This is a genomic window from Streptococcus pseudopneumoniae (assembly GCF_001072375.1).
In the GTDB taxonomy this organism is placed as follows: domain Bacteria; phylum Bacillota; class Bacilli; order Lactobacillales; family Streptococcaceae; genus Streptococcus; species Streptococcus pseudopneumoniae_L.
Genome location: NZ_JVKV01000099.1, coordinates 57,672 through 113,307, shown reverse-complemented (window position 1 = coordinate 113,307; position 55,636 = coordinate 57,672). Strand labels below are relative to the sequence as shown.

The window sequence follows — 55,636 nt, the reverse complement described above, 5'->3', positions numbered from 1 at the left end:
CCCGTCCACGAATATCTGATAGTATATCATCAGACTGTGCACTAGTATCACTTGTAGTTTGTTTAGGTGCGTTTTCTGGTGCAATGCCATTCATTTTATAAGCATTTTCAACTGTAAAAGTACTTCCTGGTGTATAAGGAAGAATTGTTTCTGCCATACTTCTAAAAATGTGAGCAGCACCATTCGAAGTCGAACCTGCTAAATAGTGATTTTCATCAGTAGTAGGGAAACCAAGCCAATGGCTAATCACTAAATCAGGTGTATAGCCAATCACCCATTGATCACTCGTATATTCTGGATTGAAGGCAGCCTCTGTCGTTCCGGTTTTTCCAGCCATAACGTAATCATCTGGAGACGAACTTATCCCTGTACCATTTGTAAAGGTTCCGAGCATCATACTTGTCATTTTATCAGCTACCGATTTGTCAACTACTCGTTTTTGAGTGTTTTTATGAGTAGCAATCACTTCACCACTAGCATTTTCAATACGAGTGATAAAGTGAGCGTCTGGCATGAGTCCTTCATTTGCAAACACTGCGTAGGCTTGGGCCATCTGAAGAGGGTTAGTTTCTACGCCACCACCTAAAGCCACTCCAAGCACACGATCTACATCACTCATGTTTAGACCAAACTTTTCACCCGCTTCAAAGGCTTTATCTATTCCAAGCTCTTTAACAGTAGCTACTGCAGGTAAATTTAAAGATTTAGCCAAAGCTTGATACATGGGTACTTCTCGTGATGTCTTGATTCCTGCGTAGTTGTCTACTTTATAATCACCATATTGCATGGTATGATTATCCAACTCCTTATTAAGAGACCAGCCTGCCTCAACCGCTGGTGTGTACACTATCAAGGGTTTAATAGTAGACCCTGGACTTCTTTTGGATTGGGTTGCATAGTTAAAATTTCTGAAACCTGCTTTATCATCCCCGGCCACTCGACCAACAACTCCTCGAACTCCACCTGTTTTTGGTTCTAATGCGACACTACCAGACTCTGCATGTGTTCCATCTTCAGCTGTCGGAAAGAGAGAAGTATTTTGGTAGATAACCTGCATATTTGCTTGGTAATTTTGATCTAGCTCCGTATAAATTCGATAACCGTTATTAACGATTTCTTCCTCTGTTAGATTATACTTTTCAATAGCTTCATTAACAACTGCATCAAAATAGGAAGGATAACGGTAGTCTGATATTTTCCCTTCATAACTATCTTTCAACTGAGAAGCCATATCAACACTTGATGCTTCTGCTTCCTTATTTTTGTCAAGGTAGCCTGCAGCCACCATATTTTGCAAGACAGTATCTCTTCGGTTAGTTGAATGCTCAATAGAATTCAGAGGATTGTACAATTCTGGGCCTTTAAGCATACCTGCTAAAGTGGCGGCTTCATCAAGAGTTAATCCCGATGCCGAAACACCAAAGTACTTTTTACTGGCATCTTCAACACCCCAAACCCCATTACCGAAGTAGGCATTGTTCAAATACATGGTTAGAATTTCTTTTTTACTGTATTTTTTGGTTAATTCTAAAGCAAGAAAGAATTCTTTGGCCTTTCTCTGCACAGTTTGATCTTGTGAAAGATAAGCATTTTTCGCCAACTGTTGAGTAATTGTAGATCCACCACCCGAACGACCAGCTGTTAGAATAGCTAGAAAAAAACGACCATAGTTAATTCCACTATTTTTATAGAAGCTTCTATCTTCTGTCGCAATAACAGCATTCTGCAAATCTTCACTAATTTCCGAGAGCTCAACGTAAGTTCCTTTTTGGCCTGACAAGGCACCAGCCTCATTCTCTTCTCTGTCAAAAATCACCGTTCGTGTTTTCAAAGCATTCTGCAAGTCTGTAACATTTGTCGATTTAGCCAAGGCAAATAGATAAACCCCAACAAACAAGCTTGCACTTAGTCCAAGAATTAGAAAGATTTTGGTCAGATGATAGCGACGCCAAAATTTTCGAATGGGTCCGACTTGCCCAGCTTTCTTTCGCCCACCTCTTGACCTTCTTAAATTAGTCGAGGTATTTTCTTCATTATTAACTTCGTCGATTTCTATTTTTTCCATTTCAGATTCTTCTTTTTTAAACAAAGAAAGAAACTTTTCAAATAATGTATCTAATTTCATGCGTTTATTTTATCATCTTCCCCTTAGGAAGACAAGAATTTAGCTAGTTTCCCTATCCAAATAATCTATTTTTTGTTACAATATCTGTATGAAATTTACCTTTGTTATCCCTGACTCTCTTCCTGAAATGACTGTCAAAGTCTTCTTGGAGGAGCAACTACTCATTCCGAGAAAAATACGGCATTTCTTGAGAATAAAAAAGCACATTCTCATCAATCAAGAAGAAGTCCACTGGCATCAAACTGTCAAATTCGGAGATGAATGTCAACTGATTTTCGATGAGGAGGATTATCCTACAAAAGAAATTGTTTGGGGAAATCCTAATCTTGTCCAAGAAGTCTACCAAGACCAACATTTGATTATCGTGAACAAACCCGAAGGTATGAAAACTCACGGGAATCAACCAGAAGAAATTGCACTTCTCAATCATGTCAGCGCCTATGTAGGCCAGACTTGCTATGTTGTCCATCGGCTAGATAAGGAAACGAGCGGTCTCATCCTCTTTGCTAAAAATCCATTTATACTGCCCATTCTCAATCGATTATTGGAGAAAAAAGAGATTTCCCGCGAGTACTGGGCTCTGGTTGAAGGAAAAGTAGGTTCTAAAGAACTTATCTTCCGAGATAAAATAGGTCGCGATCGTCACGATCGTAGAAAACGGGTGGTGGATTTCAAAAATGGTCAATATGCTGAAACTCATGTAACTCGATTGAAGCAATTTCAAAACAAGACCTCTCTGGTCCGATGTAGATTAAAAACAGGTCGAACACATCAGATTCGGGTTCATCTATCTCACCATGGACATCCAATCCTTGGAGATCCTCTCTACAATCCACATTCCAAAGCTAGCAGACTAATGTTACACGCATTTAAACTATCCTTTGTCCATCCTCTGACTTTAAACCAATTAAGCTTTACTGCACTATCAGGCACATTTGAAAGAGAATTAAACCAAAATGGATGACATTATCATCCATTTTTTCTTATAGATACAAAAAAAGCAAGACCAGTTGGCCTTGCTTTTATCAACTCAAGAATTATTTAGCGATTTTAGCAAAGTATTCAAGAGTACGTACAAGTTGTGCAGTGTATGACATTTCGTTGTCGTACCATGAAACAACTTTAACCAATTGTTTACCGTCAACGTCAAGAACTTTAGTTTGAGTTGCGTCAAACAATGATCCGTAAGACATACCTACAACATCTGAAGATACGATTGGATCTTCTGTGTAACCGTATGATTCATTGGCTACTGCTTTCATAGCTGCATTCACTTCATCAACAGTAACGTTCTTTTCAAGAACAACTACCAATTCAGTTACTGAACCAGTTGGTGTAGGAACGCGTTGTGCAGCTCCGTCAAGTTTACCGTTCAATTCTGGGATTACAAGACCGATAGCTTTAGCAGCACCAGTTGAGTTAGGTACGATGTTAGCAGCACCAGCGCGAGCACGACGGAGGTCACCTTTACGGTGTGGTCCATCAAGGATCATTTGGTCACCAGTGTAAGCGTGGATAGTAGTCATCAATCCTTCTACAACACCAAAGTTGTCTTGAAGAGCTTTAGCCATTGGAGCCAAGCAGTTTGTAGTACATGAAGCACCTGAGATAACTGTTTCAGTACCGTCAAGAACGTCGTGGTTAGTGTTAAATACAACTGTTTTAACATCTGATCCACCAGGAGCAGTGATAACAACTTTTTTAGCTCCACCTGGGTGCAAGTGTTTTTCAGCAGCTGCTTTAGTAGCAAAGAAACCAGTTGCTTCAAGAACGATTTCTACACCGTCGTTAGCCCAGTCAATTTGTTCTGGATCACGTTCAGCAGAAACTTTAACGAATTTACCGTTAACTTCAAATCCACCTTCTTTAACTTCCACAGTTCCGTCGAAACGACCTTGAGTTGTGTCATATTTCAACAAGTGTGCAAGCATAACTGGATCTGTAAGGTCGTTGATGCGAGTAACTTCAACACCTTCTACGTTTTGGATACGGCGGAAAGCAAGACGACCGATACGTCCGAAACCGTTAATACCAACTTTAACTACCATTAGTGATTTCCTCCTTATGAAAATCATGAAAATTTTATTGTGAAAAGAGTAACTTGAATCACTACAAATCACCTTTCAACATACCTATTATATAACTATTTGAGTTTAATTGCAAGCGCTGGCCTTGTTTTTCTGATAAGCTTTGGCAATATTTTCATTTCTTTACTTAGCCTTGCAGCCTACTCCAATTCTATGCATTTCTTAATAAAAACATATTCTCTAAGCATAAAAAACCGAGGTTTACCCTCGGTTTTGGCTGATAATTAATTATTTACGGCGTCCTGGTCTTTCTTTGTAACCATAGTAAGCATCTTCGATGATTTCTTGCATATGGTCAACCATTGGAAGACGTGGGTTTGCAGGTGAACATTGGTCTTCATAAGCAAGGAAGGCCAACTCACGTGAATGTTCTTTCCATTCTTTTTCGTCAACACCTTGTGCTTTGAAGTTCATTTCGATACCTACGCGCTCACCGAGTTCGTAAACAGCTTTTGCAAAAGATTCAACCCCTTCTTCTGGTGTAGAAGCTGGAAGTCCAAGCATACGAGCGATATCTTGATATTTCTCGTCTGCACGGTAGTAGTTGTACTTAGGCCATGTTGCTGTCTTAGCTGGACGTGTACCGTTGTAGCGAATGACGTATGGAAGCAAGATAGCATTTGTACGACCGTGGATTGTGTGGAATTGCGCACCAATCTTATGGGCCATTGAGTGAGAAATACCTAGGAAGGCATTGGCAAAGGCCATACCAGCGATTGTTGAAGCGTTATGCATTTTCTCACGTGAATGGAAGTCTGCGTTCTTAACTGAGCTTTCAAGGTTTTCAAATACAAGCTTGATGGCTTGAAGTGCAAGTCCGTCAGTGTAGTCGCTAGCCATTTGTGATACGTATGCTTCAGTTGCGTGAGTCAATACGTCCATACCAGTATCAGCAGCTACAAATCCAGGAACTGTCAATACCAAAGCAGGGTCTACGATTGCCACAGTTGGTGTCAATGAATAGTCAGCGATTGGGTATTTACGGTTGTTTGCTTTATCAGAGATAACGGCAAATGGAGTTACTTCAGATCCTGTACCAGATGTAGTTGGGATAGCGATGAATTTAGTCTTCTTACCAAGCAATGGGAATTTGAAAGCACGTTTACGGATATCCATGAATTTTTGTACAAGGTCACGGAAGTCCACTTCTGGTTGCTCATAGAAGAGCCACATTACTTTAGCAGCATCCATTGGTGAACCACCACCAAGAGCGATGATTGTATCTGGTTTGAAAGCACGCATGATCTCAGTACCACGTTCAACTGTAGTGATATCTGGATCTGGTTCTACATCAGCAAAGATTTGGTAAACAACCTTATTGCGACGAAGGTCAAGTTGTTCGATGATACGATCAAGGAAGCCAAGCTCTACCATAGCGTGGTCAGTAACGATCATGACACGCTCAACGTCACGACATTTTTGAAGGTATTGAATTGAATCACGTTCAAAGTATGTTTTTGAAGGAAGTTTCATCCATTGCATGTTATTTCTCCGTCTTCCGACTTTTTTGATATTCAAGAGGTTAATGGCGCTAACGTTATCCCCAACTGAGTTACGTCCGTAAGAACCACATCCGAGTGTCAATGATGGCAAGAAGGCATTATAAACATCCCCGATACCACCGAAAGTAGAAGGTGAGTTACAGATAACACGAATAGCTTTAACAGCTTTACCAAATTCTTTAGTCAATTCTTCATCAGCTGTATGGATGGCTGCTGAGTGTCCAAGACCGTTAAATTCAACCATTTGACGAGCTTTAGCAATACCATCTTCACGGCTTTCAGATTTCAAAACTGCGATAACTGGTGACAATTTTTCACGAGTCAATGGCTCGTTTTCACCAACTTCTTTACATTCTGCAGCAAGAATGTTTGTTCCTTCTGGAACAGTAAATCCTGCTTGTTCTGCAATCCAAGTTGCTGGTTTACCAACGATGTCAGCGTTCAATTTTGCACCAGCACAGTTTTTGCTATTTGCTTTCACGCCGAAGCAGAACTCTTCAAGAAGAGCTTTTTCTTTTTTGTTTACAAAGTAAGTGTGATAAGATTTGAACTCTGCTACAAATTCATCGTAAATTTCTTTATCAATGATAACAGCTTGTTCAGATGCACAGACCATACCATTGTCAAATGATTTAGACATTACGATATCGTGAGCAGCTTGGCGGATGTTAGCTGATTTTTCAACATAAGCTGGAACGTTTCCGGCACCTACCCCAAGAGCTGGTTTACCACATGAGTATGCCGCTTTAACCATGGCATTACCACCTGTTGCAAGGATTGTTGCAATACCTTCGTGGTTCATCAATGCACTAGTTGCTTCCATAGACGGTTCAGTAATCCACTGTACACAGTTTTCAGGAGCACCTGCTTTAATCGCTGCATCACGAACGATTTGAGCTGCGTGAGCTGATGATTCTTGAGCTGATGGGTGGAAGGCAAAGACAATAGGATTACGAGTCTTCAATGAAATCAACGCTTTAAAGATTGCTGTTGAAGTTGGGTTAGTTGTTGGAGTGATACCACAAACAACACCAACTGGTTCAGCGATAAGAGTCAATCCTGTTACATCATCTTCTTCGATAACACCAACTGTTTTAGTGTGGCGCATGTTATTTACCACGTGCTCACAAGCAAATAGGTTTTTAGTTGCTTTATCTTCAAATACTCCACGTCCTGTTTCTTCAAAGGCATGTAAAGCCAATTCTCCGTGAGCATCAAGTGCAGCAACTGAAGCTTTTGCTACGATATAATCGACTTGATCTTGATCAAGTTTACGCATTTCTTCAAGGGCAACTAAAGCTTTTTGCACCAAACCATCGACATGCTTTTCAGCAGCGAGTTTCTTTTCTTCTGGTGTTACAGTTTTTTTATCAGCCATATTTTCCTCCATAGCTTTCAAGGATTGCAAGTCCTTTGTTAATTTTTTCACAAGATTATTATAACTCTTTTTTAAACATTTGTAAACAGTTTCATGAGCATTTCACGAACTTTTTTTGTTTGTTTGTGAAAATGATCTCAAACACCCTTTTGCAGATGCTTTTGAGGCACTAGTTTGTGAATATTTTTAAAAAAATTTATTTTTCACAAACTTAGTTGTAAAAAGGGGTTGGAAATGTCTTTTGTTTCCATGTAAGCGTTTTCTAGAGTTTTGGAAGAATACCTCCTTCTAGGAGGAGGTTATTGTGCTTGTTGAAATAAACCTTGTTTGAAGTCCCCTTCATAGACTACTTCTTGTTCGGTAGTCAGCTTTCCTTTTCCTTCAGCTTGGCCATTTACAAAGTCTCCCTCATATACCCAACCTGCTTTAGCTTGGTAGGTACCTTTACCATTGAAGGCACCATTGCTAAATTCTCCAGTATAGGTATCACCGTTTGAGAAGGTAACAGTGCCCTGACCATTCATCTTACCACGAACTAGGCTCCCGTCATAAATAATAGCATCGTTATCAAGCTTAAGAACGCCCTGTTTTGGAAGATTGGTCAGAAATACGAGACCTGCACAGACAACAATGACGATCACTGTCGCAATTTCTAAACGGGGACGTGTTAAATAGACACTATATTTTTCATAGAGTTTTTTTAAATTTTCCATGTTCACTCTCATTTTCTAAGCGACTTAACCAAGCCTGGCAACCAGTTAAAACTCGGTCATAAGTTTCTTCAAAATCACCTGTATACCAGGGATCTGGAACGCTTTCAGATGCAAAAGGCTGTATCTTATATTGTTGATCCTGTGGACACATCTGATGCAAATCAGCGAGATTAGACTCATCCATCCCAATGATATAGTCAAAATACTCAAAATCTTTTTTAGAAATTTGTTGGGAAGTTTTCGAAGTATCATAAGGAACGCCATGACTTCGAAAGATGCCTTGCGTCCCTTTGTGGATTGGATTACCGTGTTCCCAGGAAGAAGTCGCTCGACTTTGAATCTCACATTTATCGGTCAGGGATTTCATTACAAATTCCGCCATAGGACTACGACAAATATTGCCAAGACAGACAAAGACAACATTTTTCATCATTGTTCCTCTCATTTATAGAAAAACGGGAATGCATTCCACCCCGTTTTATTCTTCAATAGCACTGCCTTCTTCGATAACTGCACCTTCAGGTGTGACAGCTTCTTTGACTGGCAAAACTGTTCTAATTGCACCTAATTCGAAAGTCAAGTATACTCCGTCTACATCAAGTACAATCGTTTTGTTTTCAGTATCAACTTCGTCGACTGTACCGTAGAGACCACCGATAGTGATTACTTCGTAGCCTTTTTGAAGTTTGTTGAGGCTCTCCATACGTTTTTCAGCTTGTTTTTTTTGAGAACGTTGCATGAAGAACATCAAGCCGAACATCAAAACAAGCATAATCAAGAATGTTAAATTCCCACCCATTATTTTTTCTCCTTTGTAATTCAGATAAAACTACTATATCAAATTTCACTTGTTTTTACAAGATTGCACCTTGATTTTAGGTCAATAAAAAACCAGAGCAAATGCCCTGATTTTTCTTATTTCAAGTTGTTTACAAGTTCTACTAAGTTTTCAACTGTAAATCCATATTCTGCTAAAACTTTTGGTGCTGGGGCAGATGCTCCAAAGGTATCAATACCAAGAACTGCTCCATCAAGACCAACGTATTTATACCAGTTTTGAGTTGCTCCCATTTCAACTGCTACACGGCGACGAACTGCATTTGGTAAGATTTCTTCTTTGTAGGCTGCATCTTGTGCGTCAAATACATCTGTAGATGGCATGCTGACTACGCGAACTTTGCCACCTTGACTTGCCAATTCTTTAGCAGCTGCAACAGCAAGATTCACTTCTGAACCTGTTGCAATCAAGATAGTGTCGAAGTCTGCTGCATTTTCATAAACGACATAAGCACCTTTCGCAACCTTGTCAAAGTCTGTTCCTTCTTCAACAGTCAAGTTTTGACGAGTCAAGACAAGGGCAGTTGGTGTTTTCTCACTCTTCACTGCGAGATACCAAGCTGCTTGAGTTTCACGCGCATCTGCTGGACGGAAAACGTTGAGGTTTGGAATCGCACGAAGGCCTGCCAAGTGCTCAATCGGTTCATGAGTTGGCCCATCTTCACCAACTGCGATTGAATCGTGAGTAAAGACATAGGTTACAGGAAGACCTTGTAGGGCTGACAAACGAACTGCCGCTTTAAGGTAATCTGAGAATACGAAGAATGTTCCGCCATAAACTCGAAGCCCACCGTGAAGAGCCATTCCGTTCAAAACAGTTCCCATTGCAAATTCACGAACACCAAATTGGATGTTACGATTTAAGCGATTTGCATCATCTTGAAGTCCATCCGTTTTGATGTAAGTCATATTTGAATGAGCAAGGTCAGCTGATCCACCGAGGAAGGTTGGCAATTTAGCAGCTACTACATTCAAAGCATCCTGACTTGAGTTACGAGTAGCTTGAGAGAAGCCATTTTCTAAAGCTGGGAAGTCTTCTGGAGTCACCTCAACTGGATCGCGTCCTTCGATGATTGCTTCCACTTCTGCAGCAAGTTCTGGGTGAGCTTCTTTATAATCTGCGACTAGTTTTATCCATGCTTCATATGCTGATGCTCCACGGTCTGCAACATTTTCTTTGAAATCAGCATAAACTTCCGCTGGGATTTCAAATGGTTCGTAGTCCCAACCAAGGGCTTGGCGAGTTGCAGCAGTTTCGTCTGTACCAAGAGGAGCACCGTGTACCGCATTAGTCCCTTGTTTGTTTGGAGAACCATAACCAATAACAGTTTTCACTTCGATCAAAGATGGTTTGCCTGAAGCCTTAGCTTCTTCAATAGCAGCATGAATAGCTTCTAAGTCTGTTCCATCTTCTACCAAGGCTGTATGCCAACCGTAGGCATTGTAACGATCGCGAACACTTTCTGTGAATGAATCTTTTGTCTCACCATCCAAGTTGATATCATTTGAATCATAAAGAACAACCAACTTGTCAAGCTTTTGCAAGCCTGCATAAGAAGCAGCTTCGCTTGAGACACCTTCCATCAAGTCACCATCTCCACAGATAACGTAAGTGTAGTGGTCAAAGATGTTATAACCTTCACGGTTGTACTTAGCTGCAAGGAAACGGTCTGCTTGTGCAAAACCTGTCGCAGTCGCAATCCCTTGTCCTAGAGGACCTGTTGTTGCATCAACCCCTGCAGTATGCCCAAATTCTGGGTGACCTGGAGTTTTAGAGCCCCACTGACGGAAGTTCTTTACTTCATCCATGCTCACATCTTCAAATCCAGAAAGGTGAAGAAGGGCATAGAGAAGCATTGATCCGTGACCAGCTGAAAGAATGAAACGGTCGCGGTTAATCCAGTTTGGTTGAGCTGGATTGATACGAAGTTCTTTAGTGAATAGGCTGTAGGCCATCGGTGCAGCTCCCATAACCACCCCTGGGTGACCTGAGTTCGCTTTATTGATAGCGTCAATACCTAGAAAACGAATCGCATTAACAGATAGATTTGACATAGAATTTCCTTTCTCTTTGAGGTGATAGGTCTATCACGCATCTTATTTTACTATTATATGAAAAAATATCTAGAATAGCAATAAAACAATTTACTATAAAATGAATCAATGGATTATACTAATTTCTAGTTGCTTGATAGTAAGGTAATAGTTTTTCAAAAGCTTTATCTAATTCATCTAAAAACTTGTCTAGAATTTGTACGTCTGTCACTGGAACATCTACCTTCACTAAAACTTTTCGGACTTCCTGATGGAATAGTTTTTCTCTTAAAATTTGGCGATTTTCCTCAGTAGCCTCCATCTTTTGACTTTCTCCATCTGAGTAGACTAGATAGTAAATCCCTTCTACCACTGGAACTTCTAAGACCTTGGCTTGTTTGTCTAATGTTCGCTCATCCTTCTTACGTTCAATAAAACTCACTTCTAGTGAAACTCCAAAATCAGAAGGGCTTCCATACAAACGAAGGGCCAACATAGGCTCCGTCACTTCCCCTTCACGCTGTAAATAGGCCCAGAAATGTGGTCGCAAACGTTGGGATTGATTCATCCACTGACTCGTTCCTTGCAGTATCCATTCTGGATGCCTTGATTGAAAAGCTTTGCCCAGTTCTGTAAAAGTCTTTCTAGCTTCCTGTCCCTTACTCCTCAAATAAAGCATTTTCTCTGCATCTTGTCCTGCCTTCTCTGGTTTTTGATACTGTAAGCCAGAGTATGCAAGGTAGTCTCTCATTGTATTCAACATAGGCTCAATCTCCCTTAGCTAGCAAAAAATCAGGGATACCCTGATTTTGCTTTGACTATTCTGTATCCACGACAACGTAACGATTTGGCTCATCACCTTCTGAATAACTAGTGACACCTTCCATACGTGAGATGATACGATGGATAATTTTACGTTCGCTACTAGACATTGGATCAGTCACCTGGCTTCGCCCCTCTTCTAGGACACGTGTAGCTAACTTCTGTGCATAGCTTTGCAAGACTTCTGCACGGTGCTCTACATAGTCATTAACATTGATGGTAATATAGAAGGTTCTTGAATAGCGGTTATAGAGATAATTCTGTGCTAAGAGTTGGAGAGATTTCAAGACCTTCCCGTGGTAACCGATAATACGACCTGGTTCATTAGTATCAATTTGCATATTGATAGAACGGCGATTTGAAGTGCTTGAGATTGCTCCCTCAACATCCATATCATCAATAATACCTTGAACATAGTTGGTCACTTCTTCAACAACCTGGTCAATATCGTAGGTCGGCTCAATCTTCAAGCCTAGATTTTCTAAATCATCATTCTGCTCGAATTCTTCCTGCTCTTTAGATTCTTCTGGCAGTAAATCTTTTAGAATGGCAATATGACCAGTTTCCTCTAAAATTGTACTAGCTTCTTTCTCATTTTTAAGAATTTCGGCCTTAACTTCTTCAGAGATCCCTTGTCCTTCTTCCTCGATTTTTTTGATTGCTTCAACAACATGACCTAAGTCTACTGTTGCCTCACTAACAGTCTTAACGGGTTCGTTCTTAGCATTAACTTCCTTTGGAACTCCCTTAACTGCTTGCTGATTTGCCTTCACAACAGTTGTCTCACTAATTGCTTCGATATCAACTTGCGCTGGTTTCTTCCCAAAAAGGCCAAAGAAACCTTTTTTCTCCCTCGAGACAACCTTGATATGCGCCTTCATTCTAGGAATCCCCAATTCCTTCAATCCCGTTTGGATCGCTTCTTCAACCGTTGAACCTGTAAATAATACCATTACAAGATTCCTCCTTACTTTTACTTTTTCTTTTTCTGTGCTTTCTTCAGAGCTTTTCTCTTCTTACCTTCTAAATCCTTCTGAGCCTGTACTCCCGCCTCACGCTCTGCAATAATCTTAAATGGATTGTTGAGCAGATAGGTTTGTAGCACCTGATAAGCATTGGATACCGCCCAGTATAAGGCAACCCCACTTGGTGAATACATAGCAAAGAAGAAAATCATGACTGGCATTGCATACATCATTCCTGTCATGGCACCATTTTTCTCAACCATGGCCTTATTGGATAACCAAGTGCTAAGGAAAGTAAAGATAGTTGCCAAAATTGGCAAAACAAAAGTCGTATCTACACCACCAAGGTTAATCCATAAGAAATGACCTGTTTTTAAAAATTCTACTCTACTCAAAGCTTGGAACAAGGCCAACAAGACTGGCATCTGGATTAAGATTGGCCAAAGAGAAGCTGACTGCTTCACACCATGTTGCTTGAACAACTGACGCATTTCTTGATCCAGCTTAGTACGGCTCTCCATATCCCGTCCCGGATAACGTTCTCGCAACTCCTTAACAAGTGGTTGTACTTCTTGCATCTTTCTGGATGCCACCATTTGTATTTGAAAAACTGGTAGAAGAATCGTTCTAATCAGAAGGGTAAATAATATAATCCCCAGACCAATACTTGTGTCAAATGATAAAAAGCGAATGGTTTCAGCAAAAAAATAAACAAATTTACTCCAAAAATCTGTTGATTCCGCTGTAATCTCACTCGGCGTACCACTAGCTGTGCAGGCGCTCATCACAAACAAAGCAAGCACCATTAAGCTAGTCAACTGTAATTTCTTTTTCACTCCCAATTCCTTCCTGGTAAATCTTTGATAACTTTAATACGTGAAGCAGATTTTTTTCCATTTCCGCATAGTCCAAGATTTCAACACCTTTTCGAGCAATCACAACAAAATCTACATTTTCAACCAGCTGATTTTTATGTTCAATCAGAATATGTCGAATTCTTCTTTTGATCTGATTTCTCATGACAGCGTTTCCCAATTTTTTGCTGACAGACAGACCAACTCGAAAATGCTGCTCATTATTTTCTAATCGATAAATAACAAATTTACGATTAGCAAAACTCTTCCCTTCTTTAAATATTGCATTAAAATCTTTCTCTTTTTTTACACGAAAGCGTTTTTTCAAAATTTAACTCCATCTATTAAAACTACTACTATTATACCATAATTTTTCAAAAAGCCAATCATAGCAAGGTTTTAGCCTATGTTTAGCTAATGAAAAGACTTTTTTTCACTCTAAAATCATCATCTTTTTTCAAAAATTTCTCAAATTTGGGCATACAAGTCTGCTTATTTCTGATCAGAAAAAACAAAAGTCACCCTTTGGAGTGACTTTTTTAGGAGATTATTATGAAAAAGTTAGGATTTCTATTAAATAAAGTTAGGAGGTCTTTATTTAATGATTATAGTATACCTGTCTATCCTTAAACCCAACTTAAACAGATTCCATTTCTTTTTAATTTTTAAAACTATGGATTGGAGCTGGAATTTGCCCTCCACGAGCAATGAAATCAACAGACGATGCACCGTTGACTTTCATGACTGGAGCTGTTCCTAAAAGCCCACCAAACTCAATCATATCGCCTTCTTTTCCTTTTGGAATAATACGTACAGCTGTTGTTTTCATATTGATGACCCCGATAGCAGCTTCATCCGCAATCATTGCCGCAATCGTTTCTGCAGGTGTATCTTCAGGAATGGCAATCATATCCAAACCAACTGAACAGATAGCCGTCATAGCTTCTAGTTTTTCCAAATTAAGAGAGCCATTTTGCACAGCAGCAATCATTCCCTCATCCTCAGAAACAGGGATAAAGGCACCAGACAAACCACCCACTTGATTGCAGGCCATAACTCCGCCCTTCTTAACTTGGTCGTTCAAGAGAGCCAAGGCAGCAGTCGTTCCATGAGTCCCAACTGTCTCTAGCCCCATTTCTTCAAGAACACGAGCTACAGAATCACCCACTGCCGGAGTTGGAGCTAAACTCAAATCTACAATCCCAAAATCAACTCCGAGGCGCTCACTAGCCATTTGACCAACCAATTGACCAATACGGGTAATCTTGAAGGCTGTTTTTTTAACAGTTTCAGCAACAACATCAAAGCTCTGACCTCGAACCTTTTCCAAGGCACGTTTGACAACACCCGGTCCTGAAACACCTACATTGATGATGACATCTGCTTCACCTACACCATGAAAAGCGCCTGCCATAAAAGGATTGTCCTCTACCGCGTTGGCAAATACAACTAATTTAGCCGCACCCATATCAGATAGAGAAGCTGTCTCCTTGATAATACGCCCCATATCCGCTACTGCAGTCATATTGATACCCGATTTGGTAGAACCGATATTTACCGATGAACAAACCTTATCTGTTTCTGCCAAAGCACGAGGAATCGAATTGATGAGAATCTCATCACCTTTTTGGTAACCCTTTTGTACCAAGGCAGAAAAACCACCAATGAAGTCAACACCAATTTCCTTAGCAGCTCTGTCCAAAGCTTTGGCTAATGGGACATAGTCCTTCGCATCTGTAGCAGCACCAATCAAGGAAATTGGAGTTACGGACACACGTTTATTTACAATGGGAATTCCTAACTCAGCCGCAATTTCATCTCCAACAGCCACTAAATTAGCCGCCTTGGTTGTAATCTTTTGATAAATTTTCTCCGCAGCACGATGAATATCAGGATCAATACAGTCCAAAAGGGAAATCCCCATGGTAATGGTTCTAATGTCAAAGTTTTGCTCCTCAATCATAGCGATTGTTTCGGTAACTTGTCTAATATCCATGACCCCTCCTAGATGTTGTACATAGCATCAAAAATAGCTGCACTTTGAATATTGATTTTGACATTCAAAGTCTGACCAAAAACCTCAAATTCGTTTCTAAGATAAGTAAAATCTTGTTTTTCATCACTAGATACCACAGCCATCATTGTAAAGAATTCATCCAAGACTGTTTGTGAGATATCATCAATATTTAAGCCTAATTCAGCAATTTTTGTCGCAACACCTGCAACAATTCCAGATTTATCTTTACCAACAACAGTAATAATAGCTTTCATGATTAAACTCCGTTTCTAACACAGAACAATATCCATTTCGGCCAAAAACAAAATAAAAAAGGGGGGATAGAGTAACTAAATCACTTAATAGTGAACAATTATCCAAGTTGAAACCCTAAAAAATCTCTTAGTTGATCTTGTACCAGACCAATATTTTTTTACCAAGTCGCTAGTTTAGAACTTGAAACTGATAGTATATTGGCTCATAACCTCTTTATAGAATATTTCTGAAAAAATGAACATTGTTGATTTTCTTTTTCAATAGTATAGCATATTTCTTAATAAAATACTCAAAAACGCCTGCTTACGAAATTGTTCTTAAGAAAAAAACAATTTCGTAAACAAGCGTCTACCTTATCATCTTATGATGAGTGTTCCCGCTAGGACATAAGTCCTAGCGGTAGACCAGAGCTAGACTAAGAGCACAAGACTCCATCATCATAACACTCAACAAAATTGATGATTTTATACTAATTCGATGATCGCCATTGGCGCTGCATCACCACGACGTGGTTCAGTTTTAAGGATACGAGTGTATCCACCGTTACGCTCAGCATAACGAGGTGCGATTTCTGAGAACAATTTTTGAAGTGCTGTAGTAGAAGTGTACTTATCAGTTGCTTCATCATAGTTTTCAGATGCGATTTCATTACGTACGAAAGCAGCTGCTTGACGACGTGCATGCAAATCACCACGTTTACCTAGAGTAATCATTTTTTCAACAGTTTTACGGATTTCTTTAGCACGAGCTTCAGTTGTCACGATTGATTCGTTGATCAAAAGGTCAGTTGTCAAATCGCGAAGCATTGCTTTACGTTGTGAGCTAGTGCGTCCTAGTTTACGGTAAGCCATTTATTCCTCCTTTATTTATCTTTTAATCCAAGACCCAAATCAATGAGTTTGACTTTCACTTCTTCCAAACTCTTGCGTCCAAGATTTCTTACTTTCATCATCTCTGCTTCAGATTTTTCTGTCAAATCATGCACAGTGTTGATACCGGCACGTTTCAAACAGTTGTATGAACGCACAGACAAGTCAAGTTCCTCAATCGTACGTTCCAAGATACGGTCGTCCGATTCAGTATCAGCTTCTTTCATCACTTCTGCTGACTTAGCAATCTCTGTAAGATTTGTAAACAAATCAAGGTGCTCAGTCAAGATACGCGCTGAAAGCCCTAAAGCATCTTCTGGAATAATTGTTCCATTAGTCAAGATTTCAAGGGTTAATTTGTCGAAACCATCATTGCTACCTACACGAGCAGGTTCAACTTGATAGTTGACTTTTGTAACTGGTGTATAAATAGAATCTACAGCAAGTGTTCCAACTGGTGCATTATCTTTTTTGTTTTCATCAGCAGGTACATATCCACGACCACTGTTAACAGTCATTGTCGCCTTTAGAGAAGAACCTTCACCGATTGTAAAGAGATAATGATCTGGATTTACAATTTCAATGTCGCTATCTGTCAAGATATCTCCAGCTGTAATTTCAGCAGGACCTTGCACATCTAGTTCAATGATCTTTTCGTCTTTAACGTAAGATTTTACTGCAATACCTTTGATGTTCAGAATGATTTGCATCACGTCTTCGCGAACACCCGGAACTGTATCAAATTCATGCAATACACCTTCGATATTGATAGATGTTACAGCAGCCCCTGGAAGAGAAGCTAGAAGTACACGACGAAGAGAGTTACCAAGTGTTGTACCGTAACCACGTTCAAGCGGTTCGATTACAAACTTGCCATAATCTTTATTTTCATCAATTTTTGTTATATTTGGTTTTTCAAACTCGATCATTTAGTTACTCCCTCTTAAACGAAAAGCAGTGTAAGGTTATGATTATACACGGCGACGTTTTGGAGGACGAGCACCATTGTGTGGCACTGGAGTCACATCACGAATTGCTGTTACTTCAAGACCAGCGGCAGCAAGAGCACGAATAGCTGACTCACGACCAGAACCTGGACCTTTAACAGTAACTTCAACTGACTTAAGACCGTGTTCTTGTGCAGATTTAGCAGCAGCTTCTGAAGCCATTTGAGCAGCAAATGGTGTAGATTTACGAGAACCTTTGAAACCAAGAGCACCAGCTGATGACCAAGCAATTGCATTACCATGCACATCAGTAATCATAACAATAGTGTTATTAAATGTAGCGTGAATATGAGCAATACCAGATTCGATATTCTTTTTCACACGACGTTTACGTGTTGGTTTAGCCAAGACTTTTACCTCCTATATTATTTTTTCTTACCAGCAATCGCAACAGCTTTACCTTTACGAGTGCGAGCGTTGTTTTTAGTGTTTTGTCCACGGACAGGAAGTCCACGACGGTGACGGATACCACGGTATGAACCGATTTCCATCAAACGTTTGATGTTCAAGTTAACTTCACGACGAAGGTCACCTTCAACTTTGATTGCATCCACTTCACGACGGATAGCATCTTCTTGATCTGATGTAAGATCGCGAACACGTACATCTTCTGAAATTCCAGCAGCTGCCAAGATTTTCTTAGATGTTGGAAGTCCGATACCGTACACATAAGTCAATGAAATTACTACGCGTTTGTCATTTGGAATGTCAACTCCAGCAATACGAGCCATGTTTTCTCCTTTCTATCTTATCCTTGACGTTGTTTGTGTTTTGGATTTGCTGGGCAAATTACCATAACACGACCATTACGACGAATTACTTTACAGTATTCGCAAATTGGTTTGACCGATGGTCTTACTTTCATTTCTTATCCCTCCAAGTTTTTCGATTATTTAAAGCGGTAAGTGATACGTCCACGTGTCAAGTCATATGGACTCATTTCGACAGTAACACGATCTCCCGCTAAAATACGAATATAGTTTTTACGAATTTTACCAGAAACTGTTGCTAAAATCTGATGTCCATTTTCAAGTTCAACCGTAAACATTGCATTCGGCATGGTATCAACTACTTTGCCTTCAACTTCAATCACATCGTCTTTTGCCACGCAAAAGTACCTCCATAAATTTCGATTTGATGCCTCTAGACACAGAGACAACAATTATAAGTCAGACTAACTCAGTATAACATTTGTAGAGACATTTTGCAAGCATGAAAAACGCTTTTATTTCAATTTTGTCAATACTTTTTCGATATCTGCAAATACATCATTGATATCTTGATTACCTTCGATATCATGTACCAAACCTTTAGCACGATAGTGAGCAATAATCGGTTCACCTTGGGCAATATTGACATCCAAACGACGTTTCACTGTCTCTGGTTTGTCATCTTCACGTTGATAGTAGTCTTCTTCTTTGTAATCAACTGGTGGGTTGAAAACTTTGTGGAAAGTTTCGCCAGTTTCACGGTGAATGATACGACCGCTCAAACGTTCGAGTAGACATGATGGATCTACTTCAATATTGATTACACCCTCAAGTTCAAGACCAAGGTCTACCAAAATTTGATCCAAAGCGTGGGCTTGTTCAATGGTACGAGGGAATCCGTCTAAGAGGAATCCTTTTTCCTTAATGTCATCTTGAGCCAAACGTTCTTTAACGATTCCGTTTGTAACTTCATCTGGAACCAACTCGCCTTTGTCGATATAAGACTTAGCTAAGACACCCATTTCAGTTTGGTTAGCCATTGCCGCACGGAACATATCACCTGTTGAGATATGAGCAACATGGAATTGTTCCACAATTCTAGCTGCTTGTGTACCCTTACCTGCACCAGGTAAGCCCATAATCAAAAGATTCATGATTCAAACTCCTTTTTTATTTTTAAATAGAAGCAAAAATTCATTTCGACTCCTATTTAAAAACAAAATAGAAGAGAGGAGATAAAAATCTGACAAGGTCTTTGATTTTTAAACTCCACTCTCTGAGCAATAGTGAATTTTCTTTTCTATTACAATTATTCTGTTGTATTCATGAAACCAACATACTTACGTTTCAATAAATAACCTTCCAATTGTTTAATTCCTTCAATACCTGTTGAGATAATGATCAAAAGACTTGTCCCCCCAAAAGCAACGACTTCTGAAAGACCGAATAAATCCTTAGCTACAATAGGTAAAATAGAAATGACACCTAGGAAGAGGGAACCGACTGTTGCGAGACGACGAAGAAGTTTTGACATATACTCTTCTGTCCCTTTACCAGGACGGACTCCGTGGATATAAGCACCGCTCTTTTGCAAATTTTCTGCTGCCTTCTCTGGATTAATCTGTACAAATGTATAGAAGAATGTAAAGAGGATAATCAACAGAGCGTACAAAGCGATACCTGTAGGGGCTGTTGTAGATAGCAACTCCTGAGCACTACGTACCCAGGCCCAATCAAGACCAGATGCACTTACAAATTGTAAAATTGCCGCTGGTGCTGCTGTAATTGAGCTAGCAAAGATAACTGGAATAACTCCTGCAGGGTTAATCTTCAATGGAAGATAGGAACTTGATGGTGCTCCTTGTGCTACCTTAGTATACTGAATTGGTATCTTATATTCAGCTTGTTGAACATAAGTTGTAAAGTAAACAATCAATAAGACTGCTACAATTAAGATAGCAACAAAAATGAGGGATGAAGTCAAGCGACTGCTTGGTACATTGACAAAGTAGTCAACATAAATTCCCTTGATCATATCAGGAATTGAAGCAACAATCCCCGCAAAGATAATCATAGAAACACCATTTCCATAACCCTTATCAGTAATTTGCTCTCCCAACCAAGTTACAATCATACTACCCGCTGTTAGGATTGCTCCAATCACAAGGAAAACTTGTGGTGTTAAAGGAACAGTCAAAAGTTTGGCTCCAGATAAAGCATTAAAACCAGCAGTAATTCCGATAGATTGCACGAATGCAAGAACAAGGGCAATATATCGAGTTGCCTGGTTCAACTTTCTACGACCAACTTCCCCTTGTTTGCCCCACTCTACAAACTTCGGTAATAAATCCATTTGTAAGAGTTGGACAACGATAGAAGCAGTAATGTATGGACTAACACCAAGTGCAAAAACTGAAAAGTTTTTCATGGCATTACCAGACACCAAACTTAACATATTTAGAAAAGATAGACCACTCAAAGCATTCAAGCTATTGGCATTCACCCATGGAACCGTAATGCTAGTCCCGATACGGAAGACAAAGACGATAAAAATTGTAAAAAGAATTTTTGATCGAACTTGCTTGACTTTGAAGGCTTCTCTCAATAATTTAAAAAACATAGGTCACCTCTCTTAGATGACTTCTACTGAACCACCTTTAGCAGTGATAGCTTCTTCAGCTGATTTAGAGAATTTAGCTGCTTTTACAGACAATTTCTTAGTCAACTCACCGTTACCAAGAATCTTGATACCTGATTTTTCAGCTTTAACAATTCCTGATTCGATAAGAACAACTGGAGTTACTTCTGCACCATCTTCAAAGACGTTCAATTGGTCAAGGTTAACAATTGCGTATTCTTTAGCGTTGATGTTAGTGAATCCACGTTTTGGAAGACGACGGAACAATGGAGTTTGTCCACCTTCAAAACCAAGACGTACTCCGCCACCGCTACGAGCTTTTTGACCTTTTTGACCACGACCAGATGTTTTACCGTTACCTGATGAAGTACCACGACCAACACGGTTACGAGTTTTACGAGAACCTTCTGCAGGTTTCAATTCATGAAGTTTCATTATATATTTTCTCCTCTTTTGTAAAATGCTAGCGCCGATAAGAGAGAAAAGGTTGTCTCTCCTATCAACTCGCCTATACGTTTGTCATCAAAGATGACTATATCTAGTTTTAGGGGATGGTATACTGCACATCCCCTAAAATTTAATTAGTTTACTTCTTCAACTGTTACCAAGTGAGATACTGCAGTGATCATACCACGTACTGCTGGGTTATCTTCTTTAATAACAGAGCTGTTCAATTTGCCAAGTCCAAGTGCTACAACAGTTTTACGTTGTGATGGAATGCGTCCGATTGGAGACTTAGTCAAAGTAATTTTAATTTGAGCCATTTTATCCCCTTTCTTATGCCAAATCAGAAACTGAGATACCACGAAGGGCAGCAACTTCTTCAGCGCGTTTCAATTGTTTCAAACCTTCAACAGTTGCACGAACAATGTTGATTGGAGTGTTAGAGCCAAGTGATTTAGATGTAACATCAGCTACACCTGCCAACTCGATAACGGCACGAACAGCACCACCAGCGGCAACCCCAGAACCTTCTACAGCAGGTTTCAACAATACTTTAGCTCCACCGAATTCTGAAATAACTTCGTGTGGGATTGTTGTTCCAACCATAGGAACTTCGATCAAGTTTTTCTTAGCATCTTCTACTGCTTTGCGGATTGCTTCTGGAACTTCTTGAGCTTTACCAGTACCAAATCCTACGCGACCATTGTGGTCACCAACGACTACAAGAGCTGCAAAACGAAGACGACGTCCACCTTTAACAACTTTAGTAACACGGTTAACAGCAACTACGCGTTCTTCTAATTCAACTGCATTGTCTTTAAATGCCATTTTCTAGTGTCCTCCTATTAGAATTTCAATCCGTTTTCACGAGCTGCATCAGCCAAAGCTTTCACACGTCCGTGATATAGATATCCACCGCGGTCGAACACCACTTCTGAAATACCTTTAGCGTTTGCACGTTCTGCAACGAGTTTACCGACAGCAACGGCTTGTTCAGTTTTTGTTCCTTTTGAAACTTCTTTGTCAAGAGTTGAAGCACTTGCGAGCGTTACACCCGCTACGTCATCAATAACTTGAGCGTAGATGCCTGTATTAGAACGGAATACGTTCAAACGTGGGCGATCAGCAGTTCCAGAGAGTTTTCCGCGAACGCGACGGTGGCGTTTTTGGCGGAGTTTGTTTTTATCTGGTTTAGAAATCACAGTTTTCACCTCTTTAGTTTTAAATCGTGTGCTATGCACAAAGTTGGAAATGATATTGGTGGCTGAAAATCAACCACTCAATATTATTTACCTGTTTTACCTTCTTTAAGACGAACATATTCGCCAACGTAACGGATACCTTTACCTTTGTATGGTTCTGGTGAACGAAGGCTACGTACGTAAGCAGCTGTTTGACCAACTACTTCTTTCGAAATTCCGCTAACAACGATTGTTGTTGGGTTTGGAAGTTCAAAAGTAATTCCTTCTGGAGCTTCAACTTCGTCTGGATGTGATTTACCAACAGCCAAAACAAGTTTTGATCCTTGAAGTTGTGCACGGTAACCAACCCCACGCATTTCAAGCTGTTTCTTGAATCCTTCTGATACACCAATAACCATGTTGTTCAAAAGAGCACGAGTAGTTCCGTGGATAGTTTTCATTTCTTTTGAATCGTTTGGACGGTGAAGAGTTACTTCAGTACCTTCCACACGAATTTCAATATCTTTTGAGAACTCACGAGTAAGTTCTCCTTTAGGTCCTTTTACAGTTACAACGTTGTCATTGTTAGTGATTTCAACACCAGCAGGCAACACGATAACTTTATTACCAATACGTGACATGTTTTTATTCTCCTGTTAAATTGTCAGGCCATAACGGCCAGTTTTCACGGGGTTAAAGATACTTATTTAGTTCAAGAGCTGAACCGAACACGCTCTAAGAACTTTGTATCTTGATTTGAGTTCGAGCTAAGAATTTGGTGAAAAAGATAAGTTTGTCTTGGAGCATCGCTCCTGCTACAAACTTCCTATTTTCACTGCATTCTTTTAACGCTCTCACATCATCAATTACCAAACGTAAGCGATAACTTCCCCACCAACGTTCTTTTGGCGAGCTTCTTTATCAGTAAGCAAACCTTCTGAAGTTGAAAGGATAGCAATTCCAAGACCGTTAAGTACTTTTGGAAGATCTTCACGTTTTTTATAGACACGAAGTCCTGGTTTAGAAACACGTTTCAAGTTAGTGATAACTTTTTCACCGTTTGGTCCGTATTTAAGGAATACACGGATGATGCCTTGTTTGTCATCTTCGATGATTTCTACGTTCTTAACAAAACCTTCGCGTTTAAGGATTTCTGCAATCCCTTTTTTGATGTTTGATGCAGGTACTTCAAGTACTTCATGTTTTGCTTGGTTAGCGTTACGAATACGAGTTAGGAAGTCTGCGATTGGGTCAGTCATAACCATTTTATTTTCTCCTCTTACTAGTAGTTTGCAAGTTGCACTTGCTAGTTAATGATTGAGCTGGGCTCAGATAGTATTGACACATTCAAACAAGATAATCTCATTTGAACACGAGCTACAACCTGGGCAAAAAAGATAGATTTGTCTTGGAGCATCGCTCCTGCACCAAATCTCCTATTTTTGCTGGGGTTGTTACGCTCTTTGTATCATGATATTACCAAGATGCTTTTGTTACACCAGGGATTTGACCTTTATATGCCAATTCACGGAAGCAAACACGGCAAAGTTTAAACTTGCGGTAAACTGAGTGTGGACGTCCACAACGTTCACAGCGAGTGTATGCTTGAGTAGAGAACTTCGCTGGGCGTTTGTTCTTAGCAATCATAGATTTTTTAGCCATTAGTTATACCTCCTATATTATTTTGCAAAAGGCATTCCAAGGCCTGTAAGCAATGCACGTGACTCTTCGTCAGTGTTAGCAGTTGTTACGATAACGATGTCAAGACCACGAGTTTTGTCAACGTCATCGAAGTTGATTTCTGGGAAAATCAATTGTTCTTTCACACCAAGTGTGTAGTTTCCGCGTCCATCAAATGATTTTGTTGGAACACCGTGGAAGTCACGCACACGTGGAAGTGAAACTGAAACCAATTTATCCAAGAATTCGTACATACGTTCACCACGAAGGGTAACTTTTGCACCGATCGCAACACCTTCACGAAGACGGAAGCCGGCGATTGATTTTTTAGCTTTAGTGATAAGTGGTTTTTGACCTGAGATAAGCGCCAATTCTTCAGCAGCTTTTTCAAGGCTTTTAGCGTTTGATACAGCTTCACCAACACCCATGTTCAAAACGATCTTATCTACTTTAGGAACAGCCATCACTGATGAGTAGTTGAATTGTTCTGTCAACGCAGGAACTACTTCATTAAGATATTTTTCTTTTAAACGATTTGCCATTATACTTCTCCTTTCCTTCGTGATTAATCAAGCACTTCGCCTGATTTTTTGTTGTAGCGAACTTTTTTACCGTCTACAAATTTGTAACCAACACGACCAGCTACACCATTTTTGTCCAAAACTTGAACGTTTGATACGTGGATAGCTGCTTCCTTCTCGATGATACCACCTTGAGGAAGTTCGTTAGTTGGACGTTGGTGTTTCTTAACGATGTTAACACCTTCAACGATAACTTTGTTTACTTTTGGAAGGGCAGTAAGGACAACAGCTTCTGTTCCCTTATCTTTACCAGCGATTACGCGAACTTTGTCGCCTTTTTTTACAAACATTTTTTTCTCCTTTTATTCTTACGCCCAATGGGCACCCTGGCTAAGCCAGGGGACTGTGTTTGTTTGTTTTTGCTCTGTGAAAATTAAAGTACTTCTGGAGCAAGTGACACGATCTTCATGAAGCCACCTTCACGCAATTCACGTGCAACTGGGCCAAAGATACGTGTTCCGCGAGGAGTTTTATCTTCACGGATGATAACTGCTGCGTTTTCATCAAATTTGATGTATGAACCATCAGCACGACGAGCACCTGATTTAGTACGAACGATAACTGCTTTAACAACGTCACCTTTTTTAACCGCACCACCAGGAGTAGCTTGTTTTACAGATGCCACAATAACATCACCGATATTCGCAAATTTACGTTTAGAACCACCAAGAACTTTGATAGTCAAGATTTCGCGTGCACCGCTGTTGTCTGCGACTTTCAAACGAGTTTCTGTTTGAATCATTTCAGTTTTCTCCTTTCAGGTTTGATTAGATGATAACCGCTTCTTCAACGACTTCTACAAGACGGAAACGTTTTGTAGCTGAAAGCGGACGAGTTTCCATGATACGTACGATATCGCCTTCTTTGGCAACATTGTTTTCATCATGTGCTTTGTATTTTTTAGAGTAGTTAATACGTTTACCATAGACTGGGTGGTTACGTTTTGTTTCAACTACAACTGTGATTGTCTTGTCCATTTTGTCAGATACAACACGTCCAACAAGAACTTTACGATTATTGCGTTCCATTGAAATTTCTCCTTCCCTAGTCTATTATTTCGCTTCAGATTGAACTGTTTTGATACGAGCGATTTGTTTTTTAACTTCTTTCAAGCGAGCTGTTTGTTCTAATTGACCAGTAGCAGCTTGGAAACGAAGTTCAAACAATTCTTTTTTCAATTCGTTTTCGCGCTTCGCGAGTTCTTCTTGAGAAAGACCACGAAGTTCTTTAACAAATTCTTTTACTTCATTAAGTTTCATGCCTTCTCCTTATTCTGCTTCACGTTTTACGAATTTACATTTAACTGGCAATTTGTGGCTTGCAAGACGAAGCGCTTCGCGAGCGATCTCTTCAGATACACCTGCAACTTCAAACATTACTTTACCACGTTTAACTGGTGCTACCCAACCTTCAGGTGCCCCTTTACCAGATCCCATACGAACACCGATAGCCTTAGCTGTGTATGATTTGTGTGGGAAGATTTTAATCCAAACTTTACCACCACGTTTCATGTAACGAGTCATGGCGATACGAGCAGCTTCGATTTGGCGGTTAGTGATCCAGTGGCTAGTCGTAGCTTGAAGACCGTATTCACCGAATGCTACTTCTTTTCCACCTTTAGCTTCACCGCGCATTTTACCACGGAATTCACGACGGTGTTTAACACGTTTAGGTACTAACATTGGTTATTTACCTCCTTTAGTGTTTTTACGAGCTGGAAGAACTTCACCACGGTAGATCCATACTTTAACACCAAGTTTACCGTATGTAGTGTCTGCTTCTTCCCAAGCATAATCGATATCTGCACGAAGTGTGTGAAGTGGAACAGTTCCTTCAGAGTATCCTTCAGCACGGGCGATATCTGCACCGTTCAAACGACCTGATACTTGAGTTTTGATTCCTTTAGCTCCAGCACGCATTGCACGTTGGATTGCTTGTTTTTGTGCACGACGGAAAGCAACACGTTGCTCCAATTGACGAGCAATTCCTTCACCAACAAGGTGAGCATCCAAATCAGGTTGTTTGATTTCGATGATGTTGATGTGTACTTGTTTTCCAGTCAATTTGTTAAGTTTAGCACGAAGTGCATCAACGTTAGCACCACCTTTACCGATAACCATACCTGGTTTAGCAGTGTGAAGTGAAACGTTAACTTTGTTTACTGCGCGTTCGATTTCAATAGTTGAAACAGCTGCGTCAGCAAGTTCTTTTTGAACGAATTTACGGATTGCAAGATCTTCATGAAGGTAATCCGCGTATTCTTTTTCAGCATACCATTTGGCATCCCAATCACGGATGATGCCGACACGCATACCAATTGGATGTACTTTTTGACCCACGATTTTACCTCCTTATTTTTCTGCAACAGCTACAGTGATGTGAGCTGTACGTTTGTTGATTGGTGAAGCTGAACCTTTCGCACGTGGACGGAAACGTTTCATAGTTGGTCCTTCGTTTGCGAATGCTTCAGATACTACCAAGTTAGCTTTATCCAAACCAAAGTTGTTTTCAGCGTTAGCTACAGCTGAGTTCAAAACTTTCAAGATGATTTCAGCAGCTTTGTTTGGAGTGAATGTCAAAATTGCGATTGCATCGGCTACGCTTTTACCACGGATGTTGTCAAGAACAAGACGTGATTTACGAGGTGAAACACGTACTGTGCGAGCCATTGCTTTAGCTGAAGTAATTTCTGCCATTTATGTTCTCCTTATTTTCTACGTGTCTTCTTGTCGTCTGCGGCGTGACCTTTGTAAGTACGAGTTGGTGCGAATTCACCAAGTTTGTGACCTACCATGTCTTCTTGGATGTAAACAGGTACGTGTTTACGTCCATCATAAACTGCGATAGTGTAACCAATGAAACTTGGGAAGATCGTTGAACGACGTGACCAAGTTTTGATAACTTTTTTCTTTTCGTCGTTAGCTTGAGCTTCAACTTTTTTCATCAAATGCTCATCGACGAAAGGTCCTTTTTTAAGACTGCGTCCCATTTTTATATTTTCTCCTTTAAATTTTGTACCACAGCGGCTTGCGCTCACAAGGAGCGCTACCGAGCTGGCGGAATTTCTAGTTGCTTAAGCGACTAGTTTTAAATTATTTCTCGTTGCGACGACGAACGATAAGTTTGTCAGATTTCGCTTTCTTGTTACGAGTTTTAAGACCAAGAGCAGGTTTGCCCCATGGAGTAGATGGTGCTTTACGACCAACTGGTGCTTTACCTTCACCACCACCGTGTGGGTGGTCGTTAGGGTTCATTACAGAACCACGAACTGTTGGACGGATACCTTTCCAACGGCTACGTCCCGCTTTACCAAGGTTTACAAGTCCATGTTGTTCATTTCCGACAACACCAACTGTAGCACGACAAGTTCCAAGAATCATACGAACTTCGCCTGATTGAAGACGAACAAGAACGTATTTACCTTCTTGTCCCAATACTTGAGCAGAAGCTCCAGCAGCACGAACCAATTCACCACCACGACCTGGTTTCAACTCAATGTTGTGAACCAAAGTACCAACTGGGATGTTAGCAAGTGGAAGAGCGTTACCTACTTTGATATCTGCTTCAGGACCTGAAACGATACGTTGACCAACTTCAAGACCTTTTGGAGCGATGATGTATGCTTTCACACCGTCAGTGTAGTGCACAAGAGCGATGTTTGCAGAACGGTTTGGATCGTACTCGATAGTTTTAACAACTGCTTCAACGTTATCTTTGTTACGTTTAAAGTCAACCAAACGGTAGAAACGTTTGTGTCCACCACCTTGGTGACGAACAGTGATACGACCGTTGTTGTTACGACCAGCCTTGTTCTTCAAAGCAACAAGCAAAGTTTTTTCTGGTGTGCTTGTTGTGATTTCAGCGAAATCCAAAGAAGTCATATTACGGCGACCGTTTGTTGTTGGTTTATAAACACGAATTCCCACGATATTTCCTCCTTAGATTATTCAGCTTCAGCAGCAAACAACTCGATTGCTTTTGAATCAGCTGTAAGTGTGATGATAGCTTTTTTAGTTTTGTTAGTAAAACCAGTGTAACGTCCAACACGTTTAGCTTTAGGTTTTACGTTGATTGTGTTAACATTTGCAACTTTAACACCTTCGAAAGCAGCTTCAACAGCTTGCTTGATCAAAAGTTTGTGCGCACGAGTGTCAACTTCAAATACATATTTTCCTGCTTCAAGTTGAGCCATTGAGCTTTCAGTGATTACAGGTTTTTTGATAACATCATACAAATTCATTATGCAAGAACCTCCTCGATTTTAGAGATAGCTGCTTGAGTAACAAGAAGTTTGTCACTATTTGCGATGTCAAGAACACTTGCAGTTGTAGCAGTCGCAACTTTCACGTTTGGAAGGTTACGAGCTGAAAGAGCTGCGAATTCGTTTCCTTCTTCAAGAATAACAAGGACTTTAGAATCGATGCTCAAAGCTGCAAGAACTTTTGCAAATTCAGCAGTTTTTGGAGCTGTAAATTCAAGAGAATCAACGGCTACAAATTTGTTTTCAGCAACTTTTTCTGAGTAAACAGATTTTAGTGCAAGGCGACGAACTTTTTGAGGAAGTTTGTACGCATAGCTACGTGGAGTTGGTCCGAAGACGATTCCACCACCACGCCATTGTGGAGAGCGGATAGAACCTTGACGAGCACGTCCAGTTCCTTTTTGACGCCATGGTTTGCGTCCGCCACCTGAAACGGCTGAACGGTTTTTAACAGCGTGAGTTCCTTGACGAAGGCTAGCACGTTGGCTGATGATGACATCAAACACAACAGATTGGTTTGGTTCGATACCAAAGATTGCATCGTTAAGAACAACTTCGCCCGCTTGTTTACCAGTTTGGTCGAATAATGTTACATTTGCCATTTTGACTGTATTCCCCTTTCCTTATTATTTACCAGCTTTAACTGCTGATTTGATAGTGATAAGAGATTTCTTAGCACCTGGTACGTTACCTTTGATAAGGATAACGTTCTTTTCTGGAACAACTTGTACAACTTCAAGGTTTTGAATTGTTACACGGTCGCCACCCATACGTCCTGCAAGGTTTTTACCTTTGAATACGCGGTTAGGTGCAACAGGTCCCATAGAACCTGGACGACGGTGGTAACGAGAACCGTGAGCCATAGGTCCACGTGATTGTCCATGGCGTTTGATAACACCTTGGAAACCTTTACCTTTAGAAGTGCCAGTTACGTCAACAACGTCTCCAGCTGCGAATGTTTCAACTGTGATTTCAGCACCAACTTCCAAGCCTTCAACGTTTTTGAATTCACGAATGAAGCGCTTAGGAGCCGTGTTAGCTTTTGCTACATGTCCTTTAGCAGGTTTGTTGCTCAATACTTCGCGTTTGTCATCGAAACCAACTTGGATAGCGTTGTATCCGTCTGTTTCAACAGTTTTAACTTGAAGAACAACGTTTGGAGTTGCTTCAATAACTGTTACAGGGATCAATTCGCCAGCTTCAGTGAAGATTTGAGTCATTCCCACTTTTTTCCCTAAGATTCCTTTTGTCATGAGAAAATAGTTCCTTTTCTATATTTTTTATTCAAAAAGTTTTTAACGAGCGTTTTTTATGCTCAAGTTATCAAGCTTTAAATTAAAGTTTGATTTCTACGTTTACACCACTTGGAAGATCCAATTTCATCAAAGCGTCAACTGTTTTTTGAGTTGGGTTAACGATGTCGATCAAACGTTTGTGTGTACGCATTTCAAATTGTTCGCGAGAGTCTTTGTATTTGTGAGTCGCACGAATGATTGTGTAGAGGCTACGCTCAGTTGGAAGTGGGATTGGACCCGCAACTTGTGCACCTGTACGAGTAGCTGATTCTACGATTTTTGCAGCCGCTGTGTCAAGCGTACGGTGTTCGTAAGCTTTCAAACGGATACGGATTTTTTTGTTTGCCATCTTTTTCTCCTTTTCGTCTATTTAAGATAATAGGCTAGCTCCACAAGAAAACCGACGCGCGTTGCGTGGCAATGCAACCGAGCGTGTCGCAACCTCTTGCATCAAAGCTAAAGCTGTAATTTACAGCACCATAATAGAATAACACAAAGCCCCTGTGATTGCAAGGGATTTGACAGGTTTTTTTAAATTTTTTAGATGAAACTGTTTTCTTATTCCATTTTAATAAATTTTCATATTTAAGTGCTAGATTATCTGCCTTTTCTTCTATATAATGTTAGTTTTAATTTGAAATTTATCATCTGATTGATCTACCAAGATATCAGCTCTTGACTCGGTTTCTTTATAGTATTGTAGATACTGCTCTCGTCTCATCTGCTGACTAGCCAATATAATGGATGCATCGCCATTTCTCACAGTCGTATCTCGAGCTAGACGTCTCTTTAATTCGGTCTCCTCATCTGTGTAGAAACAAATGGTTTTGTCAAAGATTTCCTTAGGAAGAAAACCCACAGACATCCCTTCGACTATCAGAATTGGTTTTGCTCCAGATAAGATCTCGCTACCTTTCCAAGGTTCTTCGATTGTCAAGACATCCATACCCGCCTGCAAAGCGAGGATATCTCTTTGTAAACTCGCCAGCTCATGCGCTACCGGCAAACATGCTGTCACCTTTTGGTCTGGTGTCTCTTTAGGTACCACTAAATGTCGTCCCGAAGTAATATAGGGATCTGTCTCTAGTAAATTTACCTTTTCAGCATCCAATACTTGGTACAATTCTTGAGCAAAAGTTGATTTTCCTGAAGCTCCATGGCCGTAGATACCCAGTGTTTTTACTTTTCCCAACTCTATTTCTGATACTAGTCTTTCTATTAACTCTTTTTTCTTCATTCTCTCTTCACCTGTTCATAGCTTTCTTTTCCATCGTTAAGCTTGTCCCAAATGACTACCTTTCCACTTTGGAGAGACTTTTGCACATCGATAATCCGTTGGTTGGAAGAGCCACGGAACTGAAGCATGAGATTACGCTTACTTTTATCATAGCGACCATCTACCAGGATATCAATCAGGGATAAAAGTTCTAGTTTATCAGGCGTCTCCAACATCATTTCTTCCCAGGTGTATCCTGTCCAAGACCAGATGTCTTTTTCTGGCAATTCTTTCCGAATGCGTTTTACAAGGGGCAAAAGAATACCTGTATTGAGGAATGGCTCTCCTCCCAGCAAAGTCAATCCTTGAACATAGGGCTGGGCTAAGTCTGCCATGATTTGTTCTTCCAACTCTGGAGTATAAGGAATTCCTGCATTAAAGGACCAGGTCGCTACATTGTAACAGCCCTCACAGTGAAACATGCAGCCGGCTACATAGAGAGAATTGCGCACCCCTTCTCCATCCACAAAGTTAAAAGCCTTATAGTCAATGATACGCCCTTGACTAAGCTCCTCACTCTTCCACTCGCCTGGTTTTGGTGTATTCCATGTCATGCTTTCTACTCCAACTCTATCCAATAGCGCTCCGTTCCATTTCGAACATCCTCTAACTGCCCTCCATTAGCTAAGATAACAGCTCGGCTGGCAGGATTTTCTGTGCTACAAGTCACAAGCGCTCGTTTGATATTCTTTTCTTTAGCAATTTTTAGACCTTGATGGAGAGCTTCCTTAGCATAACCTTTACCTCTTTCAGATGGGCGAATAGAATATCCTATATTCCCTGCATAATTCAGCAGTCCCTCATTCAGTCTCAATCGTAAATTTAAAAAACCTAAAGCATGGCCTGATTCATCAAACAATACGAACTGAATTGATGGGACGCGATTTTCAGGCAAGTTTATTCCCATTTCTTTATTAAGGTTAGTTTCTAGCCAATTCTCATAATCAAAGTTCTCAGCATCCCAAAATCCGCCATCATGGGCTGACTGACTCTGTTCAAACTCTACCATCATCTCTAAAACTGTTTCTTTATCTGCCAATGTCGGTCTGCGTAGTATCATCTTTACCTCCAACTAAGAGAAAAGCGAGAGCGGACTCTCACTTTTTCTTATTCTTATTTAAAAATTGCTCTCTTAGGCTAGACACTCGGTCTTTTTTATTGCCTCCACCTTTTGAATGTTTCTCGTGGAACCGTTGAACCAAGGCCTTCCCCTTATCGTCTAATTGATATTTTCCCATTCTATCTCTTTCTAATTTCTTACTTCATGTCCAGCTGTTTTAATGGTTGAGCCATTCATATGTTTGACACGCGCAGCAATTTCCTTGTGACGTCCATTAACCATCGGACGCGCCTGTGGGTTCCCGAGATAGCCACAAGTTCGTTTAACAACATCTACTGTTTTAGGATCATTATTCCCACAGTTAGGACAAGCAAATCCTCTCTCTGTCGGCTCAAAATCTCCTTCAAAATCACACTTGTAACAGCGGTCAATTGGAGTATTGGTTCCGAGATAACCTACACGGTCATAAGCATAATCCCAAACAGCTTCCAAGGCCTTTGGATTTTGTTGAAGAACTGGATACTCACAGTAGTGGATAAAGCCACCTGACGCACCCGCTTCTGGATAAACCTTCTCAAAATCCAATTTTTCAAAAGGAGTTGGATTTTTACGCACATCATAATGGAAGGAATTTGTGTAGTACTCTTTATCCGTTATATCTGGAATAGAACCAAATTTCTCTGTATCCAAGCGACAGAAGCGGTCTGTTAAACTTTCAGATGGTGTTGAATAAATAGAGAAGTGATAGCCATATTGGTCTGACCACTCTTCTACTCGATGTTTCATATCTCGAATAATATCAAGGGTGAATTCTTTGGCTTCTGGATTGGTTTCCCAATTGTTACCAAAGAAGACTGTCGCTACTTCATAAAGTCCAATGTAGCCAAGCGAAACAGTAGCACGACGGTTCTTAAAGAGAACGTCAACACTTTCTTCCTTCCCAAGACGACGTCCGAAGGCACCGTATTGATAAAGAATTGGTGCATTAGCTGGAGTGGCTTCCTTGGTTCTTTCCACACGATAAACTAGAGCATCTTCAGCAATATTCATGCGCTCGTTGAAGATTTCCCAGAACTTGTTCAGGTCGCCTTCAGACTCGAGGGCAATACGAGGCAGATTTACCGTCACGACCCCTAGATTCATACGGCCAGAGTTAACTTCAACTCCATTTTCATCCTTCCATCCTTGAAGGAATGAACGACATCCCATCGGAACCTTGAAAGAACCTGTCAACTCAATAATCTTATCATAAGACAAGACATCTGGATACATGCGCTTAGTTGCACACTCAAGGGCCAACTGCTTGATATCGTAGTTAGGTGAGCCTTCCTCCAAGTTAAGTCCTCTTTTAAGAGTGAAGATGAGTTTAGGGAAGATAGCTGTGCGGTGTTCTGAACCTAACCCCTTGATTCTAATGTTCAGTATTGCCTTTTGAATTTCTCGTTCAAAACGATTGGTTCCTAGACCGAAACCAAGGGAAGTAAATGGCGTTTGACCATTTGAAGTGAAGAGAGTATTGATTTCATACTCTAGAGATTGCATGGCATCATAGATATCTTTTTGGGTTTTCTTCCAGGCGTACTCCTCACGCTTGTCAGGTAGTACCCATTCCTCTGCATCTTTGAGGTGTTTTTGGTAATTTTTTTCTGCATAAGGAGCCAAGACTTCATCGATACGGTCTGCTGAACAGCCTCCATACTGACTTGATGCAACGTTGGCGATGATTTGCGATATCTGAGCAGTCGCAGTCTGAATAGACTTAGGACTCTCTACCTCAGCATTCCCAATCTTAAAACCATTTTTCAACATGCCCTTGAAATCAATCAGACAGCAGTTGGTCATAGGCGTGTAGGGGCTGTAATCCAAATCGTGATAGTGGATATCCCCTTTTTGGTGGGCATTAGCCACATGCTTAGGAAGCATTTGAAGACCGATTGATTTCCCAACAATCCCCGCTGTCAAATCACGCTGGGTATTAAAAACATCACTATCTTTATTAGCATTCTCATTGACAACTGCCTGGTCTTTGTTGAGAAGTTTATGGATACTGAAGTTGATATCTGTTGCTTTTGAGCGCTCAAAATCCCTTTGAGTCCGATAGGTGATATACTCCTCAGCCAGAGCATATTCTTTAGCTTCCAACAATTCGTGCTCTACGATGTTTTGGATTTCGTAAATCTTAACTCCCTGTGGAAAGCGACTATGAATTTCTTTGACAATACGCTCAGTCAGAGCATTAAGGCGCTTTTCGACTAAGGGTGTCACATCCATAACCTTGTCTGCCGCCTTGTGGAGAGCCTTGTCAATCTTGTCCACATCAAATACAACACGTCTCCCATCTCGTTTCTCGACGAAGAGAGTTGGCAAAATTGTAATTTTTTCTTCTAGTGCAATCATATGCATGCTCTTTTCTAAAATGTTCTTTCTAAAAAGTATTATACCACTCTAAAAAGAAAAATCAATATCTTGTGTTAAAAAATAAAATTTTTTTAAAATTACACAAGATATTGATTGTTTTATTTTAATTTGTAAAGTTTAAAGTCTTTGAATTCACTTTGAACTGGTTGATATCTTTCTGCTAGAAGCTGTTCTACTTCCGTCCAGAGGGCTGTTTTTGTATTGACCACAATCACTTTAGGCTGGTTATCACGTAGATCATTTACCAGTTTGGTATGATTTTCAGATAAAACTGTATGTAATTTCGGTGTTAGTAACTGACTAGCTGCTAATCGTTCGCTGGCCTGATAAGCACTAGCCGAATTGTCCCATACATAAATGCTGTCTGTTGCTTGCGTTTGCCCCTTGACAATAGTTTCGATACGAGCGCGTTCTTGATATTGTTCCGAGTGAAGGACATAGCGCGCTACTAGAGGGGCCAAGAATAGGTAAGCAAGGGCCAAGATAGGCAGGTAAACATTTCCTTTGAGGAAGATTGCCCATACTGAAGGGGCTTCGCTATATCTTCTACTACGACTCCCTCCCTCGGCATTATTGGCACGAATTCGAGTCAATAACAAAATGGACATGAAAGGAAGCAACTCAGCTAGACGACTTCCATGGATTGGTTCAGTAGAGAAAATTTCCAAGCCTAGTGATAGTACAAGAGCAATCGCAGCAAATATAGATAGGACGTATTGCTTGCTTGGTTTAGACTGGAAAAAGCCTGCAAACACCAGGGTCAATCCTCCAAGACCGATTGCTAATAATCCATAAAAGAGGAGATTGTCTAGCAGACCTGGGTTGGACATAAAATTCAAACTATCAATTGGATAGAGAATTTGACTAATAGCACTTCCGAAGCTCCCTTTATAAACTGTGTAGTAACCGATTGGATAAAAGAAGAGTGAAAATCCTAGACAAACCGCAAGAAATTGATAAAAGCCACGAGCCAAGTAACCTCGTCCGATATTAAAGGCTAGTAAGGCTAAAAACAAGACAAGAGTATATAGAACTGTGACTAGAGACGCCAAGAAGAAGGCAAGCGCCAAACTCATCCCGATACGCAAGAAACCTTTGTCATGATTAGATTCTGCCAAATAGGTTGTAGCTAGATTTAGAGCGTAGAATAAGAATGGAAGGGCAAGAATTGTGGCATAGCCACCACCAAAGCTAAGACCTCCCGCAAGAAGGTAAAAAATCGTCAATACTTGTCGAGACTGCTCGTCCTCTTTCGTCAAGTCATAGGTTGAACGGAAAAGAAAAATTCCAGCGCCCACTAAAGCAAGCCAATTAAAGGTCGCAAATAAAAGGCTACCTTTAGCTAGATACTGTAGGAAATAATAGAGGAGACCACTCGTTCCAAAATAGTCTGTGTAGATTTCTCCTCCTTGGTGCATTGCCCATCCAATATAGAAATCCTGAGCCTGCTCTGGACTGGTCAATCCTAGCACAAAAGGAAGAACTACAGATACAAGTACCGCTAAAGTGCTCCAAATTAAGATTTTAAACAATGGTAAGCGAGCAGATTGTCGTGCTTCAAACTCTTCTCGCTCCTCTCCTCCAGCTGAATTTTCTTGATTTCCAGTCCAAGTTGGAGTTGGTTCATCGTCTAATCTGCCATATACATTCATTCATTCTCTCCTAGTTTTTGATTTGTTCTAGTATATCAAAAAGTCTAGTTCTTGTCAGCCTGCTGAGGGCATTTGTTCAGCTTTTTACAGAGATTAGCGAAGCGTTCAATCTCATAAAAACGGTGATAAGACGCCTTTTTATAGGCGTCTAAAAAATTTTTTTCTTCTACTGTTATCATCTCTTCTCCTTTTCTCTTTATTCGAAAAAAGAGAAGCAATCTATCAAAAAAACTGAATTCCCTAAAAGAGAATTCAGCATTTTGTTTTTAGTCAGCTTTCTTTTCTAAATTTTTTGAGATGCTTCGATTTTTACCTTCCAGATACACCATCAAAATAGAAATATCTGCTGGATTAACCCCAGAAATACGGCTAGCTTGGCCGATAGTTTCCGGATTGATGAGTTTGAACTTCTGGCGAGCCTCAGTCGCGATAGAGTCAATGTCATCCCAGTCGATGTTGGCTGGAATGCGTTTTTCTTCCATGCGTTTCATCTTGGCAACCTGATCCATGGCTTTTGAGATATAGCCTTCGTACTTGATTTCTGTTTCAATCAATTCGATAATCTTGTCATCTAACTCTTCAGCAGCAGGTCCGATGAAGGCAACCACATCTTGGTAAGAGACTTCTGGACGACGGAGGAACTCTTTGGCTGTGACTGCATCTGTCAATGGTTTGAAGCCCATTGCTTCAACCTTAGCATTGGTTTCCTTGACTGGCTTTAGTTTGATGCTATCCAAACGCTTCATCTCATTGTCAAATTGATTTTTCTTAATTTCAAAACGAGCCCAGCGTTCATCGTCAACAAGTCCAATCTCGCGTCCAATCTCGGTCAAACGCATATCCGCATTGTCATGGCGGAGAATGAGACGGTATTCAGCACGACTGGTCAAGAGACGATAGGGTTCAATGGTGCCCTTGGTCACCAAGTCGTCAATCATGACCCCAATATAGCCGTCGCTACGCTTCAAAATCAACTCAGGTTTGCCTTGGATTTTCAGAGCGGCGTTGATACCAGCGATAATCCCTTGACCTGCTGCCTCTTCATATCCTGATGTTCCATTGGTCTGACCAGCTGTGAAAAGCCCAGAGATTTTCTTGGTCTCTAGAGTTGCACGCAACTGATGAGGCAAGATCATGTCGTACTCGATCGCATAACCAGTTCGCATCATTTCTGCATTTTCCAGACCTTTGATGGAATGAACCAAGTCACGCTGGACATCCTCAGGCAGACTGGTTGAGAGACCTTGCACATATACTTCCTCTGTATTGCGCCCTTCTGGCTCAAGGAAGAGTTGGTGGCGTTCCTTGTCCGCAAAGCGAACAATCTTATCCTCAATCGACGGACAGTAACGAGGTCCCACTCCCTTAACCACACCTGTAAACATAGGTGCGCGGTGGAGGTTATTCTGGATAATCTCATGGCTAGTACCATTGGTATAGGTCAACCAGCACGGTACTTGGTCTTTGACATAATCTTCATCACGTGAAGTGTATGAGAAGTGATTTGGCGCTTCGTCTCCTGGCTGAATCTCTGTCACATCGTAGTTGATAGAAGAAGCCTTGACACGTGGAGGCGTCCCTGTCTTGAAACGACCGATTTCGAGGCCCAATTCCTTGAGATTGTCAGCTAGGTTAATAGAAGCCAAGCTGTGGTTAGGACCTGATGAGTACTTGAGGTCTCCGATGATAATTTCCCCACGGAGGGCTGTCCCTGTAGTCACGATAACAGCCTTAGCAGCATACTCTTGATGGGTCGCTGTACGAACACCGACAATCTTGCCGTCTTCAACCAAAATCTCATCAATCATGGTCTGACGAAGAGTCAGATTTTCTTGATTTTCAACCGTCTTGCGCATCTCCTTAGAGTAAAGCTCCTTGTCAGCCTGCGCACGAAGAGCTCGAACTGCTGGACCTTTCCCAGTGTTAAGCATCTTCATCTGGATATAAGTCTTGTCAATGGTCTTGGCCATTTCCCCACCGAGAGCGTCGACTTCACGCACAACAATTCCCTTGGCAGAACCACCGATAGAGGGATTACATGGCATGAAAGCCAACATTTCAATGTTGATGGTCGCAAGCAAGACCTTGCAACCCATACGGCTAGCTGCTAGGGATGCTTCTACCCCAGCGTGTCCCGCACCGATAACTATAATATCGTATTCTTCTATAAAATTATAAGTCATTTCTTAACCTTTCAAAAATTTCTCGTAAATAAGGAACTAACTTCTCCTCCTCTAGAGCTTGAGCCATAGTAACCCATTTAAAGTGCGTATGCTCTTGAGGATCTAATCTGATAATTGGCTTCTCCCCAACCCACTCTGCTTTATAAACTAAGCGAGTAAAGACAGTATCCTTAGAGGTATCCAGTTGACTATCTTCGTGAAGAAGCTTGAGCGAACTGCTGTCTAGCCCAACTCCCGCTTCTTCAACACATTCTCTAAGAGCTCCATCTCGCGGAAGTTCACCCTTTTCAACCCCGCCACCAGGAATATCCCAGTAAGTTGGATAAACGTTGGGTTGTCCTCTTTTAATTTCCGAACGCTGAATGAGCAAATAATCATCACCACTATGAACAAGTACATGGGCAATAAGCTTAACCATCCTTTTCTCTCCTATTCCTCAAGATGAATGTGTCTTAGTTGGCCTTCCCAATCTGGTAAAGCTGTTTTTAAAAATGCCGGAACTAGCTGAATATTCTGGAGCTGGTCCAAATCAATCCATTCACAGGGCTGCCTTTTCTCATCTTCCTGCATGGTCAACGGAGCATCCTCAAGCAAATCCACTAGATAATGAAACTCGATATTGTGATAATAGACACCGTCTTGTTCAAAACGATTTTCAACTACAAAAGCTAGTTGCCCAGCTTGAGCTTTGACACCCAGTTCTTCCCTCACTTCACGGACTACCGCGTCTTCCGTTCTTTCATTGACTTGGATGGCACCGCCGATAGTGTAATACTTGCCCTTATCTTTGGTGACTAGAAGTTTGCCATTTTGGAGAATCAAGGCTGTCGCCCGAACTCCAAAAACCGTATTTTCTACTTTTGTCCGAAAGTCTTGTTGAATCATCTTTTTTCCTTTCCTCTAAACGACACAAAAACAGTCAAAACTCGTAAGAAGTGCAGGACAAAAAAGCCTGCAACATCCATGAGCTTTGACCATCATTTCTATTGCTTTTATTATTGTAGCAAATTGAGAACATTTGTCAATCTAAATGTACTGACAAACCTTGCCATCGCGGTAGGCATTGTCAATCAAACCACCACCGAGACATTCTTCACCATCGTAAAAGACAACTGCCTGTCCTGGTGTAATGGCGCGTTGCGGTTCTGCGAAAATGACCTCTGCCTTGTCTCCTTTGACATGTACAGTCACCTTCGAGTCCGGCTGACGGTAGCGGAATTTAGCCGTACATTCGAGCGTAAATTCCTCTGGCATGTCACGAGTAAAGTGGACTTGACTCGCCTCTAGGCTAGTTGACATGAGCGAATCATGGTAGAAACCTTGACCGACATAAAGGATATTCTTGCTCAGGTCTTTTCCGACAACGAACCAAGGGGCATTGTCACCACCATGTTGACCACCGATACCGAGTCCCCCACGCTGACCAATCGTATAATACATCAGACCAGCATGTTCGCCCATATCACGTCCATCCACAGTCATCATGCGACCAGGCTGAGCTGGCAGGTAGTTGCTGAGAAATTCTTTAAAGTTCTTTTCTCCGATAAAGCAAATCCCTGTCGAGTCTTTCTTCTTAGCAGTCGCAAGGCCTGCTTCTTCTGCTAGTCTGCGAACTTCAGGTTTTTCCAAATGTCCCAAAGGGAACATAGTCTTTTGGAGTTGTTCTTGTGAAAGTTGGCTGAGGAAGTAGGTCTGATCCTTGCCATTGTCCACGCCACGAAGCATGTGAACAATGCCATCCTCATCACGCGACACACGGGCATAGTGCCCAGTTGCCACATAGTCTGCACCCAAGGTCATGGCATAGTCCAAAAAGGCCTTGAACTTGATCTCCTTGTTACACATCACATCTGGATTTGGCGTGCGTCCTGCACGGTATTCCGCTAGGAAATACTCAAAAACGCGGTCCCAGTACTCTTTTTCAAAATTGACAGAGTAGTAAGGAATGCCAATCTGGTCTGCCACTGCAGCCACATCTTTATAATCTTCGGTCGCCGTACAGACGCCGTTTTCATCTGTGTCATCCCAGTTCTTCATGAAGATACCGATCACGTCGTAGCCCTGCTCCTTGAGCAAGAGAGCCGTCACCGACGAATCAACACCACCACTCATCCCCACGACAACACGTGTTTTAGAGTTATCACTCATGGTAGTTCTCCCATCTATTCGTTTATTCACGATTGAAGGTCGTGTTTGCTTAACGATTGAAGGTCGTTTGAGCAGTTTTCATTATAACATGCTTGGTTGGAGAAGACAAGGAAGAGGCTGATAAATCTGGCAACCTCTAGCATAAGACACTTTTTCATTCCAAACTATTCTTTATAAAAAAATTCCTATAAATTCGAGCAATAGTTAAAATACAAACAAATATAATTCCCAAAATAGATAATACTATTTTCACAAAACTCATTTCCGAACCTATAACATATATATGAAAAAGAGGGGCTAGTCCTACACATAGAGACAATAGATAACTAATAAATCTTATCTCACCAATTCCTGCAAAAAAATGTTTCATTTTAAATATCCCAATTTTACCTTTCGTTTTAATAATCCACTAGCAAATCTATTGACTTCTCTTTTTTTGAAAAATCTTGATAGCAAATTTACTCCACTTAAAGCCACTAAAATTTCAACCGTCATAATTTCTCCAAGAGAAAAATGCAAACTGACAAAGTTCCTGCTAAAATACTATCCTCCCAGCAAATAGAGAGTCAGCAAAAATAAAACAACCGAAATTGGCAGAAAAGCAGCACGATTTGTTTTACAAAAAATGGCATAACAAAGACTACCTATCGAAAACGTCATAATAACTTCAATAGTTATCTTTAGAGCAGGGTAATATATATTTTTAATAAAAAGAATTAAAAGGATAAAAAATACCAATGAACAAAGAACGGATTTGATATAAAATTTTAAATGAATCATAATTTATTTTTTAGATTCTACCTACTATAGATAAAATCACCTTTCTTATTTTCTTCTCATGATATTCACTTTAATTTCTATGAATATAAATATGGTAAATTACAAATCAGAGTTCCAACTAAAAGAAATTGATGAAATAAGCAAATCTTACAGCAAATTAAATTTATCCAGAAGCTCTCATGTAATGATTTTAAATCCTAATGAATCTAATCAATGCAGATTTTATTTTGACAGTAGTTCTATAACAACTCTAAATAACACTGGGGTTGCTAGAATCAAAATAACCCCTGCCACAAAGACAATGATTACCCGAAATAGATCTTTATTTTTACGCATTGAAACAACCTCCAATCTATTATTTTCTAGCTACATGATACCTCTTATTTACTTTCTATATTCTTATGATACAATATATTTAATAGAATTCTATTTACTGTTAACTTTTTTCACGAAAAGGAGGAAATCATGCGCTATGATTTCGGGAAAGTATATAAAGACATACGTGAGTCAAAAGGATTGACCCAAGAAGAGGTCTGTGGAAATGGCCTTTCAAGAACCAGCCTTTCCAAGTTTGAAAGTGGCAAGGCAACTCCCAAATATGAAAACATGGAGTTTCTTCTCCGTCAAATCAATATGAGTTTTGAAGAGTTTGAATACATCTGCCATCTCTATAGACCGAGCCAGCGAACAGAAATCATGCAAACCTATCTCAATACAAGTTCCATCTTTGGTACCAGTAGTCTAGTCAATTTATTTGAAACATGCCAAGACTATCTCAAGGTCCATCACGATCTCCCTATAGAGGAAATCAGAGATATGCTGGAAGTTGTTATTTATATCCGTCAACATGGAACAGGACAACTTTCAATCCAAGTGGAACAAACGGTCAAAAAGCTTTGGGAAAAAATTGAAAAACAAGATACATGGTATGAAAGCGACCTAAAAATCCTCAACACCATACTTTTTAGCTTTCCCATCGAACACCTCCACCTCATCACTGAACAAATCTTGCAGCGCTTAGAAGAATATAAAAACTATCGACATTTATATGAATTACGAATGACAATCCTACTCAATCTGTCCACCATCTACTTGTACAATCAAGATAAAAATACCTGTCAACAAATCTGCTACACCTTACTAGAGGATGCCAAGAAAAAGAAAAGATACGATATTTTGGCAATCACTTATGTTCGAATAGGTATTTGCACTAGTAATAATCATCTTATTCAAAAGGGCTTCTCCCTTCTGGAGTTAACTGATGAAACCTCAATGCTATCTCACCTCAAAAAGGAAGTAGAGACCTGTTATCAAGCAAAGGAAATATAAAAAAGTCGAGGAAATCCCTCGACTTTTGCATCTTATTCTGCTAGTTAGTTCTTAGTACCAACCGTTGTTAAGCCAGAAGTTCTTAGCTGCAGTCCATGAACCGTAACGTCCTGCAACGTAAGCGTCTGCTACACGTTCTTGGTTTTCTGCTGAATAGTCACCGTTCAAGTATGAATCTGTCAATTGGTAACGTCCGATGTAACGTCCGTTTGTAGCTGTGTAGCTACCGCCTGATTCTTTTTGAGCGATCCATTCTTTAGCTTCTGCTTCAGATCCGCTTACAGTTGAAGCTGATGCTGAAGTTTCTGTTGTAGCAACAGTTTCTTCTGCTACAGTTACGCTTGCTGCTGGCGCTTCATAAGTTGTTGTTTCAGTAGCTGCAGGTGCTGCTACTGGAGCTTCTGCTGTCGCAGTTGAAGTAGTTGAAGTTGCTGGTGCTTCACCATCAATAACCAATACTTGGTCTACATAGATCAAATGAATATCTTTAATCTTATTTTTTTCTGCCAATTTTTCAACAGTTGTATTGTATTTTTCAGCGATTCCTGAGAGAGTGTCACCTGATTTTACTGTATAAGTTGTTGTTTCTTGTGCAAAAGTAAGTGATGGTGCAAGGAAAGCAAGCGCTGCTGCTACTCCTACAAGTCCTGTTTTAATTTTGTTAGTTGTTGATTTCATATTAAAAGATTCTCCTTCTTTCTTATATTTCCATCATACCCTACTATTATTACTGTTTCTTGACGGTTTTATGTAGAAATGTTACAAGACTATGTTTTATTTCACTTAAATAGCCTCTTTTTGTTACAAAAGGCTTGATTTTATAGGCTTTATGGGGATTTTAGATATTTTATCATGGAATTGAGCGCTTGCATCTAATCTTTGATATAATAGAGTTAAGAATCTTTTTAAGGGGAAACAGATGCAATCACTTCGTTTTCAATCTGTCTTTGATATCATTGGGCCAGTCATGATTGGCCCATCTAGTAGTCACACGGCAGGAGCTGTTCGTATCGGTAAAATCGTCTCTTCTATCTTTGACGATACTCCAACCGAGGTCGAGTTCCAGCTTTTTAATTCTTTTGCAAAAACCTATCGAGGGCACGGAACTGATCTCGCCCTGGTCGCTGGAATCTTAGGAATGGACACAGATGATCCAGAAATTCCAAATAGTTTAGAAATTGCCCACAAGCGTGGCATCAAAATTGTCTGGACCATCCAGAAAGACAGTAACGCCCCTCACCCAAATACTACGAAAATCACTGTTAAGAATGAGCACAAGACCATCAGTGTGACAGGAATTTCAATCGGCGGTGGTAACATCCAGGTGACAGAACTCAATGGCTTTGCCGTATCCCTCAACATGAACACTCCTACCATTATCATCGTTCATCAGGATGTTCCTGGTATGATTGCTCATGTAACAGAGGCCCTCTCTCGCTTTGACATTAACATCGCCCAAATGAATGTAACCCGAGAAAAAGCTGGTGAAAAAGCCATTATGATTATCGAAGTTGATAGTCGCAACTGTGACGAATCTATCGAAGAGATTCGTAAAATTCCTCATTTGCATAATGTCAATTTCTTTCAATAGGAGAAAATATGTTTTACTCTATCAAAGAATTAGTCCAACAAGCCGAACTTGGTTTTCAAGGAAATGTTGCGGAACTCATGATTACGACCGAGTTTGAGCTAACAGGTCGTGAACGTGAAGAAGTTCTCCTTCTCATGGAGCGCAACCTTGAAGTCATGAAAGCTTCAGTTGAGCTTGGTCTTAGTGAAAAGAAATCTCGTAGCGGTTTGACAGGTGGTGACGCTGCCAAGCTTGACCACTACATCAAAAAAGGAAGGACCCTATCAGACTTCACTGTCTTGTCTGCAGCTCGTAATGCTATCGCCGTTAATGAACACAATGCCAAGATGGGGCTGGTCTGTGCGACACCTACTGCTGGTAGTGCAGGCTGCCTTCCAGCCGTTCTCACTGCTGCTATTCAAAAGTTGGATTTAACTCATGAACAACAACTAGACTTCTTATTCGCTGCAGGTGCTTTTGGACTCGTGATTGCTAACAACGCTTCTATCTCGGGAGCCGAAGGTGGCTGCCAGGCCGAAGTCGGTTCAGCTTCAGCCATGAGTGCCGCTGCCCTAACTCTAGCTGCAGGCGGAACGCCTTATCAAGCGAGTCAGGCTATCGCCTTCGTTATCAAAAACATGCTCGGCCTAATCTGTGATCCCGTTGCAGGTTTGGTTGAAGTTCCTTGTGTCAAGCGGAATGCCATGGGAGCAAGCTTTGCATTCATCGCAGCCGATATGGCTCTAGCTGGTATTGAATCCAAAATTCCAGTTGATGAGGTCATTGACGCCATGTATCAAGTAGGATCTAGCTTACCAACTGCCTTTCGTGAAACTGCTGAAGGGGGGCTCGCTGCCACACCGACAGGTCGTCGCCTTCAAAAAGAAATCTTCGGCGAATAATTTCATCATTATGAGGAGAATCAATGTCATCTATATCTGCTATCTTTTTTGACTTAGATGGAACACTTGTGGATAGTTCTATCGGAATTCACAATGGTTTCACCTATACCTTTGACCAACTTGGAGTTTCTAGTCCCGGTGCCAAAATTATTCGAGGTTTTATGGGGCCCCCACTAGAAACCAGCTTTGCTAGTTGTTTGCCGGCTGAGCAGATAGAGGAAGCCATCCAGCTCTATCGTTCTTATTATAAGGAAAAAGGTGTGTACGAAGCCCAACTCTTTCCACATATCAAAGATTTACTCGTAGAACTAGCTGAGCATTATCCTCTTTATATCACTACTACGAAGAATACACCAACCGCCGTTGACATGACTAGCAATTTTGGGATTGACCACTTTTTTGATGGCATTTATGGTTCAAGCCCTCAGGCCCTACACAAGGCTGATGTCATTCGTCAAGCTCTGGAAACTCATCATCTAACTCCCGAAACAGTCGTTATTATCGGAGATACCAAGTTTGATATGATTGGCGCCCAAGAAACCGGCATTAAAAAATTAGCGGTAACCTGGGGATTCGGGGAGGAGCGAGACCTCATGGGCTATAATCCTGACTGGATTGCTCACCACCCAACAGACATTTTACAGCATCTACAATTAAAACGCTAAAACAAAAGACTCCCAGCCTAAAAGTTAGGTTTGGGAGCTTTTTGTCTAATCTTAATGAGGAGAATGACATTCTCCGTATTCATCCAATTATTCAAAGGGGGTAGCTTCTTCGCTTTCAACTTCTTTAGGTCTATTGATTGTTACTATTTCTACTTCCTTACTTGGCATAGCTAGCAGAACTAATAGCGCAAGACGCCCGACCATTGGAACAAAGTAAAGGAAGATAAAGGCCCAGTGGAAACCTCCATCACGCAAACGGCGAATCCTCAACGCCAGAGTAGGCAACAGAAGGAGTAAAACTAAAATGGCATAAATCATGCATATCAGGATAACTAAAGTAAAGTTCAGAGAAGGACCCTGGTTTATCTCTTTATTGAAGATAAGGATATACAGAGGTAGAAACAAGATATGATTCATCAACCAAACCCACCAGAAGTCAGGGCGTGTTGAGCGTCCTACAAAATCTACATAACCTTTTAAAAAATTTATATAAGCCCTAAACAAGATATTTCTCCTTTTTAACAATGGTATACCAGCAAGCATCCACATAGTTTTAAAACACTCCCAAATCTATTTTTAGATATGGGAGTGTCAGATATTTGCTTAACAATATAGAGAAAACTCTAAAACAGATTCAATTGTAAAACCTGAACTTCTTAGTTTTTGTCTGATTCTTCGAATGGTGAAACTTCTACAATTTCTTCAGTTTCATTGATTGTTACTACTTCTACTTGTTTCGTTGGCATAGCTAACAAAGCTAAAAGGGCAAGAGGTCCAACCATCGGAATAAAAATGATAAAGATTAGAGCCCAGTGGAAACCAGCATCACGTAGTCGACGAACTGTCAAAGCTAACATAGGTAATATTAGGGCTAGCCCGAAAATCATGTAGATAATAGCAATTCCACCCAAGGCCACTAGAGCAGCCTCATTTCTTGGATTTGCGAGCACCTTAAAATATGCTGAGTAAAAAGGGACAAGGAGGATCATATTTGTTAACCAAATCCACCAATACTCTGAGCGTGTTGAACGGCCTGTAAAATCTACATAACCTTTAAAGAAATTCTTATATGCGTTAATCATAAGTTACTCCCTATTTTTTTAATTCATACGAAATGAAAATGCAAGAGCAAATTAGGAAGTTCGTTATAAACCATATCTAAGTACAGTCAAACGATGCAGACCTCATTTACTTTGATTTTCAAATAGTATAAATTTAGTTTACCATAAATGTTCAACAATGACAAGTTTGTTCAAAAAATTGGTAAAGGAGTAGCAGTTATCAATAAAAGGTATGATTCCACTTATCTCTAACATGAAGCTAGGAATCATACCTTTTTTCTTTTTTAATGAATGTGAGTTGTTTCGTTAGCAAAACCGATAATAGCTTGCTTCAACTCTGAACCTTGCAAGGCACGGAATTCTTCAATCTTTTGATTGATAACTTCAAGTGGCATGACATTAACCTTACCAACAAAAATCTTATCCATGACTTGATTATCAACTAATTCAGTAGATACCAACAACTCCTCATAGAGTTTCTCACCTGGACGAATCCCCACTTCTACAATCGGGATTTCATTTTCAGTACGTCCGCTGAGAAGAACCATTTTCTTGGCCAAATCATAAATCTTAACTGGTTTGCCCATATCAAGGATAAAGACCTCTCCATCTTTAGCATAAGCTCCTGCATGGATCACCAAACGGCTAGCTTCTGGAATGGTCATAAAGTAACGAGTCATACGGAAGTCCGTCACAGTCACTGGACCACCCTCTGCAATCTGACGCTCAAATACTGGAATCACACTACCACGGCTACCAAGAACATTCCCAAAACGAACCGCACAATAGGTAGATTGACTACGTTGGTTGAATCCTGTAACAATCAACTCTGCCACACGTTTGGTAGCTCCCATTACGTTTGGTGGATTAACGGCCTTATCGGTCGAAATCATAACCATCTTCGGTACCTTAGCGGCGTCAACTGCCTTGGCAACATTGTAAGTTCCGAGGATATTATTTTTAAAGGCTTCTTTTGGATTACGTTCCATCATTGGCACGTGCTTATGGGCAGCAGCGTGGTAAACAATGGCTGGTTGGTACTGCTCAAATACTTGAAGCAAGCGATCGTAGTCTTGGATGTCTGCAATCACAGGAACATAGTCAATTCCTTGGAAGCTACGAATCAATTCATGATAGATCAGATAAATGGAGTTTTCCCCATGACCCAAGAGAACCACGCGCTCTGGATTAAAGCGACTAACCTGACGGCAAATCTCAGACCCGATAGAACCTCCTGCACCTGTCACTAAGATAGTTTTTCCAGTAATTTCTGAGCCTAGGCGTGACTCATCTAGTTGAATTTCTTTACGTCCCAAAAGGTCAGTAATATCGATTTTTTGGAAACCACCTACCTGAGGATGCAATCCTTGTACAACCGACTCAATCTTGGGCATCTTATAACACTTCAAGCCAAGTTGGTTACACATTTTTAGGATACGCTCATACTCGGATGGATCAAGAGAAGGAATCGCAACGATAACTTTTTCAATCTGATGACGTTTTGAGAGTTCTGGTAACTGTTCATAAGATCCTAAGACTGGGATTCCTCCTAGTTTTTGACCTTTTTTCTTCTCATCATTATCCAAAATACCCACTAACTCAAGATCACTCGTAGGATGCTGGTAGCTGTTCATAAAGAGAGCTCCACCGTCTCCCGCACCAATCAAGAAGGTACGACGATGTTCCCCTTCTCCATCACTCTTTTTGCGTCTTGAATAAATCAACTGCCAAGTAATACGTGGGAGCAAGATCAAGAAGGTGCTGAGCAAGATAAAGAGAACGATGAAACGCACTGAAAAAAGTGGCAAGAAGGCATAGCAAAGGAGATAGGACAAGATACTGCTGACACTTACTCCGATGAATATCTTCATAAAGTCTGTGATTTTGCTATAGCGACTAATGCTAGCATTGAGCCCCCAGAATCCAATCATGATTTGATAGAAAAGGAAGGTCAAGCTTGTATAGATGACATAGTCCACAGGAGCTGGATTGATCAATCCATAAAACAAGATATAAGAAACAATGATTGAGGAAATCATGCTGGCAGCATCAAAAATCCCCCAAAAGACTTGTTTCTGTTGTTTATTTAATACTTCAACTAGATCAATTACATAATCTGTCATTTTTTTATTCATGTGAATGGTATCCTCCTACACAAAATCACATTTTCTAGTAATTACAAGATATTTTTCTAAAACCGATTAGTTATTTGCTTTTTCTCAATAGTTTTAAAAATATGAACTGTCGGACAAAGCCTGGACATAGGGCAACGACAACTTGGATTAAAACACTTTTCAGATATTCACCATAAGAAATCTGTCCACGCGCGTGCATTCTTTGACGTGCCTGGCGATAGAGTTTAAGATAGCGAAGGCCACCACGGCGTTCAAACATCCCTGCTCCCACGCGTACCTTACAAAGAATCTGATCCACATTCCCAGTCCGAGCACCAGCACTAATCATATTGAGCCAGAGCAAATCGTCTTCCATATAGAGCCCATCTTCGTAGTTACCTGCCTTGAGAACCATCTCTTTTTTAAACATAACAGTCATGTGATTAAAAGCACTTCTCATACGTTGGTAGGCGATAATCTCTTCGTGCTTAATCGGCACACGACGGTAAGAAACAATTTCATCAGGTTGATCGATGAATTCTGCAATATGACCGCCTAGTAGATCCAAGTTTTCCTTTTCCATCAAGTCAAACTGCTGTTCAAAACGATCTTCAACAGCAATATCATCCGTATCCATACGGGCAATGATGTCATACTGGCACTGCAAAACACCATACTGTAGTGCCAAGCCCAGGCCACGGTTTTGCTCCAGTGGACAACGTTTGATTGGAATACTTGACTGTGCTGTCAATTTATCCAAAACTTGATATAGTTCAGGTGTCAATGGACCGTCTTCAACGATAACCACTTCACTAGGCTTAAGCGTTTGATGTAAGATACTCTCTACCGCTTCTTCTAGAAAGGTAGGATTTTCTTTAACATAGACTGACATCAAGACACTAAATTTCCGATTTTCAGACACAGTAGTTCTCCAATTTATAGATTTTCTTTCACTATTTTATCACAAATTCCCAGACTTTCCTATTTTTATTTGAATCCCAGAAAAAAACTAGTAAACAACTCATCCTTCTTTACTTTTATTTAGCTCAAGTAAAAACCGAATCTCCCTACTCTAGCTTGACATCTCTTAGAAAAAAACTTAAAATAAGCTGTTATCAAAATCATCTTAGAGAGGTTCACATGAAAAAACGATCACTCTTTTTTATTCTAGGAATTATCTTAATCGGAGCGGTCTTAAGAGCTCCTTTTACAGCCCTACCGACTATTTTAGGAGATATTGCTCAAGGTTTAGGAGTTGAGGTCAGCTCACTTGGTATTTTGACCAGCCTTCCCCTCTTAATGTTTGCTCTTTTCTCCTCTTTTGCGACCCGTTTGGCTCAAAAGATTGGACTTGAGCACCTTTTCACTTACAGCCTCCTCGTCTTGACAATTGGCTCAGTGATTCGTATCTTCAATCTCCCATTGCTTTATCTGGGAACCCTACTCATCGGAGCAAGTGTCGCTATTTTTAACGTACTTCTTCCTAGCGCCATTCAGGCCAACTACCCACAAAAGATTAGCTTCCTGACAACAGTATATGTGACTTCCATGGGAATCGCAACAGCTCTTGCTTCCTATCTCTCTGTTCCCATTACTCAGGCGACATCTTGGAAAGGCTTGATCCTCTGCCTATCCTTTGTCTGTCTACTCACTTTAGTTGTCTGGTTCCCCAATCATCGCCGCAATCATTTTCTAGAAGGACATGAGAAAAAACAAAAGAAAGAGAACATTCTAAAAGACAAGAAAGTTTGGGCTATTATTGTATTCGGTGGACTCCAATCCCTACTCTTTTATACCAGTATGACCTGGTTACCAACCATGGCCATCAGTGCAGGGCTAGCTCATACGGATGCCGGACTTCTGGCTTCTATCTTTTCTCTAATTAGCATTCCCTTCTCCATAACCATTCCAAGTTTAACGACGCGTTTGTCAAATCGTCACCGTCAAATCATGTTAACAATCATCTCTCTGGCTGGTATGTTAGGAATTGCCATGCTTCTATACCCGAGCAACAGTTTCTTGTATTGGTTGGTTGCCCATCTCTTGATTGGTACTGCCTGTAGTGCTCTTTTCCCTTATCTCATGGTTTGCTTCTCCATCAAAACCAGCTCTCCTGAAAAGACGGCCCAATTATCTGGTCTTGCCCAGACTGGTGGTTACATTCTAGCTGCCTTTGGACCAACTCTCTTTGGTTACAGTTTTAACATGTTCCAGTCTTGGGTTCCAGCGGTACTGATTCTTCTAGTAATTGATATCATCATGACAATCGCCCTCTTTATGGTGGATCGAGCAGAGAAAATCCTCTAAAAAATTTTAGAATTTACTACAATAAACTCACTTTTCAAGCTAGACATCTGTCTGGCTTTTTTCTTTTAAAAAGGTTTGAAAGGCCTCCTCACAAGACTTTCGTTAAGCTAAAACATGCTATAATATACCTATGATGGAAGCAACTATACAATTTATCTCTCAATTGAAGGGGATTGTTTTGCCCCTAAAAACATCCATGTAGATTCCTCTAACTTTTTAAATGATATACCATAGTTACGCTATTTCAACTTTTTTACTGGTATCCTAAAAAGTAAGGACGCAACTTCAATCATTAATCTGATAAAGCTAGAATATCTAACAATCAAACCTTCCAAGGAGGTTAACCTTTTGCATCATAAAATCCTTCAATTCCCAAAATTGAAGGATAGCTCAGTCATTGAGAAACCAGAAATCTATCTAAAATAAAATCTTAAAGAACTTTACTTGTTTTAACTCAATTACAAACAAGTATTTGTTTAAAAGTCTAAAAAGACTATTGAAAATGTAGTAACATTTAAGGAGAAATTTGTATGCTAGCAAAAGCAGGGGACGTCTATTGTGTTTACAATTTCCATCTAAAAAAATACATAGCTTGCCAGATAACCAAGATCGAAGAGGGGGAGAAAAAGTCGCAGGCTGTCCTACTGTCATTAGACTGGTCAGGAGAACAACCTCTTACGGAAGAAGAACTATCTTCTTTGAAGCCACTCTATATAGATTTTATGTACTGGGAAAGAAACTTACATCTTAGTAATGTTGATATTCATGTACCGTCACATTATATTTTTATTGGTAATACAACACCATTAACAACTGAAAGCACCAATACTTATGCTATGTTTTGGGGAAATGGTTACGATATTTATAGGCAACTGAAATGGCAAGAAATACCAAAAGAAAAAAGAGATTTATTTAAGAAAGCAGATAAAAGCAAGGAAAAAGTTTCATTTGCAGGAAATGAGTGCCGTATTTCTAAACACAATATCAATGACGAGTGGACGCCTTTTGAAGACGCATTAGAATTAAAGGTCTTTCCTTGTTTATCTAAGTTGGCATTAACGAGATGGCACAAAAATTTATATGAATATTTACAGTCAACTCCTTTTATTACAGAACTAGTTCTTGAAAATCATGGACAAACAAAACTGGATTTTTCTAAGACATCCATACGTCGGCTTTCCATTGATTTGACAGGCGTAGAGGAACTTAGACTGAACGATGATTTGGAGGAGCTAGTCTTATTAGGAGACATGAGCGACAATTGTCAGATACTTGTAAAAGACCATGGAGCCAGCTTACGATTACACCTTGACAACTCTCTACCCAAGGTGCTGGGATTAAAAGATTTAGGAGCTATCCATTGTTCAAACATCCTCGAAATAGACTTTGCACAAATCTTGAATAACTATCCAAATCTTAGGGAATTGAGATTGTGGGGGAAACCTGGTCATATTCTTAATTTCCATAAATTATCAGAGTTAAAAGAGTTAATCAATTTTTCAACTGTTGATTTGTTTGGCTTTACTGCAGAGGATATCCCAAAACCAGAAGATTTACCTCAATTAAGCATGTTTTGGATGAGCAGCTTACCAGAAGATGCCGCTAAAATAGCCAAAAAATATTATAAAAAACTGCAGGACAAGGGACTGAATCTTTGGATAACAAAACCGAGGAAAGCTGAATGGCTAGCCCAAAACCTAAATAATCCATTTCGCTCATGGGATGGACAAGAAAATATTTCAACCGCAAATGCAAAAAAAGCAGCCTCTCTATATAGAAAGACTAGAACAAGCCTTATAAAGCTTCTAGAAAACCCCAATGAGAACACTATGACAAACGTAGAAGTTCTCATAAGAGAATATACTCAAGGTTTCAATAAAATCGACAAACGTAACTGTTTTATTGAAACAATCGAGAGAGAGGATATCTATAGTGCCCTAGTTGAGATCTTAGATTTACTACCTGAAGATTTAGGAATGGACAAAGAAAAATTTATAGAAATCTTTGATGAGCTAAAGGATTTTTAAATGAGAAGAATTTCTAGTTCATTCCTGAAACGGAGATTATCATGACTAACTTTATACAGACTATCACAGTAGAAAATCGGCAGGTCGACAAAGAAAATTACTTTACAATTGGCTACTCTCCTGAGATAGAAAAATCTTTACTGTGTGTTTATATTTCTTGGATTGCTGGTTACGAACGCTATTACGAGTTAGATGACGGAGATTTGGCTCTCTTTGAAAGGAAACGAGAAGAATTTCTCAAAAAATATGAAAAAGAAATCAAGGCTTATCGGACTGAAAGATTGATTGGTTCTGGGGCTCTGAGGGATTACAATTTCAGATCTTTGCCTGAGAATATCCTAGAAGACTTGGATAGCTATCCTCCATTTAACGGATATGTCTATCAAAACGGCATCCTCTGTGCTAAAATCAAGATTGAAGACAAGTATTTTTATCTTCCGCCCATTTATGATGAGGATTGCAGATAAGCATTGCCTCAAAGTAATGCAAAACAGCCTCTAATCTTCTAGTTTTTACTAGGAGATTTTTTATATATAAAAATTTTACACATATTGCTTGACAAGGCTTACATTTAGATGTATGATGTATGTGTAGAATAATTATATATAAAATTTTTACATACTAAAAAAGGAGGTGCCCCATGTATTTTCCAACATCATCGGCCTTGATTGAATTTCTCATCTTGGCCATCCTAGAACAAGGGGATTCCTATGGTTATGAGATTAGCCAAACCATTAAACTCATTGCCAAAATCAAGGAATCTACCCTCTACCCCATCTTGAAAAAACTGGATACCAACCGCTATCTGACTACATACTCTCGCGAATACCAAGGTCGGATGCGCAAATACTACTCCTTGACAGAAATCGGAGAGGAGCAACTCTTTGTCCTTCGAGAAGAATGGACACTCTACACTGACACTATCAACGGCATCATAGAAGGGAGCATTCGCCATGACAAGAACTGAATATTTGAATCAGCTTGAAGCCTATCTGATGAAGCTTCCTCAATCTGATCGCATTGAAGCCATGGATTACTTCAAAGAACTCTTTGATGATGCGGGTCCAGAAGGTGAGGAGGAGCTTATCGCTAGCCTAGGAAGTCCAAAAGAAGCTGCCCATGATGTCCTGACTACACTTCTTGATAAGAAAATCAACGAAGAAAATTCCAGCAAGAACGACCGCCATATTTTACGCATCGCTCTACTAGCCCTTCTTGCAGCTCCTATCGGAATTCCGGTCGGAATTGGTCTTCTCATGGCTATCATCGGGATTTTTATCGCTGCTGTCAGCGTACTTATAGCCTTCTTTGCTGTATCCGCAGCTGGAATGGTTCTCGGAGCTATTCTCCTATTTGAAAGCTTCTACGTCCTGGCTGAATCTACATCTGCTTTTATTCTGATTTTTGGTGGAGGTTTACTAGCTATCGGAGCTTCATCCCTAGTCTTGCTAGCAACTTCCTATGTGACCCGTTTCTTTGGATTACTAGTCCTTCGACTTATCCAATGGATTCTTAATAGAGGAAAGAGAGGTGAAAGACATGCGTAAATGGACAAAAGGATTTCTTATCTTTGGTGTTGTTACCAGTATCATTGGTTTTTCCATGATGATCATCGGGATCCAAACAGATGGTGTCAGAAGCCTCCTTGCAATGTCTCAAAATCCAGTATTTGAAAGTCGAATGGAAGAACTCGTTTTTGATCAAGATATTGAAAATCTAAACATCTCACTAACAGAACATTCGCTTGTCATTACGGAGTCAAGCGATGATAAGATTCACATCCAGTACCATCCAACCATCTCTGAAAAAGAAAATCTTCAACACTCTATCAAAGAGAAAAGTCTTGAAATAACTGACACCAAGTCAACTACACGTCGCTCTATAGGTTC

The 55,636-nt window shown here is 40.3% G+C and carries 70 protein-coding genes and 1 pseudogene (2 of these 71 only partly in view); 11 read left to right on the top strand and 60 right to left on the bottom strand.

The window, feature by feature from the left end; genetic code table 11:
* Window positions 1–2,125: the 5' portion of a penicillin-binding protein PBP2A gene (pbp2a, locus tag ADH31_RS08220; RefSeq protein WP_049510073.1), read on the bottom strand. Its footprint begins 101 nt before the window's first position; only the first 2,125 of its 2,226 coding nucleotides appear in the window; the start codon lies at window positions 2,123–2,125; the stop codon falls past the left edge of the window.
* A gap of 88 nt (window positions 2,126–2,213) precedes the next feature.
* On the opposite strand from pbp2a, the gene ADH31_RS08215 reads away from it, so the two are divergent.
* Complete coding sequence (locus ADH31_RS08215) at window positions 2,214–3,089, top strand: RluA family pseudouridine synthase (protein ID WP_152904350.1); 876 nt, start codon at window positions 2,214–2,216, stop codon at window positions 3,087–3,089.
* A 73-nt stretch (window positions 3,090–3,162) separates the two neighbouring features.
* On the opposite strand, the gene gap is transcribed toward ADH31_RS08215, so the two are convergent.
* The 54 genes and pseudogenes from gap to ADH31_RS10310 form a co-directional block, all read right to left on the bottom strand.
* Window positions 3,163–4,173: a type I glyceraldehyde-3-phosphate dehydrogenase gene (gene gap / locus ADH31_RS08210; protein WP_045762475.1), complete on the bottom strand. Its 1,011-nt coding sequence runs from the start codon at window positions 4,171–4,173 to the stop codon at window positions 3,163–3,165.
* 267 nt (window positions 4,174–4,440) lie between these two features.
* Window positions 4,441–7,092, bottom strand: coding sequence for a bifunctional acetaldehyde-CoA/alcohol dehydrogenase (adhE, locus tag ADH31_RS08205; protein ID WP_049510067.1), 2,652 nt, complete (start codon window positions 7,090–7,092; stop codon window positions 4,441–4,443).
* A gap of 299 nt (window positions 7,093–7,391) precedes the next feature.
* Window positions 7,392–7,805 (bottom strand): MORN repeat-containing protein, encoded by a 414-nt coding sequence (locus tag ADH31_RS08200; RefSeq protein WP_049504892.1) that lies wholly within the window; start codon window positions 7,803–7,805, stop codon window positions 7,392–7,394.
* The gene (locus ADH31_RS08195) at window positions 7,780–8,235 is read right to left on the bottom strand and encodes a low molecular weight protein-tyrosine-phosphatase (protein WP_049510084.1); all 456 of its coding nucleotides are present in this window, start codon (window positions 8,233–8,235) and stop codon (window positions 7,780–7,782) included. The genes ADH31_RS08200 and ADH31_RS08195 overlap by 26 nt, the downstream gene beginning before the upstream one ends.
* 48 nt (window positions 8,236–8,283) lie before the next feature.
* Window positions 8,284–8,604 carry a preprotein translocase subunit YajC gene (gene yajC, locus ADH31_RS08190; protein WP_000509386.1) on the bottom strand — a complete coding sequence of 107 codons (321 nt, stop codon included), beginning with the start codon at window positions 8,602–8,604 and terminating at the stop codon, window positions 8,284–8,286.
* Window positions 8,605–8,720: 116 nt separating this feature from the next.
* Complete coding sequence (gene tkt / locus ADH31_RS08185) at window positions 8,721–10,697, bottom strand: transketolase (RefSeq protein WP_049510064.1); 1,977 nt, start codon at window positions 10,695–10,697, stop codon at window positions 8,721–8,723.
* Between the two features lie 118 nt (window positions 10,698–10,815).
* Window positions 10,816–11,439, bottom strand: coding sequence for a hypothetical protein (locus ADH31_RS08180; protein WP_049510062.1), 624 nt, complete (start codon window positions 11,437–11,439; stop codon window positions 10,816–10,818).
* 55 nt (window positions 11,440–11,494) lie between these two features.
* Window positions 11,495–12,451, bottom strand: a complete 957-nt coding sequence (jag, locus tag ADH31_RS08175; RefSeq protein WP_049510059.1) for an RNA-binding cell elongation regulator Jag/EloR — start codon at window positions 12,449–12,451, stop codon at window positions 11,495–11,497.
* Window positions 12,423–13,299: pseudogene (locus tag ADH31_RS08170) on the bottom strand (YidC/Oxa1 family membrane protein insertase). Before ADH31_RS08170 ends, jag begins: the two are co-directional and overlap by 29 nt.
* Window positions 13,274–13,645, bottom strand: coding sequence for a ribonuclease P protein component (rnpA, locus tag ADH31_RS08165; RefSeq protein ID WP_049510057.1), 372 nt, complete (start codon window positions 13,643–13,645; stop codon window positions 13,274–13,276). Before rnpA ends, ADH31_RS08170 begins: the two are co-directional and overlap by 26 nt.
* Before the next feature lie 330 nt (window positions 13,646–13,975).
* Window positions 13,976–15,313: a PFL family protein gene (locus tag ADH31_RS08160; protein ID WP_049510055.1), complete on the bottom strand. Its 1,338-nt coding sequence runs from the start codon at window positions 15,311–15,313 to the stop codon at window positions 13,976–13,978.
* A gap of 8 nt (window positions 15,314–15,321) precedes the next feature.
* A complete protein-coding gene (locus ADH31_RS08155; RefSeq protein WP_049510053.1) occupies window positions 15,322–15,588 on the bottom strand; it encodes an ACT domain-containing protein in 267 nt (88 codons plus the stop codon).
* Between the two features lie 465 nt (window positions 15,589–16,053).
* Window positions 16,054–16,440, bottom strand: coding sequence for a 50S ribosomal protein L17 (rplQ, locus tag ADH31_RS08150; RefSeq protein ID WP_000331493.1), 387 nt, complete (start codon window positions 16,438–16,440; stop codon window positions 16,054–16,056).
* Window positions 16,441–16,451: 11 nt separating this feature from the next.
* The gene (locus ADH31_RS08145; protein WP_000568996.1) at window positions 16,452–17,387 is read right to left on the bottom strand and encodes a DNA-directed RNA polymerase subunit alpha; all 936 of its coding nucleotides are present in this window, start codon (window positions 17,385–17,387) and stop codon (window positions 16,452–16,454) included.
* Window positions 17,388–17,429: 42 nt separating this feature from the next.
* Window positions 17,430–17,813 carry a 30S ribosomal protein S11 gene (rpsK, locus tag ADH31_RS08140; RefSeq protein WP_001118385.1) on the bottom strand — a complete coding sequence of 128 codons (384 nt, stop codon included), beginning with the start codon at window positions 17,811–17,813 and terminating at the stop codon, window positions 17,430–17,432.
* A gap of 17 nt (window positions 17,814–17,830) precedes the next feature.
* Window positions 17,831–18,196 (bottom strand): 30S ribosomal protein S13, encoded by a 366-nt coding sequence (gene rpsM, locus ADH31_RS08135; RefSeq protein WP_049510052.1) that lies wholly within the window; start codon window positions 18,194–18,196, stop codon window positions 17,831–17,833.
* A 17-nt stretch (window positions 18,197–18,213) separates the two neighbouring features.
* Window positions 18,214–18,330 (bottom strand): 50S ribosomal protein L36, encoded by a 117-nt coding sequence (rpmJ, locus tag ADH31_RS08130; protein WP_001808836.1) that lies wholly within the window; start codon window positions 18,328–18,330, stop codon window positions 18,214–18,216.
* Window positions 18,331–18,354: 24 nt separating this feature from the next.
* Window positions 18,355–18,573 (bottom strand): translation initiation factor IF-1, encoded by a 219-nt coding sequence (gene infA / locus ADH31_RS08125; RefSeq protein WP_001029883.1) that lies wholly within the window; start codon window positions 18,571–18,573, stop codon window positions 18,355–18,357.
* Between the two features lie 117 nt (window positions 18,574–18,690).
* Window positions 18,691–19,329 carry an adenylate kinase gene (locus ADH31_RS08120; protein WP_049510050.1) on the bottom strand — a complete coding sequence of 213 codons (639 nt, stop codon included), beginning with the start codon at window positions 19,327–19,329 and terminating at the stop codon, window positions 18,691–18,693.
* Between the two features lie 155 nt (window positions 19,330–19,484).
* Window positions 19,485–20,795: a preprotein translocase subunit SecY gene (secY, locus tag ADH31_RS08115; protein ID WP_000465391.1), complete on the bottom strand. Its 1,311-nt coding sequence runs from the start codon at window positions 20,793–20,795 to the stop codon at window positions 19,485–19,487.
* Between the two features lie 12 nt (window positions 20,796–20,807).
* Window positions 20,808–21,248: a 50S ribosomal protein L15 gene (gene rplO / locus ADH31_RS08110; RefSeq protein ID WP_000766079.1), complete on the bottom strand. Its 441-nt coding sequence runs from the start codon at window positions 21,246–21,248 to the stop codon at window positions 20,808–20,810.
* A 146-nt stretch (window positions 21,249–21,394) separates the two neighbouring features.
* A complete protein-coding gene (rpmD, locus tag ADH31_RS08105; protein ID WP_000057243.1) occupies window positions 21,395–21,577 on the bottom strand; it encodes a 50S ribosomal protein L30 in 183 nt (60 codons plus the stop codon).
* Window positions 21,578–21,590: 13 nt separating this feature from the next.
* Entirely contained in the window at window positions 21,591–22,085 is a 495-nt protein-coding gene (rpsE, locus tag ADH31_RS08100; protein WP_000874203.1) for a 30S ribosomal protein S5, read from the bottom strand.
* A gap of 17 nt (window positions 22,086–22,102) precedes the next feature.
* Entirely contained in the window at window positions 22,103–22,459 is a 357-nt protein-coding gene (gene rplR, locus ADH31_RS08095) for a 50S ribosomal protein L18 (protein ID WP_000624044.1), read from the bottom strand.
* An 83-nt stretch (window positions 22,460–22,542) separates the two neighbouring features.
* Complete coding sequence (gene rplF, locus ADH31_RS08090; protein ID WP_000086625.1) at window positions 22,543–23,079, bottom strand: 50S ribosomal protein L6; 537 nt, start codon at window positions 23,077–23,079, stop codon at window positions 22,543–22,545.
* A gap of 225 nt (window positions 23,080–23,304) precedes the next feature.
* Window positions 23,305–23,703, bottom strand: coding sequence for a 30S ribosomal protein S8 (gene rpsH, locus ADH31_RS08085; RefSeq protein WP_000245504.1), 399 nt, complete (start codon window positions 23,701–23,703; stop codon window positions 23,305–23,307).
* A gap of 211 nt (window positions 23,704–23,914) precedes the next feature.
* Window positions 23,915–24,100, bottom strand: coding sequence for a type Z 30S ribosomal protein S14 (locus ADH31_RS08080; RefSeq protein WP_001085699.1), 186 nt, complete (start codon window positions 24,098–24,100; stop codon window positions 23,915–23,917).
* Between the two features lie 17 nt (window positions 24,101–24,117).
* On the bottom strand, window positions 24,118–24,660 hold the full coding sequence (gene rplE / locus ADH31_RS08075; protein ID WP_000013542.1) for a 50S ribosomal protein L5: 543 nt from the start codon (window positions 24,658–24,660) through the stop codon (window positions 24,118–24,120).
* A 23-nt stretch (window positions 24,661–24,683) separates the two neighbouring features.
* Complete coding sequence (rplX, locus tag ADH31_RS08070; RefSeq protein WP_000497691.1) at window positions 24,684–24,989, bottom strand: 50S ribosomal protein L24; 306 nt, start codon at window positions 24,987–24,989, stop codon at window positions 24,684–24,686.
* 83 nt (window positions 24,990–25,072) lie between these two features.
* Window positions 25,073–25,441, bottom strand: coding sequence for a 50S ribosomal protein L14 (gene rplN / locus ADH31_RS08065; protein WP_000616548.1), 369 nt, complete (start codon window positions 25,439–25,441; stop codon window positions 25,073–25,075).
* 25 nt (window positions 25,442–25,466) lie between these two features.
* Window positions 25,467–25,727 (bottom strand): 30S ribosomal protein S17, encoded by a 261-nt coding sequence (gene rpsQ, locus ADH31_RS08060; RefSeq protein WP_000440801.1) that lies wholly within the window; start codon window positions 25,725–25,727, stop codon window positions 25,467–25,469.
* A gap of 24 nt (window positions 25,728–25,751) precedes the next feature.
* Window positions 25,752–25,958: a 50S ribosomal protein L29 gene (gene rpmC, locus ADH31_RS08055; RefSeq protein WP_000772918.1), complete on the bottom strand. Its 207-nt coding sequence runs from the start codon at window positions 25,956–25,958 to the stop codon at window positions 25,752–25,754.
* A 9-nt stretch (window positions 25,959–25,967) separates the two neighbouring features.
* Entirely contained in the window at window positions 25,968–26,381 is a 414-nt protein-coding gene (gene rplP / locus ADH31_RS08050) for a 50S ribosomal protein L16 (protein ID WP_000960948.1), read from the bottom strand.
* A 3-nt stretch (window positions 26,382–26,384) separates the two neighbouring features.
* Window positions 26,385–27,038: a 30S ribosomal protein S3 gene (rpsC, locus tag ADH31_RS08045; protein ID WP_000529936.1), complete on the bottom strand. Its 654-nt coding sequence runs from the start codon at window positions 27,036–27,038 to the stop codon at window positions 26,385–26,387.
* Window positions 27,039–27,050: 12 nt separating this feature from the next.
* Complete coding sequence (gene rplV, locus ADH31_RS08040; protein ID WP_000818137.1) at window positions 27,051–27,395, bottom strand: 50S ribosomal protein L22; 345 nt, start codon at window positions 27,393–27,395, stop codon at window positions 27,051–27,053.
* Window positions 27,396–27,406: 11 nt separating this feature from the next.
* Window positions 27,407–27,688: a 30S ribosomal protein S19 gene (rpsS, locus tag ADH31_RS08035; RefSeq protein WP_000533766.1), complete on the bottom strand. Its 282-nt coding sequence runs from the start codon at window positions 27,686–27,688 to the stop codon at window positions 27,407–27,409.
* Between the two features lie 103 nt (window positions 27,689–27,791).
* Window positions 27,792–28,625, bottom strand: a complete 834-nt coding sequence (gene rplB, locus ADH31_RS08030) for a 50S ribosomal protein L2 (RefSeq protein WP_000512914.1) — start codon at window positions 28,623–28,625, stop codon at window positions 27,792–27,794.
* A 17-nt stretch (window positions 28,626–28,642) separates the two neighbouring features.
* Window positions 28,643–28,939: a 50S ribosomal protein L23 gene (locus ADH31_RS08025; RefSeq protein ID WP_001055347.1), complete on the bottom strand. Its 297-nt coding sequence runs from the start codon at window positions 28,937–28,939 to the stop codon at window positions 28,643–28,645.
* Window positions 28,939–29,562: a 50S ribosomal protein L4 gene (rplD, locus tag ADH31_RS08020; RefSeq protein WP_000024549.1), complete on the bottom strand. Its 624-nt coding sequence runs from the start codon at window positions 29,560–29,562 to the stop codon at window positions 28,939–28,941. Before rplD ends, ADH31_RS08025 begins: the two co-directional genes overlap by 1 nt.
* Before the next feature lie 24 nt (window positions 29,563–29,586).
* Window positions 29,587–30,213 carry a 50S ribosomal protein L3 gene (gene rplC / locus ADH31_RS08015; RefSeq protein WP_000160197.1) on the bottom strand — a complete coding sequence of 209 codons (627 nt, stop codon included), beginning with the start codon at window positions 30,211–30,213 and terminating at the stop codon, window positions 29,587–29,589.
* An 82-nt stretch (window positions 30,214–30,295) separates the two neighbouring features.
* On the bottom strand, window positions 30,296–30,604 hold the full coding sequence (gene rpsJ, locus ADH31_RS08010; RefSeq protein WP_001284513.1) for a 30S ribosomal protein S10: 309 nt from the start codon (window positions 30,602–30,604) through the stop codon (window positions 30,296–30,298).
* Window positions 30,605–30,868: 264 nt separating this feature from the next.
* Entirely contained in the window at window positions 30,869–31,492 is a 624-nt protein-coding gene (locus ADH31_RS08005; protein WP_049510047.1) for a uridine kinase family protein, read from the bottom strand.
* The gene (gene nrdG / locus ADH31_RS08000; RefSeq protein ID WP_045613165.1) at window positions 31,489–32,085 is read right to left on the bottom strand and encodes an anaerobic ribonucleoside-triphosphate reductase activating protein; all 597 of its coding nucleotides are present in this window, start codon (window positions 32,083–32,085) and stop codon (window positions 31,489–31,491) included. The genes ADH31_RS08005 and nrdG overlap by 4 nt, the downstream gene beginning before the upstream one ends.
* Before the next feature lie 5 nt (window positions 32,086–32,090).
* On the bottom strand, window positions 32,091–32,591 hold the full coding sequence (locus tag ADH31_RS07995; protein WP_049510044.1) for a GNAT family N-acetyltransferase: 501 nt from the start codon (window positions 32,589–32,591) through the stop codon (window positions 32,091–32,093).
* A 37-nt stretch (window positions 32,592–32,628) separates the two neighbouring features.
* Complete coding sequence (locus ADH31_RS10115) at window positions 32,629–32,769, bottom strand: hypothetical protein (RefSeq protein ID WP_049510042.1); 141 nt, start codon at window positions 32,767–32,769, stop codon at window positions 32,629–32,631.
* An 11-nt stretch (window positions 32,770–32,780) separates the two neighbouring features.
* A complete protein-coding gene (gene nrdD / locus ADH31_RS07985; protein ID WP_049510041.1) occupies window positions 32,781–34,988 on the bottom strand; it encodes an anaerobic ribonucleoside-triphosphate reductase in 2,208 nt (735 codons plus the stop codon).
* Between the two features lie 119 nt (window positions 34,989–35,107).
* Window positions 35,108–36,661, bottom strand: a complete 1,554-nt coding sequence (locus ADH31_RS07980) for a hypothetical protein (RefSeq protein ID WP_049510039.1) — start codon at window positions 36,659–36,661, stop codon at window positions 35,108–35,110.
* A 44-nt stretch (window positions 36,662–36,705) separates the two neighbouring features.
* Complete coding sequence (locus ADH31_RS10315) at window positions 36,706–36,840, bottom strand: hypothetical protein (RefSeq protein WP_275043526.1); 135 nt, start codon at window positions 36,838–36,840, stop codon at window positions 36,706–36,708.
* Window positions 36,841–36,927: 87 nt separating this feature from the next.
* Window positions 36,928–38,844 (bottom strand): tRNA uridine-5-carboxymethylaminomethyl(34) synthesis enzyme MnmG, encoded by a 1,917-nt coding sequence (gene mnmG, locus ADH31_RS07975; protein ID WP_049510037.1) that lies wholly within the window; start codon window positions 38,842–38,844, stop codon window positions 36,928–36,930.
* Window positions 38,834–39,262: an NUDIX hydrolase gene (locus tag ADH31_RS07970; RefSeq protein ID WP_049510036.1), complete on the bottom strand. Its 429-nt coding sequence runs from the start codon at window positions 39,260–39,262 to the stop codon at window positions 38,834–38,836. The genes mnmG and ADH31_RS07970 overlap by 11 nt, the downstream gene beginning before the upstream one ends.
* Window positions 39,263–39,273: 11 nt before the next feature.
* Window positions 39,274–39,729, bottom strand: a complete 456-nt coding sequence (locus ADH31_RS07965) for an NUDIX hydrolase (protein WP_049510034.1) — start codon at window positions 39,727–39,729, stop codon at window positions 39,274–39,276.
* Between the two features lie 141 nt (window positions 39,730–39,870).
* A complete protein-coding gene (gene mnmA, locus ADH31_RS07960; RefSeq protein ID WP_049510030.1) occupies window positions 39,871–40,992 on the bottom strand; it encodes a tRNA 2-thiouridine(34) synthase MnmA in 1,122 nt (373 codons plus the stop codon).
* Window positions 40,993–41,146: 154 nt separating this feature from the next.
* Complete coding sequence (locus tag ADH31_RS10270; protein WP_080980085.1) at window positions 41,147–41,362, bottom strand: hypothetical protein; 216 nt, start codon at window positions 41,360–41,362, stop codon at window positions 41,147–41,149.
* Window positions 41,359–41,487: a hypothetical protein gene (locus ADH31_RS10310; protein ID WP_261676122.1), complete on the bottom strand. Its 129-nt coding sequence runs from the start codon at window positions 41,485–41,487 to the stop codon at window positions 41,359–41,361. The genes ADH31_RS10270 and ADH31_RS10310 overlap by 4 nt, the downstream gene beginning before the upstream one ends.
* Before the next feature lie 750 nt (window positions 41,488–42,237).
* On the opposite strand from ADH31_RS10310, the gene ADH31_RS07950 reads away from it, so the two are divergent.
* Window positions 42,238–43,101 carry a helix-turn-helix domain-containing protein gene (locus tag ADH31_RS07950; RefSeq protein ID WP_049510025.1) on the top strand — a complete coding sequence of 288 codons (864 nt, stop codon included), beginning with the start codon at window positions 42,238–42,240 and terminating at the stop codon, window positions 43,099–43,101.
* A gap of 51 nt (window positions 43,102–43,152) precedes the next feature.
* On the opposite strand, the gene ADH31_RS07945 is transcribed toward ADH31_RS07950, so the two are convergent.
* Entirely contained in the window at window positions 43,153–43,779 is a 627-nt protein-coding gene (locus tag ADH31_RS07945; RefSeq protein ID WP_049510023.1) for a LysM peptidoglycan-binding domain-containing protein, read from the bottom strand.
* A 241-nt stretch (window positions 43,780–44,020) separates the two neighbouring features.
* Between ADH31_RS07945 and sdaAB the strand changes: the two genes are divergently transcribed.
* The 3 genes from sdaAB to ADH31_RS07930 are packed head-to-tail and all read left to right on the top strand — an operon-like array spanning window position 44,021 to window position 46,238.
* Window positions 44,021–44,692, top strand: a complete 672-nt coding sequence (gene sdaAB / locus ADH31_RS07940; protein ID WP_001191178.1) for an L-serine ammonia-lyase, iron-sulfur-dependent subunit beta — start codon at window positions 44,021–44,023, stop codon at window positions 44,690–44,692.
* Between the two features lie 8 nt (window positions 44,693–44,700).
* Window positions 44,701–45,573 (top strand): L-serine ammonia-lyase, iron-sulfur-dependent, subunit alpha, encoded by an 873-nt coding sequence (sdaAA, locus tag ADH31_RS07935; RefSeq protein ID WP_049510017.1) that lies wholly within the window; start codon window positions 44,701–44,703, stop codon window positions 45,571–45,573.
* 23 nt (window positions 45,574–45,596) lie between these two features.
* Window positions 45,597–46,238 (top strand): HAD hydrolase-like protein, encoded by a 642-nt coding sequence (locus tag ADH31_RS07930; protein ID WP_049510015.1) that lies wholly within the window; start codon window positions 45,597–45,599, stop codon window positions 46,236–46,238.
* A gap of 87 nt (window positions 46,239–46,325) precedes the next feature.
* On the opposite strand, the gene ADH31_RS07925 is transcribed toward ADH31_RS07930, so the two are convergent.
* The 4 genes from ADH31_RS07925 to ADH31_RS07910 form a co-directional block, all read right to left on the bottom strand.
* A complete protein-coding gene (locus ADH31_RS07925) occupies window positions 46,326–46,742 on the bottom strand; it encodes a DUF805 domain-containing protein (protein WP_080980088.1) in 417 nt (138 codons plus the stop codon).
* A 152-nt stretch (window positions 46,743–46,894) separates the two neighbouring features.
* A complete protein-coding gene (locus ADH31_RS07920) occupies window positions 46,895–47,320 on the bottom strand; it encodes a DUF805 domain-containing protein (protein WP_049510012.1) in 426 nt (141 codons plus the stop codon).
* 263 nt (window positions 47,321–47,583) lie between these two features.
* The gene (locus tag ADH31_RS07915) at window positions 47,584–49,434 is read right to left on the bottom strand and encodes a polysaccharide biosynthesis protein (RefSeq protein WP_049510010.1); all 1,851 of its coding nucleotides are present in this window, start codon (window positions 49,432–49,434) and stop codon (window positions 47,584–47,586) included.
* A gap of 70 nt (window positions 49,435–49,504) precedes the next feature.
* Complete coding sequence (locus ADH31_RS07910; protein ID WP_049510008.1) at window positions 49,505–50,335, bottom strand: glycosyltransferase; 831 nt, start codon at window positions 50,333–50,335, stop codon at window positions 49,505–49,507.
* Window positions 50,336–50,553: 218 nt separating this feature from the next.
* On the opposite strand from ADH31_RS07910, the gene ADH31_RS07905 reads away from it, so the two are divergent.
* The 6 genes from ADH31_RS07905 to ADH31_RS07880 form a co-directional block, all read left to right on the top strand.
* Window positions 50,554–51,720 carry a CynX/NimT family MFS transporter gene (locus ADH31_RS07905; RefSeq protein WP_049510006.1) on the top strand — a complete coding sequence of 389 codons (1,167 nt, stop codon included), beginning with the start codon at window positions 50,554–50,556 and terminating at the stop codon, window positions 51,718–51,720.
* Window positions 51,721–52,250: 530 nt separating this feature from the next.
* Complete coding sequence (locus ADH31_RS07900; protein WP_049510004.1) at window positions 52,251–53,747, top strand: hypothetical protein; 1,497 nt, start codon at window positions 52,251–52,253, stop codon at window positions 53,745–53,747.
* Window positions 53,748–53,788: 41 nt separating this feature from the next.
* Window positions 53,789–54,214 (top strand): hypothetical protein, encoded by a 426-nt coding sequence (locus ADH31_RS07895; protein ID WP_049510002.1) that lies wholly within the window; start codon window positions 53,789–53,791, stop codon window positions 54,212–54,214.
* Between the two features lie 173 nt (window positions 54,215–54,387).
* The gene (locus tag ADH31_RS07890; protein WP_000273853.1) at window positions 54,388–54,714 is read left to right on the top strand and encodes a PadR family transcriptional regulator; all 327 of its coding nucleotides are present in this window, start codon (window positions 54,388–54,390) and stop codon (window positions 54,712–54,714) included.
* The gene (locus tag ADH31_RS07885; RefSeq protein WP_049509999.1) at window positions 54,701–55,294 is read left to right on the top strand and encodes a DUF1700 domain-containing protein; all 594 of its coding nucleotides are present in this window, start codon (window positions 54,701–54,703) and stop codon (window positions 55,292–55,294) included. The genes ADH31_RS07890 and ADH31_RS07885 overlap by 14 nt, the downstream gene beginning before the upstream one ends.
* On the top strand, window positions 55,287–55,636 hold the 5' portion of the coding sequence (locus ADH31_RS07880) for a DUF4097 family beta strand repeat-containing protein (RefSeq protein WP_049509998.1). The gene runs 559 nt beyond the window's last position; only the first 350 of its 909 coding nucleotides appear in the window; the start codon lies at window positions 55,287–55,289; its stop codon lies beyond the right edge, outside the window. Before ADH31_RS07885 ends, ADH31_RS07880 begins: the two co-directional genes overlap by 8 nt.

Excerpts from the sequence above, each read along its gene's own strand:
- ADH31_RS07915 (WP_049510010.1), bottom strand. The coding sequence starts at position 49,434 with ATGAATAAAAAAATGACAGATTATGTAATTGATCTAGTTGAAGTATTA.
- rplD (WP_000024549.1), bottom strand. The coding sequence starts at position 29,562 with ATGGCAAATGTAACATTATTCGACCAAACTGGTAAACAAGCGGGCGAA.
- ADH31_RS10115 (WP_049510042.1), bottom strand. The coding sequence starts at position 32,769 with ATGGGAAAATATCAATTAGACGATAAGGGGAAGGCCTTGGTTCAACGG.
- ADH31_RS10310 (WP_261676122.1), bottom strand. The coding sequence starts at position 41,487 with ATGACGGTTGAAATTTTAGTGGCTTTAAGTGGAGTAAATTTGCTATCA.
- secY (WP_000465391.1), bottom strand. The coding sequence starts at position 20,795 with ATGTTTTTTAAATTATTGAGAGAAGCCTTCAAAGTCAAGCAAGTTCGA.
- ADH31_RS07930 (WP_049510015.1), top strand. The coding sequence starts at position 45,597 with ATGTCATCTATATCTGCTATCTTTTTTGACTTAGATGGAACACTTGTG.
- ADH31_RS07895 (WP_049510002.1), top strand. The coding sequence starts at position 53,789 with ATGACTAACTTTATACAGACTATCACAGTAGAAAATCGGCAGGTCGAC.
- rplP (WP_000960948.1), bottom strand. The coding sequence starts at position 26,381 with ATGTTAGTACCTAAACGTGTTAAACACCGTCGTGAATTCCGTGGTAAA.
- ADH31_RS08025 (WP_001055347.1), bottom strand. The coding sequence starts at position 28,939 with ATGAATTTGTATGATGTTATCAAAAAACCTGTAATCACTGAAAGCTCA.
- ADH31_RS07970 (WP_049510036.1), bottom strand. The coding sequence starts at position 39,262 with ATGGTTAAGCTTATTGCCCATGTACTTGTTCATAGTGGTGATGATTAT.
- rpsJ (WP_001284513.1), bottom strand. The coding sequence starts at position 30,604 with ATGGCAAACAAAAAAATCCGTATCCGTTTGAAAGCTTACGAACACCGT.
- rplC (WP_000160197.1), bottom strand. The coding sequence starts at position 30,213 with ATGACAAAAGGAATCTTAGGGAAAAAAGTGGGAATGACTCAAATCTTC.
- tkt (WP_049510064.1), bottom strand. The coding sequence starts at position 10,697 with ATGTCAAATCTATCTGTTAATGCGATTCGTTTTCTAGGTATTGACGCT.
- rpsS (WP_000533766.1), bottom strand. The coding sequence starts at position 27,688 with ATGGGACGCAGTCTTAAAAAAGGACCTTTCGTCGATGAGCATTTGATG.
- ADH31_RS07920 (WP_049510012.1), bottom strand. The coding sequence starts at position 47,320 with ATGATTAACGCATATAAGAATTTCTTTAAAGGTTATGTAGATTTTACA.
- ADH31_RS08195 (WP_049510084.1), bottom strand. The coding sequence starts at position 8,235 with ATGAAAAATGTTGTCTTTGTCTGTCTTGGCAATATTTGTCGTAGTCCT.
- rpsH (WP_000245504.1), bottom strand. The coding sequence starts at position 23,703 with ATGGTTATGACTGACCCAATCGCAGACTTCCTAACTCGTATTCGTAAC.
- ADH31_RS07905 (WP_049510006.1), top strand. The coding sequence starts at position 50,554 with ATGAAAAAACGATCACTCTTTTTTATTCTAGGAATTATCTTAATCGGA.
- rplF (WP_000086625.1), bottom strand. The coding sequence starts at position 23,079 with ATGTCACGTATTGGTAATAAAGTTATCGTGTTGCCTGCTGGTGTTGAA.
- rpmC (WP_000772918.1), bottom strand. The coding sequence starts at position 25,958 with ATGAAACTTAATGAAGTAAAAGAATTTGTTAAAGAACTTCGTGGTCTT.
- ADH31_RS07900 (WP_049510004.1), top strand. The coding sequence starts at position 52,251 with ATGCTAGCAAAAGCAGGGGACGTCTATTGTGTTTACAATTTCCATCTA.
- gap (WP_045762475.1), bottom strand. The coding sequence starts at position 4,173 with ATGGTAGTTAAAGTTGGTATTAACGGTTTCGGACGTATCGGTCGTCTT.
- sdaAA (WP_049510017.1), top strand. The coding sequence starts at position 44,701 with ATGTTTTACTCTATCAAAGAATTAGTCCAACAAGCCGAACTTGGTTTT.
- nrdG (WP_045613165.1), bottom strand. The coding sequence starts at position 32,085 with ATGACATGGAATACACCAAAACCAGGCGAGTGGAAGAGTGAGGAGCTT.
- rpsQ (WP_000440801.1), bottom strand. The coding sequence starts at position 25,727 with ATGGAACGCAATAATCGTAAAGTTCTTGTTGGACGTGTTGTATCTGAC.
- rplE (WP_000013542.1), bottom strand. The coding sequence starts at position 24,660 with ATGGCAAATCGTTTAAAAGAAAAATATCTTAATGAAGTAGTTCCTGCG.
- ADH31_RS08215 (WP_152904350.1), top strand. The coding sequence starts at position 2,214 with ATGAAATTTACCTTTGTTATCCCTGACTCTCTTCCTGAAATGACTGTC.
- ADH31_RS08005 (WP_049510047.1), bottom strand. The coding sequence starts at position 31,492 with ATGAAGAAAAAAGAGTTAATAGAAAGACTAGTATCAGAAATAGAGTTG.
- ADH31_RS08080 (WP_001085699.1), bottom strand. The coding sequence starts at position 24,100 with ATGGCTAAAAAATCTATGATTGCTAAGAACAAACGCCCAGCGAAGTTC.
- rplO (WP_000766079.1), bottom strand. The coding sequence starts at position 21,248 with ATGAAACTTCATGAATTGAAACCTGCAGAAGGTTCTCGTAAAACTCGT.
- rplV (WP_000818137.1), bottom strand. The coding sequence starts at position 27,395 with ATGGCAGAAATTACTTCAGCTAAAGCAATGGCTCGCACAGTACGTGTT.
- rpmD (WP_000057243.1), bottom strand. The coding sequence starts at position 21,577 with ATGGCTCAAATTAAAATTACTTTGACTAAGTCTCCAATCGGACGCATT.
- nrdD (WP_049510041.1), bottom strand. The coding sequence starts at position 34,988 with ATGATTGCACTAGAAGAAAAAATTACAATTTTGCCAACTCTCTTCGTC.
- ADH31_RS08120 (WP_049510050.1), bottom strand. The coding sequence starts at position 19,329 with ATGAATCTTTTGATTATGGGCTTACCTGGTGCAGGTAAGGGTACACAA.
- rplX (WP_000497691.1), bottom strand. The coding sequence starts at position 24,989 with ATGTTTGTAAAAAAAGGCGACAAAGTTCGCGTAATCGCTGGTAAAGAT.
- jag (WP_049510059.1), bottom strand. The coding sequence starts at position 12,451 with ATGGTATTATTTACAGGTTCAACGGTTGAAGAAGCGATCCAAACGGGA.
- ADH31_RS07890 (WP_000273853.1), top strand. The coding sequence starts at position 54,388 with ATGTATTTTCCAACATCATCGGCCTTGATTGAATTTCTCATCTTGGCC.
- rplN (WP_000616548.1), bottom strand. The coding sequence starts at position 25,441 with ATGATTCAAACAGAAACTCGTTTGAAAGTCGCAGACAACAGCGGTGCA.
- rpsM (WP_049510052.1), bottom strand. The coding sequence starts at position 18,196 with ATGGCTCGTATTGCTGGAGTTGACATTCCAAATGACAAACGCGTAGTA.
- ADH31_RS08145 (WP_000568996.1), bottom strand. The coding sequence starts at position 17,387 with ATGATCGAGTTTGAAAAACCAAATATAACAAAAATTGATGAAAATAAA.
- ADH31_RS10315 (WP_275043526.1), bottom strand. The coding sequence starts at position 36,840 with ATGATAACAGTAGAAGAAAAAAATTTTTTAGACGCCTATAAAAAGGCG.
- rpmJ (WP_001808836.1), bottom strand. The coding sequence starts at position 18,330 with ATGAAAGTAAGACCATCGGTCAAACCAATTTGCGAATACTGTAAAGTA.
- ADH31_RS08160 (WP_049510055.1), bottom strand. The coding sequence starts at position 15,313 with ATGGATATTAGACAAGTTACCGAAACAATCGCTATGATTGAGGAGCAA.
- rplQ (WP_000331493.1), bottom strand. The coding sequence starts at position 16,440 with ATGGCTTACCGTAAACTAGGACGCACTAGCTCACAACGTAAAGCAATG.
- ADH31_RS10270 (WP_080980085.1), bottom strand. The coding sequence starts at position 41,362 with ATGAAACATTTTTTTGCAGGAATTGGTGAGATAAGATTTATTAGTTAT.
- adhE (WP_049510067.1), bottom strand. The coding sequence starts at position 7,092 with ATGGCTGATAAAAAAACTGTAACACCAGAAGAAAAGAAACTCGCTGCT.
- mnmA (WP_049510030.1), bottom strand. The coding sequence starts at position 40,992 with ATGAGTGATAACTCTAAAACACGTGTTGTCGTGGGGATGAGTGGTGGT.
- yajC (WP_000509386.1), bottom strand. The coding sequence starts at position 8,604 with ATGGGTGGGAATTTAACATTCTTGATTATGCTTGTTTTGATGTTCGGC.
- sdaAB (WP_001191178.1), top strand. The coding sequence starts at position 44,021 with ATGCAATCACTTCGTTTTCAATCTGTCTTTGATATCATTGGGCCAGTC.
- rpsE (WP_000874203.1), bottom strand. The coding sequence starts at position 22,085 with ATGGCATTTAAAGACAATGCAGTTGAATTAGAAGAACGCGTAGTTGCT.
- ADH31_RS07885 (WP_049509999.1), top strand. The coding sequence starts at position 54,701 with ATGACAAGAACTGAATATTTGAATCAGCTTGAAGCCTATCTGATGAAG.
- ADH31_RS07950 (WP_049510025.1), top strand. The coding sequence starts at position 42,238 with ATGCGCTATGATTTCGGGAAAGTATATAAAGACATACGTGAGTCAAAA.
- ADH31_RS08200 (WP_049504892.1), bottom strand. The coding sequence starts at position 7,805 with ATGGAAAATTTAAAAAAACTCTATGAAAAATATAGTGTCTATTTAACA.
- mnmG (WP_049510037.1), bottom strand. The coding sequence starts at position 38,844 with ATGACTTATAATTTTATAGAAGAATACGATATTATAGTTATCGGTGCG.
- ADH31_RS07980 (WP_049510039.1), bottom strand. The coding sequence starts at position 36,661 with ATGAATGTATATGGCAGATTAGACGATGAACCAACTCCAACTTGGACT.
- ADH31_RS08155 (WP_049510053.1), bottom strand. The coding sequence starts at position 15,588 with ATGAAAGCTATTATTACTGTTGTTGGTAAAGATAAATCTGGAATTGTT.
- ADH31_RS07965 (WP_049510034.1), bottom strand. The coding sequence starts at position 39,729 with ATGATTCAACAAGACTTTCGGACAAAAGTAGAAAATACGGTTTTTGGA.
- ADH31_RS08180 (WP_049510062.1), bottom strand. The coding sequence starts at position 11,439 with ATGTTGAATACAATGAGAGACTACCTTGCATACTCTGGCTTACAGTAT.
- ADH31_RS07995 (WP_049510044.1), bottom strand. The coding sequence starts at position 32,591 with ATGATACTACGCAGACCGACATTGGCAGATAAAGAAACAGTTTTAGAG.
- ADH31_RS07945 (WP_049510023.1), bottom strand. The coding sequence starts at position 43,779 with ATGAAATCAACAACTAACAAAATTAAAACAGGACTTGTAGGAGTAGCA.